We start from the raw sequence: 57,671 nt of genomic DNA, 5'->3' as shown, positions 1-57,671 counted from the left end.
TGCAGAACACGCTCGATGCCGTGATCGGCGAGTTCGACCTGCTCACCGAGGCCACCTCGCGCGAGTACCGCCTCGCCTACACCGCCGACCTGGAGGCCACCTTCACGCCGGTGTTCAAACTGATGCTCGACAACGAGGCGACGCTGTTCCGTCCGGGCGACGACCGGGTCGCCTCCCTGTTCATCTGGCATTTCGTCGAGGAGGTCGAGCACCGCAGTTCCGCGCTGATCATCTTCAATTCCGTTGTCGGAGACGAGCTCTACCGGATGCGCATGGCGCCGTCGATCTTCGCGCACGTGCTGAAGGTGATCCGGATCGCGTGCACCGGCTTCAACCTGCACGTCCCGCTCGCCGACCGGCAGGTCGACTCGCTGTCGATGTTCGCCACCCACCGCGCGAAGCAGAAGGTGCTGCAATCCGTCGCGCCGTATTTGACCAAGGGGCCCATGCCGCGCGCGTTCGACGGCCTCTCGCGCCGCGAGCAGCTCAACGCCCTCGCCGGGGTCATTCGCAGCCAGCTGCCCAAGCACGATCCGACGCACGAGAAGCTGCCCGAGCTGGCGGACCAGTGGTTCGAGCGCTACGACGCGGGTTATGACTGCACCCGCTGGTACACGGCGAATCAGAACCAGAGCGAGCCGATGGCGGCGCGCCGATGAGCGAGTTGTGCACTGCCACCTTCGCCGATCTCGCTGCGCGACTGGGCTTTTCCTGCGCAGAGACCGGCGGCCTTATCGAGTTCCGCAATCCGGCGGCGCTGGAGAACTGGACGTTACCGGTACTCGAGGTGACCATCGTGCTCGGCTCGGTGCTCGCCCTGATCTACGCGATCCTGCGACTGCGCAGGCACGGCGACCCGACCAATCTGGTGCTGTGGTTCGGCGCCACCGCCTACCTGTTCGTGATCGAACCGCCGCTGTACTTCCCGTCGGCGTTCGGGATCGCCGACCATGTCGACACGATGTTCGCGCACAACGTGTTCACCGTGGACTTCCTCTGGGGCAGGCTGCCGCTCTACATCATCGCGATCTATCCGCTGATGGCGACGCTGGCCTACGAACTCGTGCGGATGCTCGGCATCTTCCAGCGGCACGGCTTGCTGGTCGGTGCGGCGTGTGTCGGCTTCGTACACCACGCTTTCTATGAGATCTTCGATCAGCTGGGCCCGCAGCTGCGCTGGTGGGAATGGTCGGTGCACAATCCGATCAACCAGCCGATGTTCGATTCGGTGCCGCTGCCGAGCGTCGTCGTCTTCGCCGCGCTGTGGCCGATGTCGCTGGCGCTGTGCGTGCGATATTTCGTCGGTCGCCACGTCGACGCGGGCACGAAACTCACCGGGCCGCAGCTGGTATCGCGCACGGTCGTGATCGGTCTGTTGGCATCGGCCGGCACGTTCGTCCTGCCGCTGCCCGCGACGATCTTCGGCATGGGCAGCGACAGCGTCCGCGGCTTCCTCTACGCGGCAGAGCTTCTCGCGCTCTCGGTGGTCGCGGTGGCGGTGCTGTACCGGCAGTGGCCTGCGCTGCGGTCCGGGTCAACCGAGGTGTACCGCAACCGGCTGGTGCGGTGGTACGCAGTGGCCTACCTGACCGTGTTCGCACTGCTCTGGATCACCGCCCTACCCGACTACTTCGACGCCGCGGACGGACTCACGCCCCATGGCGACCCCGTCGGCAATCTCTGGTACACGATCGCCTGCTTCGTCATCGCGATCGCGACCGTGCTCGCCACTTTCCTGGTGCGGCAGAGTAAGTCGGATGACGGCGACACCCTGCCCAGTGGTTCCTCGGTGTTGAATTCGGACAGGTCAGCGTGATTCGTGGTCGCGTAGCCAGTGCCCGACGTCGGTCAGCGGTTCCGGTCGGATCGGGCACGCTGACGAGTTCGTGGGCGACCACGCCACCGTCGCCGTGCCATGCCCGGCTCAGTTCCGCGGCGCCCACCGATCCGTCGACCGCGACGTTCCGCAGATAAGGCCGCACGACCCACCGACGAGCACGACGAGCGGCGCCGGTCGGTCGCCGGACGGGAAAGTCAGCTCCGCCTTCGAGGCGAAGTCGCCGAACGAGATCGTCAATGCGGACGAAGTCGTGGCAGCGTCCGATTCGGCGGTGCCGGAGCAGCCGGTCGTGACGACAGCCGGAGTACGGTACCGGCGCTGAACGTTGCCTACAGCGGAACCGAATCCTGCTGTTTCGGGGCAACGCCCACCGTCGGCCCGGCGCCGTGCGCGGCTCGGGATTCCGCGAGCTCGTTAGCGCCGATCGAACTCACCAGACACACGGAGTCAGGCTCGATGCTCGATTCGGTAGGTTTCCCGGGTCTGCGCAGCAGCAGCCAAGCGCTCGCGGCGATCAGCGCGCCGACGGCGAGCAAGGTGTACGAATCACCGAGCAGGAATTGCCATAGCGTCCAACGATATTCCCGCTCGTTGGTCTGCGGCACCGCCCAGACCAGCCCTTGCGGCAGCAGGGGCAGATCGGGATCCCACCAGCCGACCCGATCGATGCGCATCGGCCACGCGAACACGAATAGATAGAGGACCGCGGGCACCGCGATCCGGACGCCGAGCGAACGATCGCGCAGCGCGTGGAACACCCACATCAGCGCCGGAACAATCCACACCCAGTAGTGCGTCCAGGAGATCGGCGAAGCGAGCAGCATCACCGTCGCCGCGAGCAGCGCGCCGAGCAGTTCGTCGCCGCGCAGATACGCGATCCGGGCCGCCGCGATTCCGACGAGGCCGAGCAGACCGGCGCACACCAGCGAGGAACTAGTGTCCTCCCAGGTCGACCATTGCAGGCGACCGAACAGCCCGTTGATCGATTGATTCTGCACGTAGGCGAAGCCGATTCGATTCTGCGACGTCATGGTGGTGGTCCAGAACTCCAGCGCCTGCGTCGGCCGATACCAGAACCCGATCGCGACGGTGGCGGCAAACGCGGCAATCGCCGTCGCCGCGGCCTTGAACTGACGGGTGATCAGCAGATAAACGACGAAGACGGCGGGCGTGAGCTTCAGGCCGGTCGCGATGCCGAGCAGAATGCCGCGGTACCAACGGTTCTTGGGGATGGCCAGGTCGGCCAGCACCATCGCCATGAGAATCACGCTGAGCTGCCCGAACTGCAGTGTCTGCTGGACGGGCTCGAGCCAGAGCCCGGCGGCGCTGACCGCGATGGTTATCGCGATCAGGCTGAGTCCGCGCCGTCGCCGCTGCAGCACCCCGGCGCTCCAAACGCTAACTCCGAGCGACATCACCGTCATGACGACAATGCCGGTCCCGACGTAATTGATCGGGAACTGGGCCAATTCCGCACAGATCCACGCGGCGAAGACCGGATAGAGAAAGGGCAGACCCAGCGGGCCGCGCCCGGCGTAGAGCAGCTCGGGATGGAGCGCGGCCATCGAGCCGCCCCACATATAAACCTGCAGGTCGACCTGGTGCCAGTACATATCCCAATTCGGCCGGATGAATTCCAGCCAGGCGCCGACAGAGACGCAGGCGAACACGATCGCGGCACCGAATACCACGAACTTACCCGGGACGCGATGCTTCTCGATCGCACCGGTACCGCGCTGCTCTCCTGTTTGCAGCATGACAGCCATGGAGTTGTTTTTCCTTCATCAGGTGAGGCAACACACGCAGACCAGCAACTGTTTAGCTAAACTAAGATCAATCATCCTATCACTTAACTCGTGGGTGTCGCGCGGCCTGAACACGCTGCTGTGGAACGCATCTCACGAATGGCACCGACCTGCGAAAACAGTGCGGATCCGGCCCCCTAACCCCAGTTCTGCGGGCATGACTGCGGGCTGATGCGCACATACGATCCGGCACAGACAGACTGCTCGTCAGACGTCCTGATCACCGGGCGGCGGGGCTGACGAATCGCTCTGACTTCGATGACGAACCATGGGAGGAATCGTCAGTGAATGATGATCGGGCGGGGGAAATCGAGCAACTGGACCACGGACGTAGTGGCGTGCTCGGCTTGGGCACAACGCTGCGCTGGTTCCGTGATCCGCTGGCCGTGATGGGACGGCTGGCCGACGAACAGGGACCGGTAGCCGGGTTTCGGATCGGGATGTTTCCGGCCGTGCTGGTGACCGGGCCCACGGAGATCAACGAGGTACTCGTCTCGCGCGCCGCCGAATTCCGGCGGGCGCGGGCGGTGACCGGGACGCTATGGCCCGCGCTGCGCGAGGGATTGATCATCTCCGAGGGCGAGGTGCATCGCACCCAGCGTGCGATGGTCGCGCCGCTGTTCACCGCGCGGCGGGTGCCGAAATACGTGGACGTGATGGCGACCCGCATGCACGCGCATCTGCGGAAATGGCAGGCGGCGGGCGAGGTGGACCTGCTCGCCGGGGTGCAGGAGATGATGCACGACGTCGTCGCCGGACTGCTGATCGACGAACCGCTCGACGCACACCGCGACGTGGTGGCCGCGGCAACCCGGATCTTCGACTGGGAGATGCGGGCGATGTCGCGACCGATCGTCGCGCCGTTGAACATTCCGACGAAACGCAACCGCGACTTCATTCAGGATCTCGCGCTGGTTCGGGACTGGGCCGCCCGGGCGATCGATGCGCGACGCCGGAACCCCGAGCGGCACGACGACATCGTCTCGGCCATGCTCGCCCAGCGCGACCGCGACGGCGCGCCGATGAGCGAGGACCGGCTGGTCGACGAGGTGATCAACCTGTGGGCGGCCGCGCACGAGACCAGCGCCGACGCGATGTTCTGGACGGCGTACGCGTTGTCCCGCCATCCCGCCATCGCCGAACGCGCCGCCGCCGAGGCAGGCCGAGTCCTCGGCGATGCGGCGCCGACGGCCGAGGATCTGGGCCAACTCCCCTACTGCCTGCAGGTGTTCAAGGAGTCGATGCGGTTGTATCCGCCGTCGCCCGCGTTCCTGCGCGAGGCCGCGTGCGAGACGCGAATCGGCGGCTACGCCATCGCCGAGGGCACGATCGTGTTCATCGCGCCGTATGTCATGCACCGGTCGGCTCGGCAGTTCCCCGATCCGGAAACCTTCGACCCCGATCGATTCGCGCAGGAAGCGGACCGGTCGTGGGAACGACTGTCCTACTTGCCGTTCGGGGCGGGCGAGCATGTGTGCATCGGTTCCGCGCTCGCCCTGCTGGAGGGGCAGATCTTCACCGCGCTGTTGCTCGCGGGTGGCACGCTGCGGGTCGACCGGGACGCCGCGATGAAGCTGACGATCAACTTGCGGCCGAAACGCGAGGCCAGGGCCGCCTACCTGCCGAGGCAGGTGCCGACCCGCGGTCGGTCCAGGATCGAGGTCAGCGAACCGCGATGACCTCGATGTCGCCGTCACTGTTCGGCCGCACCGTGGCCGCGTTCTCGGGTCGTTGCAGCCAGCGGACTTCGATCAGCCGAGCCGCCGCCGAACAGATCGATCGCATCCTGCTGTTCGCGCTCGGCGTCGGCGTGTGGATCTTCGGCGCGGGCGATGCCGCCGAGATCGCCGAGCAGTCGCGGCACTTCCCCGGCTGGTGGACCGCCCTCGCCATGTTCGGCGTGTTCGGCACCGCGCTGCTGCTTGCCGCCACCGCACTGCAGGTCGCCCTGCCCACGGTGCGGGTCATCGCGGCAACACACGCAACGGTTTTCGCGATGGCCGTCGGGCTGTCCGGGTTCGCGGTGCAGCCCGGGCAGGTCACCGACGACGTGGAATGGATCTATCGGCTGGTTCCGCTGGGCGGGGTCGCGGCGACACTGGCCTGGCGGACGCCCGCCACCACGATCTACGTCGTCGGTGTCGGAGTGCTTGCCGCCTCGTCCACCGGGGAGGCCACCGGCGATCTCGGCTGGACCGAATTCGGGCTCACCACGATACGCATCATCGGCATCACGGTGACCTTCGTCTATATCACCGAAACAGCGCGCCGCGCGGCCCGGCTGCTCGACAAGGAACGAGCGCGCGCGCATCGCCTGGCCTCGCGCGCGGCGGCGGACGAGGCGCGGGCCAGCGAGCGGGCGCGATTCGCCGGCGTGATCCACGACAAGGTGCTCGCCACCCTGCTCGACACCTCCCGCGGCGGCTGCCCCAGCATGCTTGCGCGGCAAGCGAATCAAGCCCTCGGACAGTTCGCCGCCATCGGACGCGTCAACGACATGTGCACCGATCTCGAGGCGATCGAGACGATCGCGCGCGAAGTGGTCGGCAGCACCGACGCCGAACTGCGCGTGCAGGTTCGGCACGACTACAGCTCGGCCGACCTGCGCATCGAAGCCGCGGCCGTCACCGCGCTCGCCCAGGCCGCCACCGAGGCCGTCCGCAACAGCGTGCGGCATGCCGATGTGCCAGGGCGTTGCGTCGCAAGGCAATTGACGATCATGGCGCGCGCGACCGGCATCACGGTGGTCATCGCCGACGACGGTGCCGGCTTCGATCCGATGCTGATCGCGGCCAACCGGCTCGGCGTCACCGTGAGCATCGTGCAGCGAATGCGGGAGGCGGGCGGGCGCGCCACCATCGAGTCCAGTCCCGGCGCGGGCACTCGAATCGCCTTGGAATGGAACGCACCCGATGACACCTGACGACGGCGACCTGAGCCGACTGCTCAGCGAACACCGCGCCACCATGGTGACGATCATCGCCGTGGTGCTCGCCACCGACGCCGCCGTGGTGATCCGCTCCGTCCGCCGAGCCGACCTGCCACTGTCGGTGTCGCTGGTCGCCGCCGCCGTACTCATCGCGGCCGCCACCGTCGTCGTCGTGTTCGACACCGGGAAGCCGATCAACCAGCAGGCCGCCGCCTTCGTGGCCGCCGCCGGTCCCATCGCCACCGTGATCGCCAACGAACAGGTCACCGCGGAACTGCACGCGCACACCAGCGTGTGGACCGCGTACACCGCGGGTAGCGCCCTGGCGATGCTGGTGCTGCGTGGCCGTAACACGTTGGCCTGGACGGGAACCGCCGCGACCTGGATCGCCGTCGTGCTCGCCGCGAGCGGCGAACCCACCGCGTATGTGCAGGCGGTGGTGCCGCTGGTCAATGTCGCCATCGCCGCCGTCTTCGCCGCCATCATGCGCCCAACCCTGCGCTCGCTGCATCACCTCGAAGTCGAGTCGACCGCCCGCGCCGTCAAACAAGCCAGGATCGACGCGAAAGACGCCGAACGCAAACGCCAACTCAACCGCCTCGACCGCCGCGCCCGCCCCATGCTCGAACGCATCGCCGCCGCCGTACCCTTCGAACTCGACGAACGCGAGGAATGCCGCCTGCTCGAAGCCGAACTCCGCGACGAACTCCGCGCCCCCGACCTCTCCACCCCCGAACTCCTTGCCGCGGCCCGCGCCGCCCGTCAGCGCGGCATCGAGGTCATGCTCCTCGACGACGGCGGCCTGGAATCCGCCACCGCTTTGCTCTCCACTCGAGTACGAACCGTAGCCACCCTCGAACTGAACAACGTCCGCGACGGCCAGATCACCGTCCGCGTTCTCCCCCCGGGCCGCCCCTACCTCGCCACCGTCCTGGTCAACGCGGAAACCGGCAACCGCCGCACCGAAATCGATTGCACCGGAACAGTAACCGTCACCCTCGACCGAATCGCCACCAGCCGATCCGACGAAGTAGCAGAACCCCACCCACCACGCGAGATTCGAACCGGCCTCCCCCCGGTCCGTTCCCCGGACGCGTAATCGCACGTCCACCGCGATGACTCGGGCGCGCCTCGCGTTCTGCAGCGGGCAATGACGAATACCTTTGCAGCACATGACCGCCAACGGTCAAGCTCCGTCCTCTAGGAACGGCAACGCATACGAACGCGCGTAGGTGTACTGCGGCGACACAGTGATCACGTCACACACCCGCACCACCCCCTCCGGCACCTTCCCCCCGAAATGCTCCGCCCCGGGCACGACTACAGCCTCCGCCCCGACACTGCGGACCACATTCAACAACCGATCGACCGGCCCGTCGGTATCCGGCCCGAACACCACGATCTTCGCCAGGTCATACCCGAGTCGCCTTGCCAGACTACGGATCTGGGTCTCATGCCACGGCTGGGAAAACCCGGAAACATCGCGACGCAAATACCCGATCGCCCTCGGTCGTCGCCTCATCGATTCGCCGGATTCGTGCGGTCAGGTTGATCAAGCGGAAAGCCACGATAGATCGGCATAGCAAGCCCCCTAGCTGTCGATGTTGGTTGGCAGCTCGAGACCGGGCCGTCTGACACCGGCCCCAAGCGCCACCTGAGACGCTAAGAAGCGGGAGCCGTAACTGGCCACAAATTTGCCAGTACTTGCCACAATGAATCGAATCAATTGCGCAGCATGCCAACCTGAAGGAGCATTTGAGCAGTCCGCCAACCACGGCAGCAAGCGAGAGAGGATCGCGACCATGCGCTTAGAGTTCCTCGGCAAAGGTGGCTCAGATCGGAACGGATGCCCGTCCCTCTACGCCACCGACCAGCACACATTTGTGGTGCAAGGCTGGCGAACCAGTCAGCCTGAAGTGATCGAAATCCCGCATCTACTAACCGGTTTCGCGGATCCGAACACTTTCATCGGCGCAACATTGACCGACACTGGGCGCGGGACGTTCACTCTCACCGGCCGACCGATCACCGACCCCGAAGTGCTCGGCCAATTGGACCTGGCAAAGGATGAGTCCGTCATCGAAACCGCGAAGATGGAGAGGACGTTTCACGGTGCAACTGCGGCAAGGCGACCCATGGCCTGACCTGTTCCGTGCATGTCGGCGTGAAGCATTCCACCTCGAGGTCAAGGACTCGTATGCAGAACCGTATGAGTCCGAGCCGCTCCGCCGATTCTTGGCCGGCGAGCCCGAACTGGTCGACCCTTCGCCCGAATGGCGAGCTCTGGTAAGGGAAACCGCCGCTCGGGGCGTCACGCTGAGTAGGGTTCGTGTAGTCACGGTCCCCCTCACCGACTACCAGCGCTGGCTGCTGTCGGTGACCCATTACAACGTTAACGCTGGGGACGACATTCGTTATATACCAAGAGATCTCACCGATGCCAGCGAGGTTCCACAGGATGACTGGTGGTTGTTCGACGGCCAACTGGTGGTATTCAACGTGTCCGATGAAGACGGCCGGCCGGCAGACCCGGTCAGCACTACCGATCCGGGAATCGCGGAATACTGCCGAACGGTGAAACAACACCTTTGGGAGTTGGCAACACCGTTCGCGGAATTCAACGGCATGCACGGCGGGCAGTGACCGATAGCGTCCACGAAGCGCGAGAATCATTCGGTCTGCGACTCCGGGAGATTCGCCGACACGCTGGATTGACAGCGCGCCAGCTCTCATCGATGGCGGGCTGGCACGAGTCGAAAGTATCGAGATTCGAGCGTGGCATCCGGAGCCCGTCAGAGGCCGATCTACGCGCATATTGCGAGCACACCGGCGCGAACGATCAACTAGCGGACCTGATCGCAACGCTGAATCACGTTGACCTTGCGTACGTCGAGTGGCGACGCATACTGAGCTCGGGCACCAAACGGCGGCAACAGATCTCGGTGAAGCTTGCCGAGAAATCGACACTGACGCGGATCTACCAACCGACCATTGTTCCAGGCATCTTGCAAACAGCCGAGTACGCCGAGGCGATGCTGCGGGACGTGGTCGAGTTCGAACAGATACCCGACGACGTGGAAGCGGGCGTAGCCCAGCGGCTACAACGACAGCAGTTTCTCTATAAGGGCCAACGAAAATTCTGGATCGTCCTCGCTGAGCAAGTCCTCTCAACCACGGTGGGCGACGACGATGTGATGGCCGGTCAATTGGACCGACTATTGGCGGTAATGAGCTTGCCACGTGTAGCTTTCGGAATCATCCCAGCTCGCGCAATGCCACCGCTAACGGCCCCGAACTTCATAATATTCGACGATCGCTTGGTGATGGTCGAGGGCATCAGCGCCGAACAAATCATCACCCAGCCCCGCGAAATTGCCGTCTATGCAAGAACTTTCGACAGGCTCGCGAGACAGTCTGTGTCAGGAAAATCTGTCCGGTCTCTCATCAAGACGGCACTGGACAAGAGGCGCGACGCTGAGCACAAGTGAAATCCTGTATCGATTTAGTGAATCAGGATTCGATGACCTGGCGTGCGGACAATGAGCGGCGTAGTCGTCGAGAGCTGTCATCAGTGAATTGCGGGGTCGGCCAGGACCAGGTCTCGGTATTCGGCGGCGAGGCGGTGGCAGTCGCCGGGCCATCGTGCGGAGAGGTAGTTGCGGTCGTGGACGGTGAAGCCGCGGTTTCGGCGGGTTGCGGTGTCGCGGCGTGGGATCAGCGGGCCGCGTTCGAATTGGCGGGGATCGCGTAGGGCGGCGGTGACTTCCGCTTGTACGGTTTGGGGATAGGTTCGGTAGTAGGTGCCGAGGCGGAGGCGGGTCAGGTTCCAGGCTGAGAGTTCCAGCGTAGCGGTGAGGGCGGTGGTTCGGCGGTCGTAGAGGACGGAGCGGCCGGTCTCCGGATCTTGGGCCCTGGCGGCCAGGAGGACTCCGTGACACACGGCGGCGACCGGTTTTCCGGCTAGTAGGGCGCGGCCGAAAACGTTTTGGGCGGTGGTTGATTCGAGCATCGACTTCATGCCGGGGGCGTGGCCGCCCGGCACGAGCACGCCCGAGACCTCCGCGTCGTCCACGTCGGAATAGGCGAGGGGTGATTGGAAGTCGGGGTCCTCGCGCATCCGGTCGTAGTCGCTCAGCGCGTCCGCGCGGGTCATCAAAAGCGGCGAAAGGACCGAGAAGCCCTGTTCGACGAGGCGGTCGTCGGCGAGGGCGACCCGGCCTTCCGGAGTGGCGAAGCGGACGGGGATCCCGGCGTCCCGCAGCGCCGCCCACGGCACCGCCGATTCGGTGGGGTCGTAGTCGTGGTCCGGCAGGAGGAACAGGATCATGTACGAAGAGTAGCCGCAGAGTTGCCGGATCAGAGCGGTAGCGGCAGGCGGGCGGGGCGGGTGCGGCGCCAGGCGACGGCGAGGAAGGCGATGAGGCCGAGCAGGGGCAGGGAGGCGATTGTCCAGCTCAGGGGCAGTGGTGGGCCGGGTTGGTCGAGGACGTGGATGCCCTCCAAGGTGCCTTCGCCGTGGCCGAGGGGGCCGTCGAGGGTGAAGAGGAAGCTGTAGTTGCCCGGGTCGTTGATGGCCAGGATGTCGAGGCCCCAGGAGTCGCGTTTACGAGGATGACGCACGAGGGGCGCGTTGCGTGTCCAGGTCCGATAGGCGGGGCCCGCTATGCGCATCGTCCCCGTCTTATCGGCGATGCCACCTTCCGGCATGAAGGTGAAGTCCAGCGACTTCATCGCACGAATAGGCCAGGTGGAGAAGCCGACGATCATGGCGTAGGGGCCGACCTGGACTCGTTCGGTGTGCACGATGTCGACGGGAGCGTAGGCCGAGGCCGGCGCGATGGCGACCAGCGACAAGGTGATCGTCGCCAGCACGGTGAGGGCGAGTTTGCGCAGGGTCGTCATCGGGCGGTCTCCGTCGCGGGCTTGGGCAACATGCGGGTGAATCGGCCGCCGAGGAAACCGGCGAGCAGGCCCAGCGGTATCGCGACGAGGGTAGACAGCGCGACGTCGCGGAAGGCGAGATGCGAGAAGGCGTGAATGAACAGCAACTGCAGCGGAAAGGTCACTCCGACAACGAGACCGGTGACCAGACCGGCCGCGAGCACGATCTTGTCGGCGTCGAAGCCGCGGGTGCGCGCCAGCCAGAACAGGCCCTCCACCGCGACGGCGGCGAGGAGCAGGAACATCGGCATCATGGCGGGCAGCGACGGCGGACGCGAGCCGAGCCCGTCCCGCAGCGGCAGCCCGATGGACGAGGCGTAGGTCTCCGCGGCCCACGGCGAGAACCACCACAGGATCGCCTGCATCACGCCGAGGGCAAGCGCGACGGCGATAGCGGCACCGGGACGGGCCAGCACGGCGGCCCCGAGCACGAGCAGCATCGGCCCGAAGAACACGGTCCCGAGGATCATCGAATTGATGGGCAGTTCCAGGTTGTTCAACGCCTCGGCGAGGATCGGGGCGAAGGTGATCAGGATCGGGACGGCAAGGACGATGCCGACCTGGCCCCAGCGATGGTCGCGATGGGACGCGAAGACCATGATGCTGCCGATCATGGTGAGCGTGATCGACAGGAACAACGCCACATGCGACGGGGTGTTCAGCACCGCGTCGAAGCCGTAGATCGAATGCCACTGCATATCGAGCAGGCCGTAGAGCAGGAACAGCGCGGCGCCCGCACCGGCGACCATGTAACCGAGCGGGGCGGTGAGGTTGCTGCCGAACACGCGGATGGGTGTGCCGCCCATCGCGGGCACCGGCCGCCCGGCGCGCTGGGCGAAGGTCGCGATGAGCACCATGCCGAGGCTGGCGAATCCGGACAGGGCGCTGCCGGAGTACAGGAACAGGTGCGGCAGCGTGAAGAAGGTGTCGGGGCCGACGTCGTTGTGCCACTGGATATCCCAGCTGAGGCCGATCAACGTGACGGCGGTGCCGAGCAGCACGCCCCAGGCCCCGACGCGGGCGGCGGTGCTGTTGTCGGACGCGGCTTCGGCGATGTGCGCGCCGCTGCCGTCGAGCGTGCCGGACGGTGCTGAGATATTCATGACGAGCGGTCCCTCCTCTGTAGTACTCGTGCTGATGCGTGCATGCGGCCCGGCCTCAGCCGCCGACCCACACCGGCAGGGTGACTTGGTCGATGCCGTCGTGTGCGTCGATGGACAGGTGCAGTTCCCAGGGGCCGGTCATCATCAGCGACACCGCCGGGGCATGGAAGCGGCCGGATCCGTTGGCGGCGGCCGAGATCGGCGCTCCGGCGTGGCCCATCAGCGGCTGGATCGCTTGCACCCGCACTGCCGCATGATCTACCGGAGCACCGGCGCGATCGGTGACCGTGACGTCCACGGCGGTATCGCCGAGCCGCAGGCTGTCGATGCTGACGGTGACAAGGTGTTGGGGCGTACCGGTTTTCAGCACGACGGGCGCGTGCGGACTCGGCCACCACAGCCATCCGAGGACAGCGACTATGACCGCGACGCTTACCGCGACGACAATACGAAGCGAACGCCGACCGGTGAATACGCTCATCGCCGCGCCGCCGCGACATCGAGCACCACGGGAACGGTGAGCAGTGTGTAGTTGCGTTCGACCTGGATCCAGAGCCGGTACCGGCCCGCGACCGGGAAGGTAAAGGTGAACGGAACGTCGGGTCCGAACGCGGCCACGGTTTCGTCGGGTGGACTCTCCCCATTCACGGGCGGCATGAGCATGACCCCGCGTCCCGAACCGGCCTCGCCCATCGCCTGCATGTCATGCGTGCCGCTCATTCCCGGCATGTCATGCATGCCGTTCATGTCCGGCATCGACGTCGGCCCCATCGAGTGCGCGTGACCCCAGACGGGCGAGTTCTGCACGGCCGCGGCGATATCCGCGTTTCCGTCCGGCACCGGCCCCGCCATGATCAGGTGGCCGACCATGCCGAGCCACGGTTGCAGATCGGCAGTGTCGCCGATCTCGGCGGTGATGGTCGTCGGCTTTCCCACCACCGCTTCGGTTGTCCGCACCGTGATGGAGTTGCCATCGAGAACCATCGACGCCTTATCGGCCCCACCGAGACGCAGTGGGGCGCTGGATGTCTGGGATGCGGCGTTCGCATCACTCGGCACGGCGGTGAACCCTGTTGCCGCACGCACCATTTGGACACCCCCGCCACGCCGAGCCAACTCGGCCGACAGCGCATAACGACCGGGCTCAGGAGCCGTCAGATGAACCTGGGACCGGCCCGGCGCGATCCGGATCGGATGCAGGTGCGACAGTCCCCCGCTCGGGCCGACCACCAGCAGATGCATGAGCGCACTGTCGTGCACGAGCAGATCATCGACCGCCGTCCCGGTAGCAGCGTCGATCAGCACGAGATCCAGATCGCCCGGCCGTCCGGCAGTCACCGAACCCGCGACAGTGAGCAGCACAGGGGGCCTGGAGAAGTCCGAAATCAATGGCTGGTTCAACGAATACGGATCGGTGACGTTGTCCACCGTCGGGTCCAACTGACTGCCCGGCTGCGGCGGCAACGGCAACGACGCCGACAGCAGCGCGGCGGTCACCGACACGGCAATCCCGGCCACCATCCCACCGGCCGGAATCAACGCCCACGCACTGTGCCGAGCCCGCATCGCGATCACTACCGAAACCGGCAGCAGCACACCGGCCACCAGGAAACCCAGGTAAACCAGCCGCTCCGGCGGCGAGGTGACCTGCGCGGGCACCACGAACGGAATCCGCGCCACCCGCGCACCGTCACCGATCGAGAGTTCCCACGGGCCTGGCCGATCCACGTCGACGGTGGCCGAGTACATCCCCGGCGTGCCACTGAGCTCGACTACCGCCTCGGCGGTCGGCACTCCCGGCGCGGGCCGCCCCGAACCTGCTCCCCACGGCGTAACCGCCAGCGCGAGCCGTCCAGCCGCAGTACCCGCGTGCGTGACTACGTCCACGCGCAACGGCCCGGGGACACTGGTCACCCGCCGCAGCACAATCGTGAGTTCCCGATCGCCCAGCGACTGCGCGACCGAAATATCCGCGCCCGCGGCGGCGGAGTCCGCCGATGCCGGTGCCATGCCGACCGTCGCGAGCAGAATCCACAGCCCCGCGACGAGCAGGACGTGACAGCGAGCAGCGCGGGAGACAGGCACGCCCGCCATCGTAAGGAACTGATCCCATGAGTTCATCACCTCCAGAGTTGATCTCCCCTCCCCCGCTGGAGTGATGCCACAGTGGGGGATGTCCCGGAGAATGCCCTGTCCGAATCTGTTCCAACAGCGCCGAACTCAGACCTTCAGTCCATGTTTGGTGATGTAGTAGTTGTGGAAGACGATCACAATGGCGAGGACGACCAGCCATTGCAGGGTGCTGACCAGCGGTATCGAGTCGATCGGCAGAGTGTAGGCGAGGACGACCCGCACCACGGCATCCAGCGTGAAGGCGGTCCCCCAGACGCCGGTCAATATCCGTAGGTGGCTGCGGAATCGGGAGTCGTTGTCCCAGCGGGCATCCCATTCGCGATAACCCTCCTCGCCGATCTTCGCCGTGACGATGGCGCGGGAAGCCGTGCGCATGAACGGACGCTGGGTCAGCAGGGAGCCAAGCATCCACAGGCCCAGCACGCCGAAGATCCAGCTGTCGCGCACCAGGATCGTGCGCGGGTCGCCGGTGACCAGCGTCATCACCGTGCCCGCCACGATGAGCGTCAGGGTGAACAGCGCGAATGCCTCGACGCGGCGCTCGCGGATCGCGTGGTAGGCAACGATTCCCGCGATGAGCAGCGACGGCGCGATCAGCGCCAGCCATGGGTTCACCCCGGCCGCGCGTAAGGCGTAGTAGCCGCCGAGCGGGATCACCAACTCTACGATCAGCTGGCGTACGAGGTGGCGGCGGAGCGCGGCGCGTTTCTGCTCCGGCGTGCGTTCGGTGGTGAGGGCCTGCGGTGCGTTCATTTCGACTCCGGTGTTGATCACGATTATTTACGGGTAGCGCGTTCGAAGAGATCGGCTAGTTCGCGGGCACAGGCCGCCGCGTCGAAGTCGGGATCGTCCGCGGCGCGGGCGACGGCCGCGTCCCTGGCGGACCGAATGGCGAGCGCCATGATCGCGGGGTCGAAGGCACGAAACTCCCCGGCCCGCTGCCCCTCTCGAAGCCACTCCTCCTGGCTGCGGGCGATTTCGGTGACCTTCTCGATCAAGCCCAACGTCTGCGGGTCGTCGGGACGGGCGTTGGCGACGATGCTGGTGAGCGCACGCTGGTGCGTGGGGTACTCGTCGAGCAACGCGAGGTTGGCGGCGAAGTACGCGCGCAGGGGGGCCGTGAAGCCGGCCTCGCGCCGAAGCTTGGACACCACAAATTCCGAGCTCACCCGCACGATTTCGTCGGCCACCTCACGAATGAGATCGTTCTTGCCGCGAAAGTGGTAAGAGATCATGCCCGTGCTACTGAGCCCCGCCTCCTGCGCGATCTTCGCGAACGAGGCGTTCGGCAAGCCGTGCTCGGCGATGACCTCGATCGCGGCTTCCACGATCTGCGCGCGCCGAGCCGCCTCGGTGAACGTACGCCCGGATTGCTTACCAGAGCCATCTTTTGCTTGCATGAGCAAAACTGTAGCTCGGTTTGCTCAAGCGAGCAAGAATTAATTCAGGCAAGCAACATGGCAAGTCGTGGTCACACCGCTGCACGTGGACCACGACTTGTGCCATCAGGCTGTCAACGCCTACGGCGGCGTTCTCCCGGACTCACCGCACGGGCGGTGGCGCGGGTACCGGGCAGGCGTCCACTGCCTCCGCCACCACCTGACCGGCATCCGGGACCGGCGGACGGACCCCCTCCGCATAGTCGGTCCCGACCACCGGCGGTGCCAGGGCGAGTGCCTCGTTCTCCGCGTCGGTGAAAGCTCTTGCGCGGCTGAGGAATCGCCAGCCCTCGGGGGCTTCCAGGCTGAAACCACCACCGCGCCCCGGCACCACATCGAGGACGAGTTGAGTGTGTTTCCAGGCTTGGAACTGGGATCCGGAGATCCACACCGGCACGGCGTCGAGGTCGGCGGACGGCAGGCTCGCCGGTACCTCCCCCACCGCGAGGCGCAGATCGAGGATGCCGAGCAGGACGTCCCGGTCGCCGACGATGAACTCCCCCAACGGATAACACATCGGCGACGATCCGTCGCAGCAGCCGCCGGACTGGTGCATCATCAGCGCACCGTGCACGTCGCGAAGGCGGCGCAACAGTGCCGCCGCCCCCACGGTCGCGACCAAACGGGGCGGGGCGGCACTCATCGTGACGCCCGTTCCCGCCTCGGCATGCTGCTCGGCATCAGAAGAATCCCATGGCCTTCGGTGCGTAGCTGACCAGCAGGTTCTTGGTCTGCTGGTAGTGGTCCAGCATCATCTTGTGGTTCTCCCTGCCGATGCCGGACTGCTTGTAGCCGCCGAACGCCGCGTGCGCCGGGTACTGGTGGTAGGTGTTGGTCCACACCCGCCCGGCCTGGATGTCGCGACCCGCGCGATAGGCCCTGCCGCCGTCGCGCGACCACACGCCGGCGCCGAGGCCGTACAGGGTGTCGTTGGCGATCGAGATGGCGTCGTCGTAATCGGTGAACGAGGTCACCGAGACCACCGGGCCGAAGATCTCCTCCTGGAAGATCCGCATCGCGTTGCGGCCGGTGAAGATGGTCGGCTGCACGTAGTAGCCGCCGTTCAGGTCGCCGCCGAGCATCGCGCGCTCGCCGCCGGTCACCAGCTGCGCGCCCTCGCCCTTGCCGATCTCGATGTAGGACAACACCTTTTCGAGCTGATCGTTGGACGCCTGCGCGCCGATCATGGTCTCGGAGTCGAGCGGATCACCTTGGCGCACCGCCTTTGTCCGCAGGGCGGCCAGGTCGAGGAAGCGGTCGAAGATGTCGGCCTGGATGAGCGAGCGCGACGGGCAGGTGCACACCTCACCCTGGTTGAGCGCGAACATGGTGAAGCCTTCCAGGGCCTTGTCCAGGAAGTCGTCGTCGGCGCTCATCACGTCGGAGAAGAAGATGTTCGGGCTCTTGCCGCCCAGTTCCAGGGTCACCGGGATCAGGTTCTGCGACGCGTACTGCATGATCAGCCTGCCGGTGGTCGTCTCACCGGTGAACGCGATCTTGGCGATGCGGTTGCTCGACGCCAGCGGCTTGCCCGCCTCGACGCCGAAGCCGTTGACGATATTGACCACGCCGGGCGGCAGCAGGTCGCCGATGATGCTCCACAGGAACAGGATCGAGGCGGGCGTCTGCTCGGCGGGCTTCAACACCACGGCATTGCCCGCGGCCAGCGCGGGGGCCAGCTTCCAGGTCGCCATCAGGATCGGGAAGTTCCACGGAATGATCTGCCCGACCACGCCGAGCGGCTCGTGGAAGTGGTAGGCCACGGTGTCGTCGTCGATCTCCGACAGCGAACCCTCTTGCGCGCGAATGGCTCCGGCGAAGTAGCGGAAGTGGTCGACGGCGAGCGGGATGTCGGCGGCCAGCGCCTCCCGGATCGGCTTGCCGTTGTCCCACGTTTCGGCCACCGCGATGGCCTCGAGGTTCTCCTCGATCCGGTCCGCGATCTTGTTCAGGATCACCGCGCGCTCGGCGGGCGAGGTCTTGCCCCAGGCCGGCGCCGCGGCGTGCGCGGCGTCGAGCGCGAGCTCGATGTCCTCGGCGGTGGAACGCGCTATCTCGCAGAATGTTTCACCGGTGACCGGGGTCGGGTTCTCGAAGTACTGACCCTTGACCGGCGCAACCCACTGGCCGCCGATCCAGTTGTCGTAGCGGGGCTGGAAGCTCGTCGGGCACTCCGGCGAACCGGGACGGGCGTATACGGTCATCGAAACTCCTAGCGGTCACGGCGGTTTGCACTGTGATCCACGACACTATGACGCCAACGTTGCATCATCGTTGGAAACAGGTCACCGGCCGCCGAGTTCGCGATCCAGCATGCCGATCTGCGCCGCTACTTGGGCATACAGGGACGAATCCCGGTCGAGTGAGGCCAGATAGGCCGACCACGCGCCGCGGTCCTCGCGCCCGTCGACCGAGGAGATCCACCAGCCGAGGATCGCCGGGTCTCTGGAAGTGAGGACGGCGGCCCGCATCCGGGCCCGGAGCGATTCGCGGGCCCGGCCGACGCCGGGCGCCCGTGAGGCAGGCAGCAATGGGCCGCGGTATCGCGCGACGGCCGCGCCGATGTCGCCGCGGCGCAGGCTGCGCCGCAACTCGCCCACATCCGAATCCAGTTCCGTCAGTAGCCGATAGGGGCGCGAGCCCAGCGCGTTGCCGCCGAGAATCCTGCGCAGGCGCGAGATTTCGGCGCGCACGGTGACGGCGTCGAGGTCTCGTTCGTCCAGCAGTACCGCGATGTGCTCGGTCGCGAGCCCCTCCGGATGTTCCAGCAGCAGCAGCAGTATCTCCGAATGCCTGCGCGACAAGGCGATTCGCTCATTGCCGAACAGCAGCGCGGGCTGCGCTCCCAGCAGCTCCGCCCGCGGTGCCGTGCGAATGGAGACCGGGTGTGCCCGGAGTTCGGACTCCGCGACGGCAACGGTCGCCCTGATCAGGGACAGCACTTCCGGTGCCGCGACGCGCGGACCGCCCGTGATATCGATCGCGCCGAGTATCCGGCCGGTCGCCGGATCGTGCACCGGCCCCGCCGCGCAGCTCCACGGATGAACCAGCCTGCTGTAGTGCTCGGCACCGAAGATCTGCACGCAATGATCAAGTGCCAGTGCCGTTCCTGGCGCGTTGGTGCCGACCGCGGCCTCGCTCCAGTCCGCGCCGTCGACGAAGTTCATGCTCGCGGCCCGATCCTTGGCCGCCGAATCGCCCTCCACCCACAGCAATCGGCCGTGCGCGTCGCTCATCGCGATCAGCAGTCCGGTGTCCCTGGCATCCTCGACCAGCAGGGTCTGCACGACCGGGCGCACCGAGGCCATCGGATGCGCGCGCCGATAGCGCTCCAATTCCGTTCCGGTCATGGCGGTCCGGCCGATCTGCCGATCCGGATCGATGCCGTTGCCGCGGCTGCGCACCCAGGACGCCTCGACCACCCGGCGCACCGACGCCGGCGCCTCACCGCGCTCGACGAACGATTCGTGCGCCGCCGACACATCCGTGCCCACCTGCTCGGCATCCTCGTCCGGACGCAGCGCTACCCAGGGATTCGCCCGAATATCCGCACCGCCGGCCACGCCTTCCATCCTCCTCGGCAAATCCGCCCCGATCAATGCGCCGACGGGCCCGCCCTTGACGCTACCGACCGAGCCCGCGCGCGGTGGTCTTTCCGAGCGACCGCAGTGCTCAGAGGTAGGGGGTGACCTGTTCGGCGGCTTCGACCGGGTGGCCGGCTTGGATGGGCGCGCCGACGGCGTGGAACTTCCAGATGTCCGCCTCGCGTTGCACCTTGGCGACCACCATGCCGGTGTGCCTGCCGCCGACGCGGAGGTTGCCGCCGACGAGTTCGATGTCGGTGTTGGCGTCGACCAGACGCCAGAATGCGTTGCGGACGCGTTCGAAGGTGTGTCCGGCGTAGGAGGTGACGACGAAAACGACCGTCGACGCTTCGGCGGACAGCAGGGTGAGGTCGACGTCGATCATCTCGTTGTCGCCTTTGCCCGCGCCGGTGAGATTGTCGCCTTGGTGACGGACCGAGCCGTCTTTGGACGATAATTGACCATAGAAAGCGGCGTCCATGAGTTCGCGGCCGGAAAAGACCAAGGCGGAGGCGTCGAGATCGATATCGGCTTCGCGGAGCCCGAATCGGCCGGGTTCCCGGACCGGGTCCCAGCCCAACGCCATTTTCACGTGCGACAATTCGGCGCCGCCCGGTTTACGCAGTGCCAATTCTTGACTGGCACCGAGCAGGCCGGGATCGGGCGGCGCGGGCAGTGGCATCGGCGGTTTCGGGGTGCGCCCCACCGCGACGCCGTGTGCGGTGAGCAGGGCGGCGAAACCGCTGTGGTAGCCGTGCCCGAGGGGGCGCAGGTGCCAGTCGGGGCCGCGATCCACGTCCAGTGCGACGACCGTCGACTCGGGTCCCAGATCGTCGATGACATACTCGCACAGTCGGTTTCCGGCCGCGTCATCGATCAGCAGCTCAGGGGCGGGGTATTCGCTCAGGCTGTCCTGCTGGTCGTCGAGTGCGACGACGACTCGGACATGGTCGATCTCGCCGGGAATCGCGCGCAGGTCGATCGCCAAGGCGCTCGGTCGGCCGGGCTCCCCCGGCATCAGTCGGACGCCTTCGCCGAGTGGCTGGTTGTAGAAGACGAGATCCGCGTCGACTCGCACCATGCCGTCGGCGGTGAGCAGCAACGCGGACAGGTCGACGGCGGCGTTGTGCCGGACCGAAACAATGATGTGCTCGGCTTCGAGCACATTTACTTGCCCCCGAGCCAGTCGCACGGTCATTCACCACACCCTACAAAACCATTCCCGAAATGTCCGGAACGGCGCGGCGTCGATTATGTAGGTGAATATGCCTCGTTAAAGCGCAATTCTGCGCCCCAGCCGCGGTCGCACGCCGATATGCCCGCCATTCACCGCCGTAATGGTGTGGATGGTCCCTCGCGGCGTGTGGCGAGTTCTTGGCAGTTTCCTGTCACGATCCGCCCGAACGCCGCGCTTCGAAGATCGACCTAAGCTGGGGCCATGTCGATTCAGCGTCAGATCGAACGAATCCTTGTGGGTCTCAACACATCCCTCTATCGAGTCAGCGGCGGGAAGCTCGGCGGCAAGATGGGGCAGGCGCCGATCCTGTTGCTCAACACGGTCGGCCGCAAATCGGGCCAGCGGCGCACCTCACCACTGCTGTACCGGCAGGACGGTGATCGCTACCTGGTCGCCGGATCGTATCGCGGTGCGGCGACGCATCCCGCGTGGGTGTTGAACCTGCGCGCCAATCCCGAGGCGGAAGTCGAGATCGGCAAGAAGACGATCCCGGTCACCGCCACCGAGATCCCCCTCGCCGAGCGGGACGCCGCGTGGGCCGAGCTCGACGCCATGTATGCCGCATATGCGGATTACCGGGCCAAGACCGACCGAACCATCCCCATTTTCGCGCTCACCGCCCGCTGAGCCCGCACACCCGGGTCGGCATGGCCGCGCCGACCCGGGTCGCTGATGTCGCGCCGGGAAGGATCGTGGTGCCGCGAATCCCGGTGACCAGACTCCCGCCGGGGATGCGCCAGTTGCTCATCTATGACACTTGTCTGGCGTTCGTCACGTTTGTGTCATACCGTGGGGTGAAGGCAGCACCCTACTGATGGGGAATTGGCATGACCGTCGAGCACAACACCCGCGCACTCGAACACGACATCGTCACCGACTTCAGCTCGCGTGTGAGCTATGGCGGCTATCTCGACCTGGACACTCTGCTCAGCGCGCAGCATCCGGTCAGCAAGCCGGAGCATCACGACGAGTTGCTGTTCATCATCCAGCACCAGACCACCGAGCTCTGGCTCAAACTGGTACTGCACGAAACGCGGGCGGCGCGTGCCGCTTTCGAGGCCGACGACGTCGGCGTGGCACTCAAAGGCATTGCGCGGGTGAAACACATCCAGAAGACGCTCACCGAGCAGTGGTCGGTGCTCGCGACGCTGACACCCACCGAGTACGCCCAGTTCCGCGCGGACCTCGGCAACTCGTCTGGCTTTCAGTCGTACCAGTACCGTGCCGTGGAGTTCATTCTCGGCAACAAGAACGCCTCGATGCTGAAGGTCTTCGAAGCCGATCCGGTCGCGCACAAGGAATTGCATACCCTGCTGCACGAACCGAGTCTTTACGACGCGTTCTGGCACTACGTCGCGCGCACCGGACTCGACGTGCCGCGGTCGACGCTGGATCGGGACGTGACGAAGGCCTACGTCTTCGAACCGGAGCTACTCCCCCTGGTGAAGTCCATTTACGAAGCACCGCAAGAACATTGGTCGATCTACGAGACGTTCGAAGAGCTGGTCGACCTCGAGGAGAACTTCCAGCTGTGGCGGTTCCGGCACCTGCGCACGGTGCTGCGCACCATCGGCATGAAGCGCGGCACCGGCGGATCCAGCGGGGTCGGCTTCCTGCAGCGCGCGCTCGACCTCACCTTCTTCCCCGAACTGTTCGCCGTGCGCACGGAGATCGGACGCTGACGACATGACTACCGAATCGCTCGACTTCGCCACCCGCGCAAAGACTCTCGACGAATCCGATCCGTTGCGCGACTACCCGAGCCGCTTCCTCGGCAGCGACGACCCGGAGATCGTCGCCTACCTCGACGGCAACTCACTCGGCCGCCCCACCCGGGCGACGGCCGAACGTCTCGCCGCCTTCGTCACCGACACCTGGGGCGGCCGGCTCATCCGCGGCTGGGACGAACAGTGGTTCGACCTGCCGCTGACCATCGGCGACCGGATCGGTGCGGCGATACTCGGCGCCGCCGCCGGTCAGACCACGATCGGCGACTCGACCACGGTGCTGCTGTACAAGATCGCCCGCGGCGCCCTCGCGCTGCGGCCTGGGCGCACCGAGATCGTGCTCGACCGCGACAACTTCCCCACCGACCGCTACCTGCTGGAAGCGATCGCCACCGAGCACGACATGACGCTGCGCTGGATCGAACCGGAGTTCACCGGCGGCGTCACCGCGCGGGACGTGGCCGAGGCCGTCTCCGAACGCACCGCGCTGGTGGTGCTGAGCCACGTCGCCTACCGGTCCGGATACCTGCTCGACGCGCAGGCCATCTGCGCCGCCACACACGACGCCGGCGCCATGCTGCTGCTCGACCTGTGCCACTCGGCGGGCGCGGTGGAGATCGAACTCGATTCCTGGGCGGTCGATTTCGCCGTCGGCTGCACCTACAAGTATCTCAACGGCGGTCCCGGCGCACCCGCGTTCGGCTACGTGCGCGCCGAGCACCTCGCCGATTTCACGCAGCCGATCTGGGGCTGGATGGGACGCGAAAGCCCGTTCGAGATGGCACAGGGATACCTTCCGGCGCAGGGGATCCGCCGGGTGATCAGCGGAACGCCCGCGATCATCGGCATGCTCCCGATCCAGGACACCCTCGACCTGATCGAGGAGGCAGGCATGGCGGCCGTGCGCGCGAAGTCGGTCGCGCTCACCGAATTCGCGCTCGAAGTGGTGCGGAGCTGGCTGCTGCCGCTCGATGTCGCGATATCGTCGCCCACCGACTCGGCCCGCCGTGGTGGCCACGTGACGATCGACCACCCCCGGTTCAAGGAGATCACCGCGCGACTCTGGCAACGCGGTGTCATCCCCGATTTCCGTCCGCCGCAAGGCATTCGGATCGGCCTGAGCCCGCTCAGCACCACCTATGCCGAGGTGCTCGCCGGGGTGGCGGCAATTCGTGATGAGCTCACTACGTGATGAGCTCACCGCGCGCTGATCTCGCGGGGGCCGTCCTCGACGATATCGATTCACGGCCGGGCAGCGTGACCTCGCTCGCCCGGACCGTGCTCGGCGCCTACGTCCGCGACCTGGGCGGCTGGATCGCCATCGCCGACTTCGGCGGATTGCTGGCCGGGCTCGGCGTGCCGGAGCAGAGCACCCGGACGGCGGTAGCGCGGCTGAAGAGCAAGGGCGTGCTCGGCGCCGAATCCCGGGGCGGGCGCAGCGGATACCGCGTCACCGATGCTGCGGAGGCGATGTACTCGCGTGGCGACCCGCGCATCTTCGGCTTCCGGCAGATGGCCGACGGCGATGCCTGGCAGCTCATCTCGTTCGGCATTCCCGAATCCCAGCGCGCCGCCCGACATCAGCTGCGGCGCAGGCTGTCCTCGATCGGCTGCGGCACGGTCTCCGCGGGCCTGTGGATCTGCCCGGAGTATCTGGCGGCGGAGGCGGCGGCGATCGTTTCGGCACTGGAACTCGACGAGTACGTGACGTCTTTTCGCGCAACGGCAGTTATGGTTCCCGGCACCCTGCGCGCAGCCGCGGCGCAATGGTGGGATCTGGGTGCCCTAGCCGATCGGCACCGCGCGTTCTTCGAACACCATCGCGACATCCTCACGCTCGAAAAACCCACCGACCGACAGGCATTCGACCGTTTCGTGCCGCTGCTCGACGAGTGGCGCATCATCCCCTATCTCGACCCCGGCCTCCCTGAGGAGATGCTGCCCGCCGACTGGCCCGGGCTCGACAGCTTGCGGCTGTTCGCCGACGCGCAACGACGGTGCCTGGAACCGAGCCGCCGTTGGGTGCGGTCGAGCGTCGCGGAGACACCGATAAACGTAGAATGACATTCCGCTGAATTCGAAATCTCTTGGCACCCACTGCCGTAATGTGTGCCTCCGCGCCGAGCGACCGGGCTGAGCACGTGCGCGCAGTGCTGTATACACATCGGTGGTGAACCCCACGGCGGCGTTGTACCATCAGGCCCCTTTATCACTTCGGATGGCGGGACCAGAGCTTGACCAGTGGTATCCAGCGGACCCCCTCGTCCGCTCGTCGTGCGCGTTCCCGCCGAACTTCGGCGTCGCACTCACCCACGCTCGCCGCGCTACTCGCCTCGGCGGTGGAGCGCAATCCCGACGGGGTCGCCGCGCTCTGCGGCGACAACTCGATCACCTACCGCCAACTCGACGCGCGCTCTTCACAATTGGCGCGCACCTTGCTCACGAGGGGGGTCGGGCCGGAGACCATGGTCGTGGTGGCACTGCCACGGTCGATCGACTCCGTGCTCGCAGTGTGGGCCGTCGTGAAGGCGGGCGCCGCGTTCGTGCCGATCGATCCGGGCCTGCCGGGCAACCGCATCCAGTTCCAGGTCACCGACTGTGCTGCGGGCATCGGGTTGACCAACAGCGAATACGCACCGACACTGCCCGGCGACGTGCGCTGGCTGGCGATCGATGACCCGGCGTTCGTCGCAACGATGTCGACGGAGTCGGCGACTCCCATCTCCTATCTCGATCGTCCTGCGCTGCTGCGTATTTCGAACGCGGCGTACGTGATCTATACCTCCGGATCGACGGGCCGCCCCAAGGGTGTCGCGGTGACCCACGCCGGTCTCGCCGCGTTCTGCGCCGAACAGATCGCGAGGTACACGCTGACTCCGGCCGCGCGCACACTGCATTTCGCGTCGCCGAGCTTCGACGCCTCGGTGCTCGAGCTGCTGCTCGCCATCGGCTCGGCCGCGACCATGGTGATCGCGCCGCCGACGGTCTACGGCGGTGCCGACCTGGCCGGCGTGATCGCGAAACACGAGATCAGTCATGCCTTTCTGACGCCGTCGGCGCTGGCCTCGCTCGAGCCGACCGGCCTCGACCTGCTGCGCGTGGTCATCGTCGGCGGCGAAACCTGCCCCGCGCCACTGGTGCGCCGCTGGGCGGTGCCGGGTCGCCGATTCTTCAACGGCTACGGCCCGACCGAGACCACCATCATGGTGGCGATCAGTTCCCCGTTGTCACCGGACCGGCCGGTGACCATCGGATCGGCGCTGTCGGGCATGCACTGCCGGGTGCTCGACAAGCGGCTACGCCCGGTCGGCGTCGGCACCGCGGGTGAGCTGTATGTCTCCGGCCCCGGTCTGGCCCGCGGCTACCACGCGCGATGCGGCCTGACCGCGCAGCGTTTCCTGGCCGACCCGCACGGCGCGCCCGGCACTCGGATGTATCGCACCGGTGACATCGTGCGCCGCGGCACCGACGGCGACCTCGAATACCTGGGCCGCACCGACGATCAGGTCAAGGTCCGCGGCTTCCGGATCGAGCTCGGTGAGATCGAATCGGTGCTGGCCCGGCAACCGGGGGTGCGCTCGGCGGTCGCCGTCGACCGGAAGATCCCGGCGGGCGAGACCGCGTTGGCGGCTTACGTCCAGCCCGAGCCGGGCGGCACCCTCGATGCCGCCGAGCTGGCGAACGCGATGGCCCGGCAGCTGCCGCAGTACATGCTGCCCGCGACGATCACCGTGCTCGATCGAATTCCCCTGACTCCCACTGGAAAGGCCGATCGGGCGGCATTGCGGGTCCGCGCGGTCGAGCAGCTCGCCTGCCGGTCGCTGTCCGGCCCCGGCGAGGAGTTGATCGCCGAGGTGTTCGCACGGGTGCTCGGTCAGCAGCAGCTGGGCGCGGATTCCGATTTCTTTGCCTCGGGCGGTAATTCGCTGCTCGCCACCCAGGTGGCCGCACGGCTGAGCGAGACGTGGCAGGCACAGATCCCGACTCGGCTGTTGTTCGACTACCCGACGGTCGCCGCGTTGGCGAAAGCTGTTCAGGCGCAGCGGTTCGACAAGGGCCGACCGGCACTGCTGGCCCGGCCACGGCCGGAACGGGTGCCGCTGTCACCGTCGCAGCTGCGGTTCTGGCTGCGCAATCAGTTCGACCCGGATTCGTCGGTGGACAATATCGGCTTCGCCTTGAACATGGCCGGGGATCTCGATGTCGACGTCTTGCGCGCGGCATTCACCGACACCGTTGCACGCCACGAGATTCTGCGCACGAGGTATCCCGCCGACGCCGCAGGTCCACGACAGGAGGCCATCGAAACAGCAAGTGTCGTCGCCGATTTCGCCGTCGAAGAGCTGATGACGGCCGCTCCCGACGCGGTGGCCGAGCGTATCCGCGCCATCCTGTGGCATGGTTTCGATGTCTCGACCGAAGTGCCGCTGCGGGTTCGGCTACTGCGGACACCCAGCGAATACGTACTGGTGTGCGCGGTGCACCACATCTGCGCCGACGGTTCCTCGCTGGCGCCGCTGGCCCGCGATATCGCCGTCGCCTACACCGCACGGTCCGCGGGAGCCGCCCCGGCGTGGCGGCCGCTGGACATCCAGTACGCCGACTACGCCCTGTGGCAGCAGGAGTTGCTCGGCTCGCGCGAAGATCCGGATTCGATTCTTTCCCAGCAGCTTTCGTACTGGACCACGGAACTGGCCGGGCTGCCGGACGAGCTCGACCTGCCGACCGATCGACCGCGACCGGGCATCGCGTCGTTGCGCGGCGCGGCCACGCAGCGGCCGGTGCCCGCCACGCTGCACCGCGCGTTGCTCGCCGTCGCACGCGAGCACAGGGCCACGCTGTTCATGGTGATGCGGTCGGCCTTGGCGGTCCTGCTCGCCCGGTTGTCCGGCTGCGCCGATGTCGCGATCGGCGTGCCGATGACCAACCGTGCCGAGGCCGCCCTCGATGACCTGGTCGGCATGTTCGTCAATACGACGGTGTCGCGGACCCGGGTCGACCTCGGCGAGAGCTTCGCCGCGCTGCTCGACCGGACCCGCGAGCGGGATCTGGTGAACTTCGCCCATTCCGAGGTGCCGTTCGAGCATGTCGTCGACGCGGTCAACCCGGTGCGGTCACCGGGTCGGCATCCGCTGTATCAGGTCGGTTTCGCGTTCCAGAACTTCGGAAAGGCGAGCCTCGAGCTGCCCGGCCTGACGTTCTCCGGGCTGGACATCGACACACGGACGGCGAAGACCGATCTGCACATCGCGGTGGTGGACGAGCACGGCGCCGACGGCGCGCCGGGCCAGATCATCATCCGATTCAGTTATGCCACCGACCTTTTCGACGAGCCGACGGTGCTGCGGTTCCTCGACGCTTACATCCGCGTGCTGCACCAGGTGGCCGCCGATCCGGTCGGCGCGGTGGGCGACATCGATATGGTGCACCCCGACGAGCGGCGACGGATCGAATCCTGGTCGGCCGGGGCCGATCACGCGGTCGCGCCCGAAACCCTCGGCGCGGCACTGCAACGCAACGCGGCGGCCGCGCCGGATGCCGTCGCGTTGGTCTTCGGCGCGGCGACACTGACCTATGCGCAGCTGCGGGACAGATGTAACCGGTTGGCGCGGTGGCTGATCGGGCAGGGTGTCGGTCCGGAGACGGTCGTGGCGGTGGCCATGCGCCGGTCCATCGATCAGGTCGTCGCGTTGTGCGCGATCGCCGAAGCGGGCGGCGCCTGGGTGCCCATCGATCCGGACCATCCCGCTGAACGCATCGGCTACGTGCTGGATTCCGCAGCGCCGCAGTGTGTGTTGACCACCAGCGGGGACACCTTCACGGTTACCGCCGCGCATGCCGTCGATACTCTCGATCTGATGCGACTGGACGCCGCGCCCGTGCTCCAGGACGAGCGGCGTCTGCCGCTGCGCGGCGACCATCCCGCCTACGTTATCTACACCTCGGGCTCGACCGGCCGCCCGAAAGGTGTTGTGGTCAGCCATGAGGCGATCGTCAACCAGCTCGCCTGGATGCAGCACCGATACGGCATCGAGGCCGCCGACAGCTATCTGCAGAAGACGCCCGCGACCTTCGATGTGTCGCTGTGGGGGTACTTCCTGCCGCTGCGCGCGGGCGCGCGAATGGTGCTCGCCGGTCCGGACGACCACCGGGATCCGGCGGCACTGTGCGGGCTGATCGCCACGCACCGGGTCACGCTCACCGATTTCGTGCCGACCATGCTGACGACCTTCACCGGCCACGCGACCGCCGCCGAAGTCTCTTCGTTGCGCTCCGTTTTCGTCATCGGCGAGGCACTCGCGCCGGAGACGGCGCGGGCGCTCGCCACGATCAGCCCCGCCGAGGTGCACAACCTGTACGGCCCGACGGAGGCCGCCGTCAGCATCACCGAGCACCGCGTCGAACCGGCCGATCCGGCGGCCACGGTGCCGATCGGTGTACCGGAATGGAATTCGCGGGCTTTCGTCCTCGACGCCCGGCTGCGGCCGGTGCCGGTGGGCGCGGTCGGTGAACTGTATTTGGCCGGCGTCCAACTCGCGCGCGGCTACCACGGCGCCGCCGGGCTGACCGCCGGGCGCTTCGTCGCGAATCCCGCCGACCGCGGCGCACGGATGTATCGCACCGGGGATCTGGTGCGCTGGAACGCGCGCGGCACCCTGGAGTACCTCGGGCGCAGCGACTTCCAGGTCAAGGTTCGCGGTCACCGCATCGAGCTCGGCGATATCGAAACCGCGCTGCTCGCCGATCCCGCCGTCGCACAGGCGGCGGTCGCGGTGAAACCGTCCGAAGCCGGCGACCGCCTCGTCGGCTACGTCGTCGCGGCGCCCGGCGCGGCTGTGGACCCGAATACCGTGCGCCAGTCGATATCTCGCGTGTTGCCTGCCTACATGGTGCCGTCGGCGGTGTTGTTTCTCGAGGCGCTGCCGGTCAACACCAGCGGCAAACTCGACCGGGCGGCACTCCCCCAGCCGGTGTTCGCTTCGCGGAACGGCATCGCCCCCTCGTCCGCGCTCGAGATAGCCATCGCCGAAGTATTCGCCGAGGTCCTCGACGTGTCGCCGATCGGGGTGACCGACGACTTCTTCGAGCTCGGCGGATCGTCGCTGATGGCTTTCACGCTGCATCAACGGCTTTCGGCCACCCTCGACCTCGACGTACCGATGTCGGCGCTGCTCACCACCCCGACCGTGCGTGGCCTCGCCGCGCAGCTCACCGGAACGGCGGAACAGGCCCGAGCGGTGACCCCCGCGGCGGACGCCGTGCTCGACATCGACATCGATGGCCGCGGCTGCCTGCCCGGGTACCGCGGGCTACCACAGGAAGTGCTGCTGACCGGCGCGACCGGCTTCCTCGGTGCCCACCTGCTCCGAGAACTGCTGGACCGCACCGACGCACAGGTCGTGTGCCTGGTTCGCGCCGACACCGCCGAGCAAGGTGCCGACCGGATTCGGCGGGCGCTGCACCGCTACAAGCTGTGGAACGACAGCACCGCGGCTCGAATCGTCGCCATCCCAGGCGATCTCGCCGCGCCACGGCTAGGCCTCGCCGACGCCGACTACGAGCGCCTCGCCGACAGTGTCGACGTCATCGTGCACAACGGGGCCCGCGTCAACCACATCGACCCATACGCACGGCTACGCACGGCCAACGTCGAGGGCACCCGAGACGTGCTCCGGCTCGCGACCACCCGCAGGCTCAAGCCCGTGCATTTCGTCTCCACCCTCGGCACCACCGTCGCCACCAGGTCGGCGCCGGGCGTCATCGAGGAGGACGTGCGGCTCCGTGCCGACCAGCTGTCCGAGAACGGCTACGTCACGTCGAAATGGGCCGCCGAGGAATTGGTCCGGCAGGCGGGCGAGCGCGGCATCCCGATCGGCATCTACCGCCCCGGAACCATCTGCGGCGACCCGAAAGCCGGCGTGAACAGCGCCGACGATTCGTTCTGGAACATGATCCGCGCCGCCGCGATCCTCGGCCTGGCACCGGACGTCGGCGACGCGACCGTCTCCCTCGTCCCGGTGACCTACGTGGTCCGCGCCATCGTCGAACTCGCCACCCGGCCCCGGGCGCAATCCGTCTACCACCTGGTCAACAAGACCCCGGTGACGGTCGGCGACATCTTCACGCGCCTGCGCTACCACGGCCTCCCCGTGACCATCGCCCCGCTGGACACCGTGCGCGCCGCCCTCGCCGAAGAATCCCACCGGCGCAACGCCATCGGCGACGATTCCCTCGTCCGCGCCGCCCTGCTGAGCGCCGACTACCTAGGTCTCGCGAACCTCGACTGGAGCGACGCACACACCCGAAAAGCCCTCGCCGACACCGGCATCGACTGCCCGCCGATCACCGAAGCCGCACTCGACGCCTACATCCGGGAGTTCATCACCTCCGGCTTCCTGCCGTCCGGCCCAACCCCTGGCGCGATACTACGCCCCGGCGACACGTACTCAGCAGGTGGCGGGTCCGGGATCGGTGCCGGCGAGGACGGCGGTCAGCCATAGCAGCGGCGGTTCGTAACCGACCAGTTCCGCCGAAATGTGTTCCGTTGCTGGAACTCTGAACAAGCGAAGGTTCGCGCCCGCGGCGCAGTAGCGCTGCACGACGGGCTCGATCGCGGCGATGGGAATGATCGGGTCAGTCGTGGAGTGCCACATGGCCACCGGGACATCCGGGGTGTCCGCGTAACCCAGACTGTCTCGGTGCAGGACGTTTTGGAGGTCGGGGTCGAGAAACGCGCAAGGGTCGAAGCACGTCAGCGATGGATCTGGCTACAGTGGTTGACAAACGATCTCCCTTAAGTGAAGGTATTTGCAGTGCCACCGCTGTGTCGGCATAGTTAGCTTTCGGGAAATCCGCTCCCCCCAATAACTTTGACGATAGTTCTCTTGAAGCCCTGATCCGTATGGATCAGGGCTTCCGTCGTTGATGGGTACGGCCCTGGCCGAAGATTACGACGAATCCCTTCACTCCAAGTGAGGTGGAGATCGTAGCTCTGGCGCTGATCGCCGAACTAGCAACACTTCTGCGGTGCGCATATTCCCGGGTTCACCAGCGCGCGGGCCCGATTTCTCCAGTTCTTCTCGCATTTGCCGTCGTCTCGACCGCATCCGATCTGAGGTGTCCTCACCATGTCGATTCCCGCACTCATTGAGACTATTTCGTTGTCGCACTGGCAGGTTCATCTGAACATAGGCGCGCCAACTGGCGGCGTGTGCGCCGAATCGACCGTCGCAGCTTCCAGAACAGGCGTGTGCCCACTGACAGGTCTGCGCGTTGGTGGTCTGGCGTGAGTGGGCAGGATTTGCCGGAGGAGATCGCGTCGCTCATTCCGGTGTTCACGCCTGGACCGCTGGCAGGCGCTCAGATCGATAGTGCTCACAGTGGTCGTGGTGGCAAAGTCCATAACTTCCACGGGATGGCCCCGGCCTCGGCGGCGCGGATGGTCGAACGGATCGAGACGCGTCGTGGGCTGACCCTCGATCCTGCCGAGTTACGCCCTATTGCAACGCATTCCGGTGATTCGGCGTTGCCAGGCTTGACCACGGTACTGTCACCGGCGGCTAAGACAGTGCCGGATGTGGTGTTGCCAGGGAACGCGTTCGTTGCCGAGCCGGGGGCGTATACGAACTTGGACGAGAACGGCTACTCCCGGCCCTCGACCGACGCGGCGGGCAAGGACACGGTCCGCAACCCGAATGACTATTACGTTCCGCCAGCTACACCGGCCGCTGTGGTGCCGGATCCATCGAAAACCGGCTCCCCCGCCACGGCACCGAAACCCACCCAGGCCCCGACCGCGCCGGTATCGCCGACCCAGCCAGGTCGCGACACACCAACCGACGCATCGGCCGACCCGTCGAAGGTGGCAGAGACACGTGAGCCACTGCCGGAGCGACTCGATCCGGATGTAGTGCGGCTCAACCCGGTCCTGCAACAGTTCTACAACTTCGACGGTTCCCGCCAATCCGAGCCCGAGCCGGCACCAAGGTCTGCACCGGAGTCGACTCAACAGGCCTATGACGAGTTGACGCCAGGGTCTAAGGCCTTGGTAGAGCAGACGATGTCGGGGATGTTCACCTTCGAGCACACACCCGCCACCACGTCCCCAGCGGCACCTGGGTCGGAAACGGTACCGCACGACGGGCCGGTTCCGGGGCCACGCCCGATCGAATTGGTGACCGGCCCCGACGGCAGTGATGATCTGGTCCTACCGGTTCAAGGACCGAAAGGGCTGTCGCACATCGTATTCAGCTCCGACGGCAATGCTGTGGTCATCGATCCCGACGGGACCCGGACCCCGGTCGACTCCGAGGGCATCGCCCCCGCGCCGCTGTGCGTGCACGCCAACGAGATGTTCGACCCGATCTCCGGACAATGGATACAACCCCCACCCCAAACCCCGCAAGGCCTCGCCCCGGAGGCCCGGCAATCCCCGTGGCGTGAAGGCATCGAATCAGCGTTGTCGACCCCCGCCGACACCACCACCGCTCGATCGCCCGAAATCCTTGCGCGCTCCAATGGTTCCACCGAGATCCGGACTCCTCGTGGCGGTTCCGACGCCGCAGACCGGCCATGGGTCGACGTCCGCGTCATCGACGCCCAGGGCCGCGAAATCGCCCACTACCGTGAGGGTTCCGACGGCAACAAGAACTATCCCCTCGGCGCCGGGCACTCGGTCACCATCGGTCCGGGCAAGGAAATAAGCGACCCGCCGCACCTCGACCGCTCACCCCTGGACTCCCTGAGCTTGCCCGATCGCGACGGCAAGATCGGGTTCATCGAGCCCAACGGCTGGACCACCGCCCTCGAACCCCTCCCGCTGCCCGCGGGTGTCCCCGGCGAAGCCCTCTACGCCCACAACGGGCGCCTGTTCATCCGCGACATCAACGGCAAATATCACTGGGCCGACGCCACCCCCGACACCCCAGCCCCCACACCACTGCAACGCAGCATCCTGATGCCCTGGGACAACAGAGACACCAACAGCTACCAAGGCCCCGACGGCACATGGTATTTCAACGTCAACGGCCACAAAGTCCCCTTCAGCCCCGACCAGAAACAGATCATCGATCCCACCAACGGGCTCCGCCCCAGCGGCAGCAACGGGATCTACGTCGACGACCGCCAGATCGGGCCACAAAGCGTCATCACCGCCGCGTTCCCCATCCCCAGCACACAACTCCCAGTCCCCGCCGGAGTGCCCGCCGCCGCCCTGTTCGAACTCGAAGACGGCCGCCTGGTCATCATCGACAACAACGGCGGCAGCCACTACGTCTCACCACTACCAGCCCTGCCAAAAGAAGAATGGCTCGACGCAGCCGTCCGCATCGGCATGGACCTGGCCTCGGTCTACGGCGGACGCCGCGGTGGCTGGGCAAACCCGAAACCACCACCCTTCAGCGGCGGCCGACCCACCCGCAGCACCACCCGCGACGACGCCCAAACAACCTTCGGCAAACAAAAGAAGGAGGAAGACGAGAACGCTTCACAACCCGAGAAAACACCGACTGAACTCAACTCGAGCCTGCACATCGAAGAGCCTGGGCACAATGCTGGACGTCCACCTGTCATCGGCACCGAAGCAGGGGACCTTGGACAGTTATCGGTGCGATCTGTTGATAGCAGCAACGACGGCCGCGTGGAGTCCAGCGCCAGGACCGGCTCCGGAGGAGACGCTGAGCAGGGCTCGGAAGGTCTGCCGAACCGGCCGCAACGTTGGCAACGGACGAGCCTCCCGCCGCCGAACCACATCGATGACGCCACCACACCCGCGGAGGTCGAAGCTTATCTGTTCGATCGGCACGGAGTCGCTGTTTACGGGTTGAAAGATCCAGGCTTGCCGGTCGAGCCGTTGGCTGAGATGGCGCGCGCCATAGATGACGTCGTCGCTCGATATCCCGATATCGAGTTGCCGAAGATTGTCGGCGTTGCCGACGAGGGGCCGAGATCGACGGAATATGCGTTAACTAGAACGCGGAGGTATACCGATGGAAGAGTGATCACAGTATCGCTGACTTTGAACTTACCAAAGGTGATCGTGCCCCTACGCATGGTCCTGGGGGATCCGTCGACAGGATGGAATCTGCCCGGTGACGAGTTGCGTCCGTATTATATTACGACTCTCCATGAGCTCGGACATGTGCTCGATAATCAAGGCAGCCATCGTGCGAGAAGCGGAATTTCACAGGCATTGCAAGACTATTTTGTTCAGAACGTTGCCATCTCAAAAGATCCTTATGGCCAGGATGTCGAATACCGAGAGTGGATCAGAAAACTGAGCTCATACAGCTTCCGGAAAGGTTCCGATAAGCTGATCGGGCCCGAGGCGCTCGCGGAAGCGTTCGCTGATGTAGAGATGAACGGCCCCAATGCTTCCGAGCCAGCCAAAGTGCTACACAGACTGCTCATAGAGTCCAGGAGACACCCATGACCGAAACAAGTCCCGACCCCGACACTGAAGACCTGCGCGCAGTGTTCGACACTTGGCTGGCTCGTACCATCGCCGGCCAAGCCATGAGTAACCACACCGGTCTCGACGGTGAGACTACTGAGGCTTTGGAGGCAATTGCCGGGGCAATCCCACCTATTCCGCTCTCGCTAATCGAGGCGGCACACGCGGCCTTCGCCGGTCAACTCGACGGCTCCAATGGAATAGACGTGCCCTCCTTCTTACCTCGACAGGAGGAGAGCTGACATGAAAATGGTCCATCCACAATCACCGCAGTAATCGCAGCCCTCTCGGATTTCGCGCGAGCTAGAGCGGAAGCTGTTGCCCGAGTCAGAGACATCGTGCACTCCGGTCAGACTCGATGATTTACCGACCCCCACCAGCGAGTTCATTAGAGAAATAGGTTTAGTTTCCATAACAATCGCACGATAGGATCCAACGTGACAATTACTTGTGACGATGCACTGGAAGTCGTCCGTAACCATTTCGAATCGAGATGGAGTCACGGCACGTTCTGCATAGCTGACCGGGAAATCATTGAAACCGGCGGGTCTTATATTTTCATGATCAGCGCGCGCGAATTCCTGGTTAACGGAGATATCGAATTTTTGATCGCAGGAGGGTTCCCATTGTATACAAAAATAGTGGCAGTCTGGGAACACGCCCGTCAGTCGCTGTCGCAACTGATCCGAACGTCCGTGTACGACCGAATCCGCGCCCCACATTGGAGCACTGAACGCGATAGCGAAGCTTCGAGGTGAATGCGACCGTCGGATTTTCAGGCCGCTGAGACAACCGTAAACGAAATGGTTCGGGCTCTGCGCTCAGCAGGTGGTGGGTCCGGGATCGGCGCCGGCCAGGACGGCGGTCAGCCATAGCAGCGACGGTTCATAGCCGACCAGCTCCGCCGAAATGTGTTCGGTTGCTGGAACTCTGAAGAAGCGAAGATTCGCGCCCGCGGCGCAATAGCGCTGCACGACGGGCTCGATGGCCGCGATCGGGATGATCGGGTCGGTGCTGGAGTGCCACATGGCAACGGGGATGTCCGGGGTGTCGCCGTAGCCGAGACTGTCTCGGTGCAAGGCGGTTTGGATGTCCGGGTCGAGGAACGCCTGCTTGTCCTTCAGGTAATTCTTCAGTGGCCGCCACGCACCCGTGGCGGCGGCGGTGTAGAGGCAGCGGTGTTCGATGTCGCCGACCAGCGTCATGCCGTCCGCGGTGAGGAATTTGTCGAGGGGCAGCAGATCCGGGTATTCCCTGGACAATCCGATCAGCCAGATCCAGCCGACGAAGTCGGCTTGTCCGGCGATACCGGGGCCCGCGTCCATGGCGAACATCGTCATCGCGTGTTTGTCGCCGGGCACGCCGCCCTGCGCGCTGCCCTTGATCGGTAGTTCGGGGGCGTAGCCGCGGTGCAGTTCGGCCGCCCAACCGGTGGCGCTGCCGCCGCCGGAGTACCCCCACAGGCCGACCGGCGCATCGGCCAAGCCCAGACCGGCGCGCCGGGCCGCGCGGACACCGTCGAGCACCATCCGGCCCTCGCTCGGCGCGAGCGTCGTGTTGGTCTTGCCGTTGAAGTCGGGGACCGACACCGCCATGCCCTCACCGAGGAACTGCAAGAGCAATTGGGTTTCCTTCATGGTTCCCGCGCGCACGGTGTGCGAGGGGTTGCACGCCGGATCAAGGCCATCGATCGCCTCCTGATAGGAGATGACCGGGCGCGGACTCGGACCAAGCCAGGGAATACCCGGGATCATTACCGTCGTCGCGGTGACGATCGGCTGGTCCCGACTGTCGGTGCTGCGATACAGGATCTGCTCGGTGTGCACCGGTGGCCACGGCACCCCGAGGAGATAGCTGGTCACCACGCGCTTGCGGATCACGTCGCCGTTGGCGTAGCGGTCCAGATCGGCCGGATCGTCGAACCAGCGGTCGTCCTTGGGCATCGGAACAGGAATGACCGAGTAGATATCGGTTTCGCGAGGCAGCGGCGGGAGCTGGTTCTCATCGGGCCGCACCGGCCAGGCGGGTGGGGTTCCCCCCTGGCCGGTGTCGGGCACCTCCGATCCGGCGGTGGCCGTTCCGGCGACCGCGAGCGAAACAGCGAGCGTGAAACCTACTGCGAATGTGGCACGACAAACACGGATCACTACCGGGGTACCTCTCAGGCAAAGACGACATCGGAGCCAGAGGCCGCCGTTGCGGGCGACCGCCAACCGGGACACCATCGAGCGCCCGACGGACCGAAAGAGGTCTCAGTCCACACCACGGTTCGCGGATGTGTCACTACGCAACCGCCCAGGGTTTGCCCGCTACCACTGTGCACACTGCATAAACCGGCGGGCAGGCGAATTCTCAGTCGAACCACCCGGTGTTGTCAGGACGATGCCGGGCGAAACCGCAGGTGCTGGCCCGGCCGCAACTGCGCGAGCAGGTCGACATCGGCGGTGACCACGGTCCCGATCACCGGGTAACCGCCGGTAATGGGGTGATCGGCAAGGAACACCACCGGTTCGCCGCTCGGTTGCACCTGGATCGCGCCGAGCGGCATGCCCTCGGTCGGCAGCTCCTTGTCGTTGATCCGGCACAGCGGCGCCTCGTCACCGACGCGGGCCAACCGCACGCCGACCCGATCGGCCCGATCGGTCATCGCCCAGGTGCCGGTGAACAGCGATCGCGGATCGGTGAACCAGTCCTCTCGCGGCCCGAGCAACACCCGGACGGTGACGACACCCGAATTCATCGAAGGCACGGGCGCCACAGCGACATTCGGCCACGGGTAGCCGTCCGCCGCGCCCGCGCCGAGCGTCATCCCCTCGGTCAGTGGCTCGGGCCCGAGTCCGGCGAGGGTGTCCCGGCTGCGGGAGCCGAGGACCTCGTCGACGACGATGCCGCCACGCACGCCGACATACGCGCGCAGCCCGGCGGCGGCCATGCCGAGCCGCAGCCGCTGCCCGGTGCGCAAGGCGAGGACCGACGCGTTGGCTTCGGTGACACCATCCACGGTGAGGGGTGCGTCGGCACCGGTCACCGCGAGCAGCACCGGCGCCTCGGCCACGAGTTCCAGTCCGCCGAGCAAGGTTTCGATGCCCGCGGCGTCCTCGGGATTGCCGACCAGTCGATTCGCCAGCTTCAGCGAACCCCGATCGGCCGCACCGGAAACGCCGACGCCGACCGAGAACCAGCCCGGCCTGCCGAGGTCCTGGATGGTGCTCAACGGACCCGCGTCGAGGACCCGCAACACGGCACGACTTGTCGAACTCATTGCCTCGCCTCCTCGGTGAACCGGACCATGGTGCCCGGGCGCAGCAGCGACGGCTCGGCACGGTCGAGGTCCCACATCCGGACGTCGGTGGTGCCGATGAGCTGCCAACCGCCGGGCGAACGCCGAGGATAGACGGCGCTGTACCCGTCGGCCAAGGCCACCGAGCCCGCGGGCACCGAGGTCCGCGACTGCGTTCGGCGCGGCACGGCCAACCCGGAGCCGGTGGACTCCAGATAGCCGAAGCCCGGCGCGAATCCGATGAACGAGCATCGCCACACCGTCCGAGTGTGCGCGGTGATCAGGTCACGCACCGAGATACCCAACTGTGCCGCAACACTTTCCAGGTCCGGTCCGTCGTAGCAGACCGGGATGGTGCGCACCGCGTCCGGTTCCAGCTCGGCTGGTTCGGCTCCCTGGGTACTCCGAAACAGTTGCCGCAGTTGCTCTTCGACGGCACGAGCGTCCGCGGTGTCGGTCATGGTGACCAAGATCGTCTGCGCGGCGGGCAGCACATCGTGCACGCCTACGGGCAATTCGCGCCGCAGCAGGTCGATGAACGCGACCAGGTCGGCGTGCTCGTCGGGCGCGACGAGCACCGACCGGTCCCCCGCGGGCAGTATCCGAAGCGGTGCTTTCGGCACGGTGATCGCGGACATCGACACTCCTTCAGGCTAATTCGCGGCCGCGGGTCTCCGGCAGGCCGAACAGCGCGATCACGGCGAGGACATAACCGAAGGCGCCGAACATCATGGCACCGGCCAGACCCAGCGTGGTGGAGGCCAAAAACCCGACCACGGTGGGGAATATCGCGCCGACGCCGCGACCGAAGTTGTAGGTGAAGCCCTGCCCGGTACCGCGGGACGCGGTCGGGTACAGCTCGGAAAGGAACGAGCCGAAGCTGGAAAAGATGGCTGCGGTACAGAAGCCGAGCGGGAAGCCGAGGATCAGCACCATGGTGTTCGCGCCCTCCGGAACCTGGATGTAGGCGACCATGAAGGCGACCGACAGCACGGCGAAGAGTTGGATGGTGCGTTTGCGGCCGATCCGGTCGGCGAGGATGCCGCCGGTGACGTATCCGAGGAACGCGCCGCCGATCAGCATGAACAGATAACCGCCGGTACCAACGACATTCAGGTGGCGACTCTTCTTCAAATAGGTCGGCAGCCACGTGGCGAGGGTGTAGTAGCCGCCTTGCACGCCCGTCGCGAGTACCGAGGCGAACAGCGTCGTCCGAACGAGGTCCCCCCGGAAGATCGCCGCGAACGATCCCGCTCGCTTGCCTGCCGATTCGCGGCGCTGGGTGACGGTTTCGGAGTCGGTCAGGTTGCGGCGCACCCAGATGATCAGCAACGCGGGCAGCGCACCGGTCCAGAACAGCACCCGCCAGGCCAGGTCTTCACTGACGAACTGGAAGACCAACGTGTAGACCAAGACCGCCAAGCCCCAGCCGACCGCCCACGCGCTCTGCACATAGGCCACCGTCCGGCCGCGATATTTGGTCTGCGCGTATTCGGCGACCAGGATCGCGCCCGCCGCCCATTCACCGCCGAAGCCGAGCCCCTGGAAGGCCCGGAAGATCAGCAGCGTCTCGAAGTTGGGCGCGAAGCCGCACAGCACCGTGAACAGGGTGTAGGTGGCGACGGTGAGCTGGAGGGTGCGTACCCGCCCGATCTTGTCGGCGAGCACACCCGCCAGCGCGCCGCCCAGCGCGGACACCAGCAGCGTCACCGTGGTGAGCAGGCCGGCCTTGCCCGAGCTGATCACGAAGTAGGACGAAATGGCGCCGAGCGCCAGCGGTAGAACCTGGAAATCGTAGGCATCCAAGCCATATCCGCCGAACGCGCCCAGGAAGGCCTTCTTGCCTTTGGCGCTGAGGGTGCGGAACCAGTCGAAGGGTTGTGACTTCTCGGCGGGATCCACCGCGAGGTCTGTGGAAAGGCTCATGGATGCCTCACAATGCTCGAGCTCAGGAGAGCGACGTACGTCACAGCAGAGTACGGATCGTAGAACGATTCTGCAATCCTAAAGTTGGATCGTCGGCTGGCCAGTCGATCTCTGGGTTATGCTCGAATGGAAGAGCCACTGGTCCGCGGAGGTTTGGATGACGACACCGGTAGATCGGCCCGATCCCGTCTACACGGCTCTTTCCGAACACAAGGGCCTGCTCGCCCGGTCCAGTCGCAGTTCGCAGACCGCCGACATCGTGCGCGCGAGCATCCTGGACGGGTCGCTGCGGCCGGGGCAGCGCTTATCCGAGCCGGATATCTGTGCGGCGCTCGGGGTTTCGCGCAACACGCTGCGGGAGGCGTTCCGCTCGTTGATCGAGGAACGCCTGGTCAACCACGAGCTCAATCGTGGCGCGTTCGTGCGCATCCCCACCTCCGACGATGTCGCGGAGCTCTACCAGTGCCGGCGGGTCGTCGAGGGCGCCGCGGTGCGCGGGTTCGACAGCGATCAGGAACCGATCGAGCTCGCCGCCGCCTTGGCGCGTGCGGACGCCTGTGCGGCGGAACAGGATTGGACCGGCGTCGGGACGGCCGACATCGACTTTCACAAGGCGATCGCCGCGCTCAACCGCAGCAGGCGACTGGATCAGATGATGGCGAGCGTGTGGAACGAGTTGCGGCTGGTCTTCCACGTGATGGCCGATCCGTTGACGTTCCACGAGCCGTATCTGGCCCGTAACCACGAGATCTACCAGGCGATGACCGGCGGGCAAGTCGCGGCGGCGGAGCAGATGCTTGCCGACTACCTCACCGACGCCGAGTCCCATATCCGCGGCGCGTACACCCACATCGTCGCCTGACTCCGGCGTTTGTCGCAGGGTGAGCGCAATCCTGGCGGCCGAACGGGCCGCCGAGGAGAGTGGGACGGCTTGTTCCCGGTTGTCTCGTGTGAGAGAGGTCGTCATGTCCGACAGCAGTGCGCGGTTCCGGCCGATCGAATCGTTGCTCGAACAGACCGCGGCCGAGCTCGGGGTGCAATCGGTCTTGGTCATGCGATCTACACCGACCCACATGGCGGTCGAGGCGACGGCCGGCGCGGCCGAGGCGCACTACACGGTGGGCGCCGAGGGCAAGAAGGGCGCGCCCTTCGCGGACGCGCAGGAGCTGTACTGCGAGCGGGTCGTCGACAACGACACCGAACTGTTCGTGCGTGATTCGCGTGCCGATCCGGCCTTCGCGGGCAACGCGGACGAGGTGGAATTCGGACTGGTCAACTACCTCGGGTTGGCGGTGCACAATCCGGACGGCAGCGTCTACGGTACCGTCTGCGTACTCGACGACCAGGCGCGCGACTACACGCCCGAGGAGCGGGCCCGGCTCGCTGAGCTGCGCGCGGCGGCCGAAGACGCCCTTGCCGCCGAGCCGCACCCCTGACCGGGCGTTCTGCAGGGTTCAGCACCAAGTCGTAGGATCAATTCGGTTACCGCTCTACCCCTTCCGACAGCAGCGTAATTGCCACGTCGGCAAGCGGTTCGCGTGCTTCTCTACCGGGACTGCTTGTCGCACAGGTCATTCAAAGACTTCGAGGAGAGCACCATGCGTACTGAAGGTGATACCTGGGACATCGTCAGCAGCGTCGGGATGACCGCGCTGTTCGTCGCGGCCGCGCGAGCGGTCGAATCGAAGCAGCCCGATGCCCTGGTCCACGACGAATTCGCCGAGTTGTTCGTCGCGGCGGCCGGCGATCCGGACACGATGCAATTGATCAACGATCGAGAGCTGTGGGCGCAGAGCCCGCTCGGCACCGGATTCATGGGACTTCGCAGCAAGTTCTTCGACAACCTCTTCCGCACCGCGGCCGAGGACGGCGTGCGGCAAGCGGTGATTCTGGCCGCCGGGCTCGATGCCCGCGCCTATCGCCTGGACTGGCCGCAGGGCATGGTCGTCTACGAGATCGACCAGCCCAAGGTGCTGGAATTCAAGCGGCAGGTACTCGCCGACGCGGATGCCACACCCAAGGCCGACCGCAGGGAGGTGGCCGTCGACCTGCGGGAGAACTGGCCCGCCGCGCTCATCGAGGAGGGCTTCGATCCGAGCGTCCCCACGGTGTGGTCGGCCGAGGGTCTGCTCCCGTATCTGCCAGGCGCCGCGCAGGACGCGCTGTTCGCCCGGATAGATCAGCTCTCCGCGCCCGGCAGCAGGCTGGCCAGCGACGCACTCGACCCCGAGGTCGACCTCGCGCAGCTCGGCGACTTCCAGGCCGAGCAACTGCGCGACACGCCCTTCGGAAAGATCGACATCACCAGCCTGTTCTACACCGACGATCGCACGGATCCGGCCGAGTGGCTGACGAATCAAGGCTGGACCACGACCACCGTGGCGCCCGAGGAACTGGCCGAGCGTTACGACCGGCCGCTCTCCGCCGTCCTCGAGCCGTTCGCCGAGATGTTCAACAGCATCAAGTATTTGAGCGCCGCCAAGCCCTCCTGATCGCCCACCTCCCGGGCCGCCGACTGTGGCGGCCCCAGGGTCATGCTTGGTTCGCAATCAGGGTGGCGGCGAGTGTGATGGCGCCGGGGCCGGTCAGCCGCGACGCCGCCGCGGTGCGGCCCGTCGCGAGCAAGAGCAACGCGCCCGCGGTCCCCTCGACGAGCAGGCCGTCACCAGCCGACCACTCAATGTCGGTGGCCACCAGGCGATAGCTCGACAACCGTTCGTCGATGCCGAACCGGTCGCCGGTCGCCCATACCCGATCCAGTGCCGATCGCGCAGGCACGGACGGCATCTCACCGGCGAGGCCGAGCGGTATCGCGATGTCTTGGACGTGCACGAGCATGTCGAGCAGCCGGTCGGTGGGGACCGTGCCGATCGGGAAGAATCGCGAGGGCACGCTGGCGCGCAGCTCCGAGTGCAGCTGCCGAGTGCTGACGCTGTCGGCGTGCCGAATGGCGGTGTCCCGCAACGCCCCGTGCACGCTGCCGCGGGCGCGGAGCAGGTTGACCAGTATCCAGCCGAGGTTCGCGCGCGTGCACAGCACCACATGCGCGACCACATCGCGGACGCGCCAGTCCGCGCAGAGGGATTCGTGGTCCCAGTCGGACTCGGGCCGGTCCGCGAGCAGGTCGGCCATGCGCTGTCGCTCGGCGGCGACCGCGCGCCAGATCTGCTCGGTCGTCATGGATTCGATGTCTTTCATAGCTCGACCCTCTCTCTCGAAGTTCCATTAGCGTAAGAACTCCACCCGAGTGGAGGTGCAAGCTACTGTGACCGAGGACACACTTCACGATGTGGTGAGCATCGGCGAGCTGGCCCGGCGGACCGGCGTGCCCGTTCGGACCATTCGGTTCTACTGCGACAGCGGGATTCTGGCGTACCACCGGACCGGCGGCGGCCATCGGGTGTTCGACGCCGCCGCGACCGACCGGCTGCTGCTGGTACGCCGATTGCGGGCCATGGGTGTGCCGCTTTCCGCGATCGTGCGGGTGCTGGATGGTAGCGAGACGATCAGCGAGGCGGCCGCGGCCGAACGCGTCGCGCTCGACGCCGAACTCGAGGCGCTGCGGTGGCGGCGCGCGGCGCTGTACGCCATCGAGAGCGCGCCGCCCGACGAGCGGGCCGGACGCCTGGAACTGCTTGCCGCCGTGCACGACCGGGGCGCGGTGATCGATAGCGTCGTCGCGTTCTGGCGGCCCATCCTGGTTCCGCTGCCGCGGGAGGAGTTCGATTCGTTCATCGACATGAACGTGCCGCCGCTGCCGAGCGAGCCTGCCCCCGCTCAGGTCGTCGCCTACGCCGAGCTCACCACCCTCACCACCGATCCGCGCGTGAAAAAAGCTATGACACAGCAGATTTGGCGATCAGACGGGGATCGGATCAGCGATCGCCTGCAGTTCGTGACGTCGGTCGCCGACGCGTTCGAGATCGCGGCCCCGCTCGTCGCCGCCCACGAAATCCCGCACCCCGGACCCGAACTCGACCGGTACGTGGATGCGCACGCGGCGGCCAGGCAGGAACGAGACACGCCCCGATTCCGGCGCGCGCTACTCAGCACCGGTACGACAGATACCGATCCGCGGCTGCAACGCTTCTGGCGGCTGACCGCCGATATCACCGGCACGGAGACCACCGTGGGGGCCGTCCACTATTGGCTGCTCGACGCGCTGCGCCAGACAGTCTGAAGCCGCTCCCGGCCCGATGATCCGGGCAAACACGAAGCGGCTACAGACTTTATCGAGTTTGTCCGGGCCGATCAGCGGTCGCGACCTGCCGCGGGGGTGGACGTCTTGCGGCTGGTCCGGGCGCGGCGGCGAGCTGCCTGCAGTTCGGCGAGTTCCTGTTCGAGGATCTCGGCGATGCGGAACTGGCCGGTGTCGTGGATTTCCGGGGTGGCCGGAGTTTCCTTGGCATCGGTTGCGGTGCCTGCCTTTTCGTCGGCCGGGGCGGGCTGCCGCTTGATGGCGGCGGTCGTGGCGCTCGCGGCGGCGGTCGCGGACGGGCGGTCCGCCGATGCCGCGGTGACCTTGTCCGGGGCGGGTACGGCAGGCTTGCTCGGCTTGGCCGGGGCGGGCTGCTGCGCGGCGATCTTGGTCGGCGTGGTCGGCTTCGGGGCCGCCGCAACGACCGGCTTGGTGGCGGACTTGGTCGGCACGCTGGCGCCGTTCGCCGGGGTGATCGGCTTACTGTCGACCCCGTTGCGCTTTTCGCCGTTCACCGGAGCGGTCGACTTGCTCGGCACGACCGGCTCGTCGGCCTGGATCGGCTTGGCAGCACGGAAGGCGGTGCCATTTTCGGACTTCGGCACGGACCGGGTCTCGATCGTGCTGTCGGTGAGGTCGCTGCCGAGGGTCGCCGCGGCCACGACTTTCGCCGAGGGCGCCGGGGCCGCCGAGCGGAAGGCGGACCGGGTCGGTGCGGTCTCGGGTGTCGTGTCATCCTCGTCGGCGAGCAGCACGGTCGGTGCGTCTTCGATCTCCGGATCGACGACGCCCACCGGTGCCGCGTTCAATTCCGCGAGCGGGTCCGGTTCAGCCTCGACGGTCAATTCGGCGAACGAGTTGGCCGCCAGCATCTCCGCGGCCGGACGTCGCATCCGGTAGCTGGCGAGCGTGGGCAGCGTGCGGCGGATCTGCTCGGCCGGGTCGGGCAGATCCCGGACCTGGTCGGTGGCGCGGTGGATAGCGAGGCCGTAGCGCGCGCTGGCGGCGTCGTGGATGAGCAGCGAGACGCCGATCATCACCGGCGCGACGGCGTGCACGGCGGCGTCGTACCAGTGCTCAGCGCGCAGGTACGGATAGGTGTTCAGGGTGACGGTCAGTCCGAGCAGGGCGACCTCCGCGGCGACCACCTGCTTGCGGTTGTCTACGACACCCCACTCGGCCACCTTGTTGGTGCCGATCATGATGATGATCAGGCAGACGCTGATCATCCCTTCCAGCAGGTAGCTGAACCAGTACAGCGGGTCACCCGGCCCGCCCGGCGCGATGTTGTGCTGGACGTTCACCGCGGACCACAGCATGCCCGCCGCGACGACACCGGCCAGTGCGCGCAGTGACCAGGCGCGGTGCCGATATAGGGAGGCCAGTTTGGCATGCGGGCTCGACTCGCGGCGCTGTGCGGCAATTGCCTTGCGGGCCACCAGGAGATCTCGCATGTCGGCCTTCTCGATCGCTTCGGTGGTCTGCCTGGCGCGGTCGGCCGCTCCTGCCGCGGCTTGAGCCTCTTTCCAGCGTTGACCACGGTCTTGCCCGCGAATCTTCTCGGCGAGCTCGCGTTCGGCCAGCAGCTCATCCTCGGAGAGCGCTTCGGTCAACGCGGGATCGAATTGGTATGCCAGCCGGCCACGGGCCTTCTCGACCCGCCGTGCCAGCTGTGTGACCTCGTCCTCAATGGGATGTTGGATGGTCATTTCGGCTCCAAGAGGAGATTCGATGGCAGACAAGTGATCACGCGTGGGAAGGCTACATCGCATTCGCCGTCGACGCACCGTTGCCAGCGAAAACCGTCGATTTGCCGGGAGAATGCGGCGTGCCGCGACCGCGTTTCCTGGATGATCATAGAACAGGCACGACGATCCGCAACCGCGGAGTTGCCGACGATCGATAGCCGAGGACGCTGGAAGGACGCTGTGCGGCGCCGGTCACTCGACGCCGAGTGTCCTTGCACCGTCGGCGAATACGGCGAGATCAGGAACGGCACGACTTCACTATGCCCGTTTCGCCGGACTCTGCACGATGAAACTCGCTGCGGTCGTGGCGCTCCCGCCGATGTTGAGGGTGGCGAACCGGTGCGCGTCCGGCACTTGGTACGCTCCTGCTTTCCCGGTGACCTGTTTGTAGGCATCGAGTACCATTCGTACACCAGTCGCACCAACAGGATGACCACCACCGATCAATCCGCCGCCGGGGTTGACCGGCAATCGGCCGTCACGCGCTATATCGCCGCCCGCCACGGCTTTCCAGCTTTCGCCGGGACCGGTGATGCCGAGATGATCTATCGCCATGTACTCGGACATGGAAAAACAGTCGTGTACCTCGATGCCGTCGACCGCGTCGATATCGGGCAACCCGGCCCGGCCCAGCGCGTCGAGCACCGTCTGGCGCACGTGCGGAAACACATACGGATCGTCGGCGGCGACGCGGAGCTTGCTCGCCAACGGCAGGCCCGCGGTGCGATGACCCCAGCCACTGACCTCGGCGCGCTCGCCGGGCCGTAAGTCGGTGCGCCGCGCCAAGAATCGATCCGACACCACGATCACGGCGGCGGCGCCGTCGGTCATCTGACTGCAATCCTGACGGCGCAGGCGACCGGCCACCGGCGGGTTCGCCGTGTCGTCGGTGCCGAAACTGTCCGGGGTGAACGTCCAATCCCTGGTCTGCGCAAGCGGGTTGGCGCGTGCGTTGGCGATGTTGAGTTCGCTGATCGCGCGCAGATGGGTGTCGTCGAGCCCGTAGCGCCGGTCGTATTCGTCGGCGAGTTCGGCGAACATGGTGGGCCACACGAACTTCGTGTCCCGCGCCTCGTGCCCGACCCAGGCGGCGGCACCGAGATATCCCGCGGCCTCGTCGCCGGGGACGGTCTTCTCCAGCTCCGCACCGATCACCAGCGCGCAGTCGTAGCGACCCGATTCCAGGTCGGCCATCGCGGCGAGCAGCGCCATACTGCCGGAGGCGCAGGCGGCTTCGTGCCTGCTCGCCGGGACGCCCCACAGCTCCGGGATGACCGTGGCGGGCATGCCGCCGAGTTGACCCTGCCCGGTGAACAACTGGCCGAACGCGTTACCGACGTGGATCACGCCGATCTCGGTGGCCTCGATGTCGGTCGCGGCGAGGGTCGCCTCGATCACCGCGCCGACGAGCGCGTCGAATCCCTTGCCGTCGCGGTGCCAGTTGACGGCGAAATCGGTTTGGCTGCCGCCTAGTAGGTGAATAGTGCTGGTGGACATGAAAACTCCTGTATGTCGGTGATAGACAGCAATGCGGCGCTGTGAAATCCGGTTAAACCGGGTCCTCGATGAGCGTCGAGCGCAGCTCGCGGCGCAGCAGCTTGCCGACCGGGTTGCGGGGCAACGCGTCGACGATCTCCAGTCGTTCCGGCAATTTGAACGACGCCACCTCGCGAGCGCGCAGGTGCTCGACCAGGCCGTCCAGCGTTACCGTCGCGCCGGGCTCGGGAACGACGAAGGCGCAACACTTCTCGCCGAGCACCGGATCGGGATAGCCGACCACCGCCACCTCGGCGACGCCGGGGGCGTCCGCGAGCAACCCCTCGATCTCGGCGGGGGCGATGTTCATGCCGCCGCGGATGATGATCTCCTTGATCCGGTCGACGAACCGCAGATACCGGCCGTCCTCACCGCACAGCTCGAATACGTCTCCGCTACACAGGAACCCGTCCGCATCGAACGGTTCGGTCGCGGTGCCGGGCAGATAGCCGCCGAACACGGCCGGGCCCGCGAGCCGGAGTTCGCCGATGCCACCGACTTCGGTGACCGGTGCGCCGGTGCGCACGTCGACGAGCTTGACCCGGGTGCTCTCGGCCAGCCGGGTGGCCCAGCGAACGCCCGGCGCGCCGTAGCGCGGCAGGTATTGCGCTCGGATGACCGGATCGGGAAAGTCGACGGGTGCGCCGAGCAGCGAAACGCCCTCGTTGGACCCGAAGAAGTTGAGCACCTCGATGCCGAGGTCGTCCTGCCAGCCGCGAACCACGCTGGGCGGCAACGGCGCACCGCCGGAACCGACGCGTTGCAGCGAGGACAGGTCGGCCGAGGCGCGCAATGCCTCGTTGTGCAGCAGCATCGTCAGCAGCGCGGGTGGCATGCTGGTGTGCGTCACCCGGTGTCGCGCGATCTGTCCGAGGAACACCGGCAGGTCGAGCGGTTGGTGCTGCACCAGGTGTCCGCCGGTGATCAACCACGGCAGGAACGACGCCGCGAAGCCCGCCATGTTGACCATGGGAAAGGGGTTGAGCAGCACCGACTCCGGGGTGAGGTGTAGTCCGTCCTGCACGCCCCAGGCCATGGCGAGCCAGTCGCCGTGGCAGCGTGGGATGCCCTTGGGCGCGGCCTCGGTTCCGCTGGTCCAGCAGATGGTGACGCGGTCGTTCACCGAAACCGTCAGTCCGCCAACGTAGCAGCGCAGGCGCTCCCGGTCGGCGGCATCGACCGGCTCGTCCAGTGCGATCGCGTTATCCGGCACTGCGGGGCCGAATGCGAAGACGGTGCGCGAGCCCGCAGCCACTTCAAGTGCCTCGCAGGCGAGTTCGCGCCCCGACAGCTCGCCGGTGGTGATGATCGCCGTCGCGTCGGCCGCGGCGACGATGCCGGACAGCTCGTGGCGGCGGTACGAGGCGGGCATGGGTGTCGCGACCGCGCCGAGCCGCCACAGCGCGAAGTAGGTGGCGGTCAACGCGATCGAGTTCGGCAGCAGGACCGCGACGGCATCGCCCTGCCGAATGCCGTTGCGGTACAGCGCCGCCGCGAGATCGGTACAGCGCTCGTCGAGTTCGCGCCAGGACAGGGTCTGTGGCTGCGCTCCGGTCAACGCGGCGAGGTTGGCGGGGTCGGTGACGGCGGGCGCGTCCGGTGCCGTGTCGACTCGGCGTTGCAAGAGCTCCGGCAGCGTATCCGGCTGCCACCAGCCACGATCGAGATACTCACGCACCCGGTCCGCAGGGTGGCAGGTGGGTATCGAGACGGCGGAATCAGTGCGTGCGGCTGCGGTGACGGGCGACTCGGCCATGGTGTTCCTTCAATTCAGACGCCGCAGCACTACCGCGGCGCCCAGCCCGAGGGCCGCGGGAATGGTGACCAGCGCGTGTTCGCCGCCCGTGCGCGTAAGTGCGTCGAGCGCTTGGACGATGAGGTTGCCGCCGGTCGCACCGAGCGGATGTCCGACCGCGAGGGCGCCGCCGGTCGGATTGACCAGCGCCGGGTCGAGGCCGAGGTCCCTGGCCAGCAGAATCGGTGTGACAGCGAAGGATTCGTTGGCTTCCACCACGTCCAGGCCCGCGGCGGTGATACCGGCGCGGGTGAGCGCGAGCCGCGCCGCGGCGGCCGGTGCGGTCAGCAGTGGTGAGCGCACCGCGGTCTGTGCGGTGCCGATGATCCTGGCGATCGGCGGGCGGCCGAGTGCCGCTGCGGCGTGCAGGTTTCCGACGACTACGGCCGAGGCGCCGTCGGCGAGCTGTGGTGCGGTCGCGATCGTGTGCAGACCGGCCGCCGGGTGCGGTGAGCCTGGCAGGCGACGGGCCACCCGCTCCCATGCGGGATCGTCGCCGAACAGGGCGGGTAGTGCGGCGAAGGCCTCGGTATTCGCGTCGGGGCGGGCGCCCTCGTCGGCGTCGAGCAGCACGGTGCCGCCCTTGCGGACCGGTACCACGGAGTCGGAACTCGGTGCGGCGGTTGCTCGCTGGTGCGATTGCACGGCGTAGGCGTCGAGTTCGGCTCGGGTGATGTCGTAGGCGGCGGCGGTGAGATCGGCGGATACTCCGATCGTCACGAACCCGGTGCGTTCGCCGAGGTCGGCGTCCGTCGCGATGGCTGGTCGATCCGACAGCATCGGCACCCGGGACATCGACTCGACCCCGCCCGCGACGATCACGTCGGCGAAGCCAGCGGCGACCCGGGCCGCCGCACTCTCGACCGCGTCGAGCCCGGAGCAGCACAATCGTGACACCACACCACCGGGCACCCGGTCCGGCCAGCCCGCCCACAGCGCCGCCACACGTGCCAGGTTTCCGCCCTGCTCTCCCACCGTCGTGTTGCTGCCGACCAGGATGTCGTCGACGGAATCCACACTGAGCGAGCGGCTTTCGAGCGCGACGAGCAACTGTCCGAACAGCTCGTAGGGTGGCAGCTCGGCGAGCGTGCCGCCTGCTTTGCGGACACGTGCGCGGGGTAGTCGGATCGCGTCGTAGAGGTAGGCGTCGGGTAACGCGTCAGTCATGGTCGATCCTCGCGAGGGTCTCGAGCGTGTGATGTCCCGCCGGGTCCTCGGCCGAAGTGGCAGGGACGACGACGATTTCGTCGGCGCCCGCGCTGCGGTATGCGTCGAGTCGGCGGATCAGGGTGGCGTCGTCGCCGAACATGCCTACGGCCGCCGGTAATTCGTCGGGCACGGCTGCCAGGATGTCGCGCGGATGCGCACCGCTGTGCGCGAGACGCACGACCTCGCCGAAGCCCGCCTCCTCGAACATGGCGTCGTAGCCAGGTGCACGCAGATAGCCCACGACGCCGCGGCGGACAGTCGCGAGAATGTCGGGTGTCGGATCCGCGGCGGCGGTGACCCACACCGAGATTGCGGGACTCGGCAGGCCCGCCGTCGCCGCCGCCTCGCGCACCACCTCGGCGCAACGCGAAACCTGTTCTGGAGTGACCAGATTCAGCACCACACGGTCGGCGGTACGAGCCGCTGCCGCCAAGGCACGCGAGCCGAAGGCGGCCACCGTGATCGGCGAGCGCGGTGGCGCGAGGCGGAGCCGGTAGCCCTTGGTGCGCTCCACCTCCCCCGCGTAATCGACCTTGTCGCCCGCGAGCAACCCACGCAAGATGCGCGCCGAGTCTTCTAGATGCACTGCGGTGCGGCGTCTTTCGCGGCCGTGCCAGCCGCTGACGACTACCGTGCTCGAGCTGCCGATGGCGACATCGACCGATCGGCCGGTGAGTGCCGCGACGCTCGCAACACCCATGGCGATGGTGGCGGGGCTGCGGACATCGACCGCGAACGGACCGAGGCACAGCGGAATCCGGCCGGGAGCCAGCCCGATCGCGGCGGCAAGCGCGAAGGCGTCGAAGGTCGCCATCTCGCCGATCCACAGGCGGTGATAGCCCAGCTTCTCCGCCGCCTCGGCGACGGCAAGGGCGTCCAACGGAGCGCGGTCCTGCCAGTACGGCAGGCTCACGCTCAGTTGGCGGTCGTCGCCGCTCACTCGGCCGACTGTGCCGCCGCGCGCATCCGCGCACCGCTGACCCAGGTGGCGTGGAAGCCGAGGGGCACCCTGGTCGGCAGGCCGAGGCGGCACACCGGCCCGGTGGCGAGGTCGGCGGCGTCGTAGATCCAGACCTCCGACAGCTGGGTGTGGCTGTTGAACGCGAACATGGTGAGCCAGGCGTCGTCCTCGTCGCGCGCGTCCGGTCGCGGGACCACGGTGAGCTCGCTGCCGAAGAAGCCGTCGCCGAACGGCTGGGTTTGCTTGGCGCCGGTGCGCAGGTCGTACTTGATCACGGCGTCGAAAAGCATTGTGCTGTCGACCGATAGCCGCATTTGATAGGACCAGCGGCCGCGCTGGCCGGTGCTGCCCTGATCGATGGCCGGGAATTCGGTGTTGACGTCGTCCATGGCCTCTTCGAGGGTGGCGCCGGTGCGCAAGTTGAAGCGGTACTTGTGCAGCTTCGCCTCGGGGCGCAGGTAGGCCAGCAGCTGGGCAAGCGGGTTCGCGCGATCCGACACCGGGCTCGGCTTGGACACGCGGCAGACCACCATGACGATCTCGTCGCCGTCTTCCCACGAGTTGACGGTGTGATAGATGTAGCCGGGCGCGGCCTCGAACCAGCGCACCTGGGTGCCGTCGCCGCGCCGGGGCAGCACCGCGAAACGGCTCGGCAGGGTGCGGTCGAAGAACAGCTTGAATCGGCCCGCCGCGGCGGCCCTCGGGTCGTTGTACAGCGGCAGATCCATCAGGATCGAGTAGTTCTCGGTGATCGCCATGTCGTGCGGCAACCGCGGGCCCGGCAGCTCGAGACCGGTGTAATGGGTGACCGTGCCAGACGGATCGGCGATGCCGTAGCGCAGGTAGGGCGCGTGGATGCCGTAATCGAAGAAGATGAACTCCTCGGTGCGCTCGTCGACCTTGGCGTGCGCGGAGATCTCGCCGGGCAGTGTGCCGCCGAAGGTGTCGACGCCGCGGGTCTCCAGGCTGATCGGGTCCAGCGCATAGGGTTTGCCCGCGCGGTACCACAGCGACAGCAGGTTGCCGTGATGGAAGACGACGTCGGTGTTGGCGGAGTTGCGCTCCCGGCGATCGCCCGGCGGGTTGTCGTCCCACGGCTCGATCACGCCGCGCCACAACGCGGTTCCGGCGGCACGCTCGGCCTCGAACTCGGCAGTGCGGATGTAGCGGTTGCGGTAGGTGGCCTTGCCGTTCTCGAAGTGCACCGCGTGCAACATGCCGTCGCCGTCGAACCAGTGGTAGCGGCCGATCGGCGCGAAGTGGGGGTTGGGGCCGTTGCGGACGTAGACGCCGTCGAGGTCGGCGGGGAGTTCGCCGTGCAGGACGGCGAGGTCGGTCGCGGTGATCTCGTCGGGGGTCGGCGCGTACATGCCCTCCAGATACGGATTGGTCAGCGCTTGCGCGGCCGGCGCGATGAGTTCTTCGTTGAGCGTCACGAGTTGCCTACCCTTCACTACAGTTATTGAAGTGATACGCGTCTCAATGAAGAGTGTCAAGAGGTGCTGGTCGGCGACTCAGGCGAGGCGGTCCAGGACTGCTTGCGGAACCGGTTCGAAGCGGACGTCGGCGCGCTCGAGTCTGGCGTCGCAGCCGCGGCAGCGCAGCGCGGGTGCCAGGTCGGCGCCGCATTCGCGATGCCGGATGCGCAGGCCCGGTTCGGGTGCGCCGGGATGCGCGAGCGCGGACCAGGAGAGCAGGAACGCGTAGATCGCGAACAGTGCGCGACCGCGTGGGGTCAGCCGATATTCGCGTCCGGCGCCATCGCCGGATCGGCGCAGGATCTGAGCGTCGCAGAGGCGGGACAGTCGCTCGGTCAAGGTGGTGGGCGACATGTTCATCGCCGTGCGGAACGCGCTGAACTTTCGCACGCCTGCCAAGGCGAGGCCGGTCACGGTGGCGCTCCAGCGGTCGCCGATCGCCTCCATGACCTCGTCGAACCGCATGTCGGTTCGGGCGGCGACGGGCGCGCGGGCGCGGCGCCTGCCGCTGGAGGCGAAGCGCCACAACGCATCGTCGCCGAGGTCGACATCGGTGTCGCGCGGGGTCACCGTGCGGCCGCAGCCCCGGCACATCAGCACCGGCGGGCCGCGATGGCCGCACGCGTCGTGCACCAGGTCGGGGTGCAGCGCGCCCTCGGCAGTCCACTCGCGCTGCCAGCTCCAGACGGAGACGAGGATCTCCCAGGTGGCCATGCCGAGATCGGTGAGCAGATAGTCGAAGCGGTCCGGGGCCGCCGCCTGCGGGGTACGGACGAAGACGCCCGCGTCGACCAGCGCGGCGAGTCGGGCGGTGAGTACGGCGGGTGGGGCGCCGGTGCGTTCGATCCACTGGTTGAACCGGCGGGTGTGGTTGACGAACGCGTGTCGCAGGATGGTGAGCGTCAGGCGGTCGCCGAGCAGGTCGAAGGTGGCCGTGACGGGATGCTGGGCGGGTTGTCCCGAGTCGATCGGCTCATTTGTCATCCGCGCGCACACCTCCCGATTCGTCGTCGCCTAGTTGCACTTCATTAACTGTAGTTGAATGGCTCGTTCACTTGCGTTCCGTCGCTCGAGGGATAACGACGGACTCCAGTTCCAGGTCTATCTCGAGGCGGGTGAGCATCTCCCGGAACTCGCTCGCGGGATAGCGCTCGTTCTCGGTGACCAGGCCGAGTACGGTGCCGCTGCCCGGCGCCGACAGCGGACGGATTCGATCGACCACGCCCTCGATAGGGTCGAACAGCCGCAGCTCGGGCCGCGCGCGCTCGAAATAGTCACGCAGCCAAGGCAAATGCGTGCTGGACAGCGTCACCGCGTCGATGCCGGGGTGTGCCGCGAGCAAAGTGTTCAGGAATTCGCTGATCACCGTCGCGGTGTGCTCGCGACGGAACAGGAAGTCGCCACTCTCCACCAGTTCCACCAGCGCCGAGGCGTTGACCGCGTGCACCCGGGTTTGCGCCGGACCCGCTGCCGCGCGCAGAAATTCAACCAGCTCAACACTTTCCACCAGCGAGCGCACACCGAGGACCGCCACCTCGTCGGCCACCGCCAGCGCTTCCGTCACCGGTGGCCGCACCCCGAATATCGGGACCGGGCTGCGCAGATCGTCGAGGATGGTCACCGAAGGGGCGTTGGACGCCAACAGGATCGCGCTCGGCTCGAATTCGGCGAGGAACCGCACCGCGCGGTCGACCACCGTCAGCAACTCGGTCCGATCCTTCGCGCCGTACGGGAAGCTGGCCCGGTCGGCGAGGTACACGATGTCGCGGTCGGGCAGGCGCCGATGCAACAGTTCCACCGCCGAATAACTGCCGAGGCCCGCGTCGAAGACCGCGATAGGTTGCCGTAAAGAGGTCACCCGCAGATCATGCCCGGTGGTCGCCGCGCGGTCGCCGGAGGCGCCTGACAGACTCGGCGGGTGACCGATTCTCGTGATGCGGATGCGACCCGGCTGGCTACCGAGTCGCTGCGGCAAGATGATCCAACAGGATGGTTCGAGCGGCTGTACGCGGCGGCGGCCGATGGTGCGGCGGTGGTGCCGTGGGACGCGATGGAACCGAACGAGCTGCTGGTCGACTGGCTCGAGCGGCATGAGCGGGCCAACGGCGGGATGCGGGCGATGGTGGTCGGCTGCGGGCTGGGCCGCGATGCCGAGCACCTCGCCGCGCTTGGCTTCGAGACGACCGGGTTCGATATCGCGGAGACCGCGATACGCACCGCGCGCGAACGTTTCCCCGATTCCCCGGTGGACTATGTGGTAGCCGACCTGCTCGACCCACCCGCCGCGTGGGCGGGTGCGTTCGATCTGGTCGTCGAGTCGATCACCGTGCAGTCGATGCCCGTCTCGTTGCGTGCGGTGGCGACCGCGAACGTCGCGCGGATGGTGGCACCCGGCGGCGAGCTGGTGGTCATCGCGGGAATTCGCGAGGAAGCCGCGGAGGTGGACGGGCCGCCGTGGCCGCTCACCCGGTCCGAGATCGACGCGTTCGCGGTCGGCGATCTCCGCTCGATCCGCGTCGAACAGGTATCCCCCGCCGGTCGGCCAGGATTCACCCGATGGCGCGCGGTGTTCCAGCACGGCTGAACTTTCGCACGGCAGGATGGTGGGGTGATCGAGAACGGCGCGGGCGGTGCCGCCGACGACCTGGTCTGGTATGCGGCGTACGGATCGAACATGCACCTGAGTCGCCTCCGGTGCTACCTCACCGGAGGTACGCCGGAAGGTGGGGCACGGACGGTGCCCGGCTGCCGCGATCCCGCAGAGCCCGCCCGCTCGGTCCCCCTCATGCTCCCGGGCCTGCTCTATTTCGCCACCGAATCGTTGATATGGACCGGCGGACGGGCCTTCTACGACCCCGACGGACCGGGCCAGACCGCCGCCCGCGCCTACCTGCTCACAGTTGCCCAGTTCTCCGACATCGCCGCCCAAGAGATGTACCGCCTACCCGACACAGATCTCGACCTGACCGAAGCAATCACCAACGGCCGCGCCCTACTCGGCCCCGGCCGCTACGAAACCCTCTCCTACGCGGGAACATTCGAGAACCGCCCGATCCTCACCTGCACCGCCCCCTGGCGCCACACCGACCTCCCTGGAAACTCCCCCGCCCCCACCTATTTACGCCACCTGGCCGCAGGCCTCATCGAATCCCACCGCTGGACAATCGAAACCACCGCCACCTACCTCGCCACCCGCCCCGGCGCCAACCACACCTGGACCCCGGAAACCCTCGCCGCCCTCCTCGCCACCTGACCGAGGTAGACACGTGCGAGCTCGAGCAGAGCATCTCGGACCGACTGGGTCGCCGATCAGGTTCAGCGTGAGCACATTTGTCGCCGGTACTGTGATGGCCGTCATATACGAGAGGGTGTCGAGAACAGTTCGCCAGCTCCGTCCCTGAGGCATAAGCACCTCCAGAAAGGACTTTCGATCATGGCTATCGCCGCTGACCTCGACCACGCCACCGACTCGCAGGCGGACTGGGTCGCCGAGCAGACTCGTACATATCTTGCCTCGAATGGTGCCGAGGGACACGAGTCGAACGGCATCTACACGCTCATTCTCGCCACGACCGGACGCCGGACCGGCGTTGCGCGCCGCACGTGCCTGATCTACGGCACCGCGGGCACGGACTTCGTCGTCGTTGCCTCCGATGCCGGCGCCGACGAAAATCCCGCGTGGTTCAAGAACCTACTGGCGGACCCGAGCGTCGGCGTGCAGGTCGGCGACCGTCGGTTCACCGCGCGCGCCCGGGTCGCGACGCCGGACGAGCGCGGGCCGCTGTGGCGCCAGATGGCGCGCATCTTCCCCCTGTACGACGAGTACGCACAGAAGACCGACCGCGAAATCCCGATCGTCCTGCTCACTCCGCAGGACTGACCTTGTGCGCGGTCAGCCCGGCGGGAACCTGATGGTGCGCCCCACGCCGTCGGGATGGCCCGCCGCCCGCTGTTCGGCCGCGAAATGCGTGAGCCGGGTGCGGAGGTCGGCGGGCATCGGAGCGGTTCTTCTCGTCCCGAGGTCGACGTGCAGGTCCAACTGCTCGGACACGGCCACCCGGGTCCCGTCGCCGAGATTGCGCACTTCGTGAAAGAAGTGCAGCCGCTTGGCATCCACACCCAGCAACCAGGAATCGACGGCCAGCCGCGACCCGTGCAGTACCTCTCGTTCATAGGTCATGGCGGTCTGCACGACGACCTTCCCGAACCCTGTCGTCCGGACGTACTCGTCACCGAGGCCGAGGGCGTCCGTGAACGCGGCATGGGCGCGGTAGACCACGATCCCGTAATACTGGGCATTCATATGGTTGTTGATGTCGATCCACGTCGCATCGACGTCACATTCGAGGGT

The 57,671-nt window shown here is 66.7% G+C and carries 51 protein-coding genes (2 of these 51 running past the window's edge); 22 read left to right on the top strand and 29 right to left on the bottom strand.

The genetic code is table 11. The features are described from left to right. Nucleotides 1-659, top strand: partial view of a metal-dependent hydrolase gene (locus tag ACIBCN_RS35390; RefSeq protein WP_396996132.1) — the 3' portion only. It extends 283 nt beyond the left edge of the window; 659 of the gene's 942 nt are visible here — the last part of the coding sequence; the start codon falls outside the window, past its left edge; it ends in the stop codon at nt 657-659. Further along, a complete protein-coding gene (locus ACIBCN_RS35385; RefSeq protein ID WP_396996130.1) occupies nt 656-1,816 on the top strand; it encodes a hypothetical protein in 1,161 nt (386 codons plus the stop codon). Before ACIBCN_RS35390 ends, ACIBCN_RS35385 begins: the two co-directional genes overlap by 4 nt. A 353-nt stretch (nt 1,817-2,169) precedes the next feature. On the opposite strand, the gene ACIBCN_RS35380 is transcribed toward ACIBCN_RS35385, so the two are convergent. After that, nucleotides 2,170-3,606 (bottom strand): glycosyltransferase 87 family protein, encoded by a 1,437-nt coding sequence (locus tag ACIBCN_RS35380; RefSeq protein ID WP_396996129.1) that lies wholly within the window; start codon nt 3,604-3,606, stop codon nt 2,170-2,172. Nucleotides 3,607-3,929: 323 nt separating this feature from the next. On the opposite strand from ACIBCN_RS35380, the gene ACIBCN_RS35375 reads away from it, so the two are divergent. The 3 genes from ACIBCN_RS35375 to ACIBCN_RS35365 are packed head-to-tail and all read left to right on the top strand — an operon-like array spanning nt 3,930 to nt 7,673. Continuing rightward, a complete protein-coding gene (locus ACIBCN_RS35375) occupies nt 3,930-5,324 on the top strand; it encodes a cytochrome P450 (protein WP_396996127.1) in 1,395 nt (464 codons plus the stop codon). Further along, on the top strand, nt 5,321-6,568 hold the full coding sequence (locus ACIBCN_RS35370; RefSeq protein ID WP_396996126.1) for a sensor histidine kinase: 1,248 nt from the start codon (nt 5,321-5,323) through the stop codon (nt 6,566-6,568). The genes ACIBCN_RS35375 and ACIBCN_RS35370 overlap by 4 nt, the downstream gene beginning before the upstream one ends. Next, nucleotides 6,558-7,673 (top strand): hypothetical protein, encoded by a 1,116-nt coding sequence (locus ACIBCN_RS35365; protein ID WP_396996125.1) that lies wholly within the window; start codon nt 6,558-6,560, stop codon nt 7,671-7,673. Before ACIBCN_RS35370 ends, ACIBCN_RS35365 begins: the two co-directional genes overlap by 11 nt. An 87-nt stretch (nt 7,674-7,760) precedes the next feature. On the opposite strand, the gene ACIBCN_RS35360 is transcribed toward ACIBCN_RS35365, so the two are convergent. Next, nucleotides 7,761-8,096, bottom strand: coding sequence for a hypothetical protein (locus ACIBCN_RS35360; protein ID WP_396996123.1), 336 nt, complete (start codon nt 8,094-8,096; stop codon nt 7,761-7,763). Nucleotides 8,097-8,376: 280 nt separating this feature from the next. Between ACIBCN_RS35360 and ACIBCN_RS35355 the strand changes: the two genes are divergently transcribed. The 3 genes from ACIBCN_RS35355 to ACIBCN_RS35345 are packed head-to-tail and all read left to right on the top strand — an operon-like array spanning nt 8,377 to nt 10,062. After that, nucleotides 8,377-8,718: a hypothetical protein gene (locus tag ACIBCN_RS35355; RefSeq protein ID WP_396996121.1), complete on the top strand. Its 342-nt coding sequence runs from the start codon at nt 8,377-8,379 to the stop codon at nt 8,716-8,718. Next, the gene (locus ACIBCN_RS35350) at nt 8,687-9,217 is read left to right on the top strand and encodes a DUF6879 family protein (RefSeq protein WP_396996120.1); all 531 of its coding nucleotides are present in this window, start codon (nt 8,687-8,689) and stop codon (nt 9,215-9,217) included. The genes ACIBCN_RS35355 and ACIBCN_RS35350 overlap by 32 nt, the downstream gene beginning before the upstream one ends. Further along, nucleotides 9,214-10,062 (top strand): helix-turn-helix domain-containing protein, encoded by an 849-nt coding sequence (locus ACIBCN_RS35345; RefSeq protein WP_396996119.1) that lies wholly within the window; start codon nt 9,214-9,216, stop codon nt 10,060-10,062. Before ACIBCN_RS35350 ends, ACIBCN_RS35345 begins: the two co-directional genes overlap by 4 nt. 80 nt (nt 10,063-10,142) lie before the next feature. Here the strand turns inward: ACIBCN_RS35345 and ACIBCN_RS35340 are convergent, their stop codons facing one another. The 11 genes from ACIBCN_RS35340 to ACIBCN_RS35290 all read right to left on the bottom strand — a co-directional run bounded on the left by ACIBCN_RS35340 (nt 10,143) and on the right by ACIBCN_RS35290 (nt 20,972). Next, on the bottom strand, nt 10,143-10,901 hold the full coding sequence (locus tag ACIBCN_RS35340) for a type 1 glutamine amidotransferase domain-containing protein (RefSeq protein WP_396996118.1): 759 nt from the start codon (nt 10,899-10,901) through the stop codon (nt 10,143-10,145). Between the two features lie 29 nt (nt 10,902-10,930). After that, a complete protein-coding gene (locus tag ACIBCN_RS35335) occupies nt 10,931-11,476 on the bottom strand; it encodes a hypothetical protein (protein WP_396996116.1) in 546 nt (181 codons plus the stop codon). Further along, on the bottom strand, nt 11,473-12,618 hold the full coding sequence (locus ACIBCN_RS35330; protein WP_396996115.1) for a hypothetical protein: 1,146 nt from the start codon (nt 12,616-12,618) through the stop codon (nt 11,473-11,475). Before ACIBCN_RS35330 ends, ACIBCN_RS35335 begins: the two co-directional genes overlap by 4 nt. 55 nt (nt 12,619-12,673) lie before the next feature. Further along, nucleotides 12,674-13,099 (bottom strand): FixH family protein, encoded by a 426-nt coding sequence (locus tag ACIBCN_RS35325; protein WP_396996113.1) that lies wholly within the window; start codon nt 13,097-13,099, stop codon nt 12,674-12,676. Further along, nucleotides 13,096-14,712 (bottom strand): hypothetical protein, encoded by a 1,617-nt coding sequence (locus tag ACIBCN_RS35320; RefSeq protein WP_396996355.1) that lies wholly within the window; start codon nt 14,710-14,712, stop codon nt 13,096-13,098. The genes ACIBCN_RS35325 and ACIBCN_RS35320 overlap by 4 nt, the downstream gene beginning before the upstream one ends. A gap of 126 nt (nt 14,713-14,838) precedes the next feature. Further along, the gene (locus ACIBCN_RS35315) at nt 14,839-15,504 is read right to left on the bottom strand and encodes a VC0807 family protein (protein WP_396996112.1); all 666 of its coding nucleotides are present in this window, start codon (nt 15,502-15,504) and stop codon (nt 14,839-14,841) included. Nucleotides 15,505-15,527: 23 nt separating this feature from the next. After that, the gene (locus ACIBCN_RS35310; RefSeq protein ID WP_396996111.1) at nt 15,528-16,151 is read right to left on the bottom strand and encodes a TetR family transcriptional regulator; all 624 of its coding nucleotides are present in this window, start codon (nt 16,149-16,151) and stop codon (nt 15,528-15,530) included. Between the two features lie 142 nt (nt 16,152-16,293). Next, entirely contained in the window at nt 16,294-16,833 is a 540-nt protein-coding gene (locus tag ACIBCN_RS35305; protein WP_396996110.1) for a DUF779 domain-containing protein, read from the bottom strand. Between the two features lie 37 nt (nt 16,834-16,870). Next, nucleotides 16,871-18,394, bottom strand: coding sequence for an aldehyde dehydrogenase (gene adh, locus ACIBCN_RS35300; RefSeq protein ID WP_396996109.1), 1,524 nt, complete (start codon nt 18,392-18,394; stop codon nt 16,871-16,873). 81 nt (nt 18,395-18,475) lie between these two features. After that, nucleotides 18,476-19,753 carry a transcriptional regulator gene (locus ACIBCN_RS35295; RefSeq protein ID WP_396996108.1) on the bottom strand — a complete coding sequence of 426 codons (1,278 nt, stop codon included), beginning with the start codon at nt 19,751-19,753 and terminating at the stop codon, nt 18,476-18,478. A gap of 109 nt (nt 19,754-19,862) precedes the next feature. Further along, nucleotides 19,863-20,972: a TerD family protein gene (locus ACIBCN_RS35290; RefSeq protein WP_396996107.1), complete on the bottom strand. Its 1,110-nt coding sequence runs from the start codon at nt 20,970-20,972 to the stop codon at nt 19,863-19,865. Between the two features lie 240 nt (nt 20,973-21,212). Here ACIBCN_RS35290 and ACIBCN_RS35285 point away from each other — a divergent pair, with 240 nt between their 5' ends. Then, entirely contained in the window at nt 21,213-21,638 is a 426-nt protein-coding gene (locus tag ACIBCN_RS35285; RefSeq protein ID WP_396996106.1) for a nitroreductase family deazaflavin-dependent oxidoreductase, read from the top strand. Here ACIBCN_RS35285 and ACIBCN_RS35280 read toward each other — a convergent pair. Next, on the bottom strand, nt 21,625-21,759 hold the full coding sequence (locus ACIBCN_RS35280) for a hypothetical protein (protein ID WP_396996105.1): 135 nt from the start codon (nt 21,757-21,759) through the stop codon (nt 21,625-21,627). The genes ACIBCN_RS35285 and ACIBCN_RS35280 overlap by 14 nt on opposite strands. 79 nt (nt 21,760-21,838) lie before the next feature. Between ACIBCN_RS35280 and ACIBCN_RS35275 the strand changes: the two genes are divergently transcribed. From ACIBCN_RS35275 to ACIBCN_RS35260, 4 genes are all read left to right on the top strand, one after another. Beyond that, nucleotides 21,839-22,693 (top strand): tryptophan 2,3-dioxygenase, encoded by an 855-nt coding sequence (locus ACIBCN_RS35275; protein WP_396996103.1) that lies wholly within the window; start codon nt 21,839-21,841, stop codon nt 22,691-22,693. Nucleotides 22,694-22,697: 4 nt separating this feature from the next. After that, a complete protein-coding gene (locus ACIBCN_RS35270; RefSeq protein ID WP_396996102.1) occupies nt 22,698-23,930 on the top strand; it encodes a kynureninase in 1,233 nt (410 codons plus the stop codon). Continuing rightward, nucleotides 23,930-24,802: a PaaX family transcriptional regulator C-terminal domain-containing protein gene (locus tag ACIBCN_RS35265; RefSeq protein ID WP_396996100.1), complete on the top strand. Its 873-nt coding sequence runs from the start codon at nt 23,930-23,932 to the stop codon at nt 24,800-24,802. The genes ACIBCN_RS35270 and ACIBCN_RS35265 overlap by 1 nt, the downstream gene beginning before the upstream one ends. Before the next feature lie 170 nt (nt 24,803-24,972). Further along, on the top strand, nt 24,973-31,239 hold the full coding sequence (locus ACIBCN_RS35260; protein WP_396996099.1) for an amino acid adenylation domain-containing protein: 6,267 nt from the start codon (nt 24,973-24,975) through the stop codon (nt 31,237-31,239). Here the strand turns inward: ACIBCN_RS35260 and ACIBCN_RS35255 are convergent. Further along, on the bottom strand, nt 31,186-31,428 hold the full coding sequence (locus ACIBCN_RS35255; protein WP_396996354.1) for a lipase family protein: 243 nt from the start codon (nt 31,426-31,428) through the stop codon (nt 31,186-31,188). The two genes, ACIBCN_RS35260 and ACIBCN_RS35255, sit on opposite strands and share 54 nt — an antisense overlap. A 596-nt stretch (nt 31,429-32,024) precedes the next feature. Between ACIBCN_RS35255 and ACIBCN_RS35250 the strand changes: the two genes are divergently transcribed. Next, nucleotides 32,025-35,168: a hypothetical protein gene (locus ACIBCN_RS35250; protein ID WP_396996097.1), complete on the top strand. Its 3,144-nt coding sequence runs from the start codon at nt 32,025-32,027 to the stop codon at nt 35,166-35,168. Then, the gene (locus ACIBCN_RS35245; RefSeq protein WP_396996095.1) at nt 35,165-35,431 is read left to right on the top strand and encodes a hypothetical protein; all 267 of its coding nucleotides are present in this window, start codon (nt 35,165-35,167) and stop codon (nt 35,429-35,431) included. The genes ACIBCN_RS35250 and ACIBCN_RS35245 overlap by 4 nt, the downstream gene beginning before the upstream one ends. Nucleotides 35,432-36,010: 579 nt before the next feature. On the opposite strand, the gene ACIBCN_RS35240 is transcribed toward ACIBCN_RS35245, so the two are convergent. The 4 genes from ACIBCN_RS35240 to ACIBCN_RS35225 form a co-directional block, all read right to left on the bottom strand. Then, complete coding sequence (locus ACIBCN_RS35240; RefSeq protein ID WP_396996093.1) at nt 36,011-37,246, bottom strand: lipase family protein; 1,236 nt, start codon at nt 37,244-37,246, stop codon at nt 36,011-36,013. A 317-nt stretch (nt 37,247-37,563) separates the two neighbouring features. Continuing rightward, nucleotides 37,564-38,451 (bottom strand): biotin-dependent carboxyltransferase family protein, encoded by an 888-nt coding sequence (locus ACIBCN_RS35235; RefSeq protein WP_396996092.1) that lies wholly within the window; start codon nt 38,449-38,451, stop codon nt 37,564-37,566. Next, nucleotides 38,448-39,107 carry an allophanate hydrolase subunit 1 gene (locus ACIBCN_RS35230; protein WP_396996091.1) on the bottom strand — a complete coding sequence of 220 codons (660 nt, stop codon included), beginning with the start codon at nt 39,105-39,107 and terminating at the stop codon, nt 38,448-38,450. Before ACIBCN_RS35230 ends, ACIBCN_RS35235 begins: the two co-directional genes overlap by 4 nt. A gap of 10 nt (nt 39,108-39,117) precedes the next feature. Continuing rightward, entirely contained in the window at nt 39,118-40,395 is a 1,278-nt protein-coding gene (locus tag ACIBCN_RS35225; protein ID WP_396996089.1) for an MFS transporter, read from the bottom strand. Between the two features lie 157 nt (nt 40,396-40,552). On the opposite strand from ACIBCN_RS35225, the gene ACIBCN_RS35220 reads away from it, so the two are divergent. The 3 genes from ACIBCN_RS35220 to ACIBCN_RS35210 all read left to right on the top strand — a co-directional run bounded on the left by ACIBCN_RS35220 (nt 40,553) and on the right by ACIBCN_RS35210 (nt 42,887). Next, nucleotides 40,553-41,257, top strand: a complete 705-nt coding sequence (locus tag ACIBCN_RS35220) for a GntR family transcriptional regulator (protein ID WP_396996087.1) — start codon at nt 40,553-40,555, stop codon at nt 41,255-41,257. A 103-nt stretch (nt 41,258-41,360) separates the two neighbouring features. Beyond that, nucleotides 41,361-41,831, top strand: coding sequence for a GAF domain-containing protein (locus ACIBCN_RS35215; protein ID WP_396996085.1), 471 nt, complete (start codon nt 41,361-41,363; stop codon nt 41,829-41,831). A 162-nt stretch (nt 41,832-41,993) separates the two neighbouring features. After that, entirely contained in the window at nt 41,994-42,887 is an 894-nt protein-coding gene (locus ACIBCN_RS35210; RefSeq protein WP_396996083.1) for a class I SAM-dependent methyltransferase, read from the top strand. 40 nt (nt 42,888-42,927) lie between these two features. On the opposite strand, the gene ACIBCN_RS35205 is transcribed toward ACIBCN_RS35210, so the two are convergent. Continuing rightward, a complete protein-coding gene (locus tag ACIBCN_RS35205) occupies nt 42,928-43,593 on the bottom strand; it encodes a maleylpyruvate isomerase family mycothiol-dependent enzyme (protein WP_396996082.1) in 666 nt (221 codons plus the stop codon). Between the two features lie 67 nt (nt 43,594-43,660). Here ACIBCN_RS35205 and ACIBCN_RS35200 point away from each other — a divergent pair, with 67 nt between their 5' ends. Then, on the top strand, nt 43,661-44,575 hold the full coding sequence (locus ACIBCN_RS35200; protein ID WP_396996081.1) for a MerR family transcriptional regulator: 915 nt from the start codon (nt 43,661-43,663) through the stop codon (nt 44,573-44,575). 71 nt (nt 44,576-44,646) lie between these two features. On the opposite strand, the gene ACIBCN_RS35195 is transcribed toward ACIBCN_RS35200, so the two are convergent. From ACIBCN_RS35195 to ACIBCN_RS35160, 8 genes are all read right to left on the bottom strand, one after another. Continuing rightward, nucleotides 44,647-46,302 (bottom strand): hypothetical protein, encoded by a 1,656-nt coding sequence (locus tag ACIBCN_RS35195; RefSeq protein ID WP_396996079.1) that lies wholly within the window; start codon nt 46,300-46,302, stop codon nt 44,647-44,649. A gap of 297 nt (nt 46,303-46,599) precedes the next feature. Further along, entirely contained in the window at nt 46,600-47,838 is a 1,239-nt protein-coding gene (locus ACIBCN_RS35190) for an acetyl-CoA acetyltransferase (protein ID WP_396996078.1), read from the bottom strand. 52 nt (nt 47,839-47,890) lie between these two features. After that, nucleotides 47,891-49,633: a class I adenylate-forming enzyme family protein gene (locus ACIBCN_RS35185; protein WP_396996077.1), complete on the bottom strand. Its 1,743-nt coding sequence runs from the start codon at nt 49,631-49,633 to the stop codon at nt 47,891-47,893. A gap of 9 nt (nt 49,634-49,642) precedes the next feature. Next, nucleotides 49,643-50,839, bottom strand: coding sequence for a thiolase family protein (locus ACIBCN_RS35180; protein ID WP_396996075.1), 1,197 nt, complete (start codon nt 50,837-50,839; stop codon nt 49,643-49,645). Further along, nucleotides 50,832-51,821 (bottom strand): LLM class F420-dependent oxidoreductase, encoded by a 990-nt coding sequence (locus ACIBCN_RS35175; protein WP_396996074.1) that lies wholly within the window; start codon nt 51,819-51,821, stop codon nt 50,832-50,834. Before ACIBCN_RS35175 ends, ACIBCN_RS35180 begins: the two co-directional genes overlap by 8 nt. Then, nucleotides 51,818-53,278 (bottom strand): carotenoid oxygenase family protein, encoded by a 1,461-nt coding sequence (locus ACIBCN_RS35170; RefSeq protein WP_396996072.1) that lies wholly within the window; start codon nt 53,276-53,278, stop codon nt 51,818-51,820. The genes ACIBCN_RS35175 and ACIBCN_RS35170 overlap by 4 nt, the downstream gene beginning before the upstream one ends. Nucleotides 53,279-53,356: 78 nt before the next feature. Continuing rightward, entirely contained in the window at nt 53,357-54,304 is a 948-nt protein-coding gene (locus ACIBCN_RS35165; protein ID WP_396996070.1) for a winged helix-turn-helix transcriptional regulator, read from the bottom strand. Between the two features lie 67 nt (nt 54,305-54,371). Further along, a complete protein-coding gene (locus ACIBCN_RS35160; protein WP_396996069.1) occupies nt 54,372-55,178 on the bottom strand; it encodes a glutamate racemase in 807 nt (268 codons plus the stop codon). Nucleotides 55,179-55,238: 60 nt separating this feature from the next. Here ACIBCN_RS35160 and ACIBCN_RS35155 point away from each other — a divergent pair, with 60 nt between their 5' ends. The 3 genes from ACIBCN_RS35155 to ACIBCN_RS35145 all read left to right on the top strand — a co-directional run bounded on the left by ACIBCN_RS35155 (nt 55,239) and on the right by ACIBCN_RS35145 (nt 57,200). After that, the gene (locus ACIBCN_RS35155) at nt 55,239-55,904 is read left to right on the top strand and encodes a class I SAM-dependent methyltransferase (RefSeq protein ID WP_396996068.1); all 666 of its coding nucleotides are present in this window, start codon (nt 55,239-55,241) and stop codon (nt 55,902-55,904) included. A 24-nt stretch (nt 55,905-55,928) separates the two neighbouring features. Next, nucleotides 55,929-56,573, top strand: coding sequence for a histone deacetylase (locus ACIBCN_RS35150; RefSeq protein WP_396996067.1), 645 nt, complete (start codon nt 55,929-55,931; stop codon nt 56,571-56,573). Between the two features lie 180 nt (nt 56,574-56,753). After that, nucleotides 56,754-57,200: a nitroreductase family deazaflavin-dependent oxidoreductase gene (locus tag ACIBCN_RS35145; protein WP_396996066.1), complete on the top strand. Its 447-nt coding sequence runs from the start codon at nt 56,754-56,756 to the stop codon at nt 57,198-57,200. Between the two features lie 12 nt (nt 57,201-57,212). Here the strand turns inward: ACIBCN_RS35145 and ACIBCN_RS35140 are convergent, their stop codons facing one another. Continuing rightward, nucleotides 57,213-57,671, bottom strand: the 3' portion of a protein-coding gene (locus ACIBCN_RS35140) for a thioesterase family protein (RefSeq protein ID WP_396996065.1). It continues 6 nt past the right edge of the window; 459 of the gene's 465 nt are visible here — the last part of the coding sequence; its start codon lies beyond the right edge, outside the window; its stop codon occupies nt 57,213-57,215.

Source organism: Nocardia sp. NPDC051052, from assembly GCF_044456045.1.
Classification (GTDB): domain Bacteria; phylum Actinomycetota; class Actinomycetes; order Mycobacteriales; family Mycobacteriaceae; genus Nocardia.
Note: the sequence above shows the minus strand (reverse complement) of the source record. Positions and strands in the feature narration are given on the sequence as shown.

What these genes read in the sequence shown, in the direction of transcription:
- ACIBCN_RS35385 (WP_396996130.1), top strand. Translation starts at nt 656, where the DNA reads ATGAGCGAGTTGTGCACTGCCACCTTCGCCGATCTCGCTGCGCGACTG.
- ACIBCN_RS35380 (WP_396996129.1), bottom strand. Translation starts at nt 3,606, where the DNA reads ATGGCTGTCATGCTGCAAACAGGAGAGCAGCGCGGTACCGGTGCGATC.
- ACIBCN_RS35370 (WP_396996126.1), top strand. Translation starts at nt 5,321, where the DNA reads ATGACCTCGATGTCGCCGTCACTGTTCGGCCGCACCGTGGCCGCGTTC.
- ACIBCN_RS35365 (WP_396996125.1), top strand. Translation starts at nt 6,558, where the DNA reads ATGACACCTGACGACGGCGACCTGAGCCGACTGCTCAGCGAACACCGC.
- ACIBCN_RS35360 (WP_396996123.1), bottom strand. Translation starts at nt 8,096, where the DNA reads ATGAGGCGACGACCGAGGGCGATCGGGTATTTGCGTCGCGATGTTTCC.
- ACIBCN_RS35355 (WP_396996121.1), top strand. Translation starts at nt 8,377, where the DNA reads ATGCGCTTAGAGTTCCTCGGCAAAGGTGGCTCAGATCGGAACGGATGC.
- ACIBCN_RS35340 (WP_396996118.1), bottom strand. Translation starts at nt 10,901, where the DNA reads ATGATCCTGTTCCTCCTGCCGGACCACGACTACGACCCCACCGAATCG.
- ACIBCN_RS35335 (WP_396996116.1), bottom strand. Translation starts at nt 11,476, where the DNA reads ATGACGACCCTGCGCAAACTCGCCCTCACCGTGCTGGCGACGATCACC.
- ACIBCN_RS35330 (WP_396996115.1), bottom strand. Translation starts at nt 12,618, where the DNA reads ATGAATATCTCAGCACCGTCCGGCACGCTCGACGGCAGCGGCGCGCAC.
- ACIBCN_RS35325 (WP_396996113.1), bottom strand. Translation starts at nt 13,099, where the DNA reads ATGAGCGTATTCACCGGTCGGCGTTCGCTTCGTATTGTCGTCGCGGTA.
- ACIBCN_RS35320 (WP_396996355.1), bottom strand. Translation starts at nt 14,712, where the DNA reads ATGGCGGGCGTGCCTGTCTCCCGCGCTGCTCGCTGTCACGTCCTGCTC.
- ACIBCN_RS35315 (WP_396996112.1), bottom strand. Translation starts at nt 15,504, where the DNA reads ATGAACGCACCGCAGGCCCTCACCACCGAACGCACGCCGGAGCAGAAA.
- ACIBCN_RS35310 (WP_396996111.1), bottom strand. Translation starts at nt 16,151, where the DNA reads ATGCAAGCAAAAGATGGCTCTGGTAAGCAATCCGGGCGTACGTTCACC.
- ACIBCN_RS35305 (WP_396996110.1), bottom strand. Translation starts at nt 16,833, where the DNA reads ATGAGTGCCGCCCCGCCCCGTTTGGTCGCGACCGTGGGGGCGGCGGCA.
- adh (WP_396996109.1), bottom strand. Translation starts at nt 18,394, where the DNA reads ATGACCGTATACGCCCGTCCCGGTTCGCCGGAGTGCCCGACGAGCTTC.
- ACIBCN_RS35290 (WP_396996107.1), bottom strand. Translation starts at nt 20,972, where the DNA reads ATGACCGTGCGACTGGCTCGGGGGCAAGTAAATGTGCTCGAAGCCGAG.
- ACIBCN_RS35285 (WP_396996106.1), top strand. Translation starts at nt 21,213, where the DNA reads ATGTCGATTCAGCGTCAGATCGAACGAATCCTTGTGGGTCTCAACACA.
- ACIBCN_RS35280 (WP_396996105.1), bottom strand. Translation starts at nt 21,759, where the DNA reads ATGAGCAACTGGCGCATCCCCGGCGGGAGTCTGGTCACCGGGATTCGC.
- ACIBCN_RS35275 (WP_396996103.1), top strand. Translation starts at nt 21,839, where the DNA reads ATGACCGTCGAGCACAACACCCGCGCACTCGAACACGACATCGTCACC.
- ACIBCN_RS35270 (WP_396996102.1), top strand. Translation starts at nt 22,698, where the DNA reads ATGACTACCGAATCGCTCGACTTCGCCACCCGCGCAAAGACTCTCGAC.
- ACIBCN_RS35265 (WP_396996100.1), top strand. Translation starts at nt 23,930, where the DNA reads ATGAGCTCACCGCGCGCTGATCTCGCGGGGGCCGTCCTCGACGATATC.
- ACIBCN_RS35245 (WP_396996095.1), top strand. Translation starts at nt 35,165, where the DNA reads ATGACCGAAACAAGTCCCGACCCCGACACTGAAGACCTGCGCGCAGTG.
- ACIBCN_RS35235 (WP_396996092.1), bottom strand. Translation starts at nt 38,451, where the DNA reads ATGAGTTCGACAAGTCGTGCCGTGTTGCGGGTCCTCGACGCGGGTCCG.
- ACIBCN_RS35230 (WP_396996091.1), bottom strand. Translation starts at nt 39,107, where the DNA reads ATGTCCGCGATCACCGTGCCGAAAGCACCGCTTCGGATACTGCCCGCG.
- ACIBCN_RS35225 (WP_396996089.1), bottom strand. Translation starts at nt 40,395, where the DNA reads ATGAGCCTTTCCACAGACCTCGCGGTGGATCCCGCCGAGAAGTCACAA.
- ACIBCN_RS35220 (WP_396996087.1), top strand. Translation starts at nt 40,553, where the DNA reads ATGACGACACCGGTAGATCGGCCCGATCCCGTCTACACGGCTCTTTCC.
- ACIBCN_RS35215 (WP_396996085.1), top strand. Translation starts at nt 41,361, where the DNA reads ATGTCCGACAGCAGTGCGCGGTTCCGGCCGATCGAATCGTTGCTCGAA.
- ACIBCN_RS35210 (WP_396996083.1), top strand. Translation starts at nt 41,994, where the DNA reads ATGCGTACTGAAGGTGATACCTGGGACATCGTCAGCAGCGTCGGGATG.
- ACIBCN_RS35205 (WP_396996082.1), bottom strand. Translation starts at nt 43,593, where the DNA reads ATGAAAGACATCGAATCCATGACGACCGAGCAGATCTGGCGCGCGGTC.
- ACIBCN_RS35195 (WP_396996079.1), bottom strand. Translation starts at nt 46,302, where the DNA reads ATGACCATCCAACATCCCATTGAGGACGAGGTCACACAGCTGGCACGG.
- ACIBCN_RS35190 (WP_396996078.1), bottom strand. Translation starts at nt 47,838, where the DNA reads ATGTCCACCAGCACTATTCACCTACTAGGCGGCAGCCAAACCGATTTC.
- ACIBCN_RS35185 (WP_396996077.1), bottom strand. Translation starts at nt 49,633, where the DNA reads ATGGCCGAGTCGCCCGTCACCGCAGCCGCACGCACTGATTCCGCCGTC.
- ACIBCN_RS35180 (WP_396996075.1), bottom strand. Translation starts at nt 50,839, where the DNA reads ATGACTGACGCGTTACCCGACGCCTACCTCTACGACGCGATCCGACTA.
- ACIBCN_RS35165 (WP_396996070.1), bottom strand. Translation starts at nt 54,304, where the DNA reads ATGACAAATGAGCCGATCGACTCGGGACAACCCGCCCAGCATCCCGTC.
- ACIBCN_RS35145 (WP_396996066.1), top strand. Translation starts at nt 56,754, where the DNA reads ATGGCTATCGCCGCTGACCTCGACCACGCCACCGACTCGCAGGCGGAC.